This window comes from Pusillimonas caeni, assembly GCF_003545815.1.
Taxonomy (GTDB): Bacteria; Pseudomonadota; Gammaproteobacteria; order Burkholderiales; family Burkholderiaceae_B; genus Pusillimonas; species Pusillimonas caeni.
Window position 1 is genome coordinate 229,359 of sequence record NZ_PDUW01000007.1, and the last position, 57,671, is coordinate 287,029.

Genomic DNA, 57,671 nt, shown 5'->3' on the forward strand with positions numbered 1-57,671 from the left:
AACCGCCGAGGCCTTCGACGACGAGGGCTTCTTCTGCTCGGGCGACGCCGTCAAATGGCTCGACCCCGACGACCCGCGCCGGGGTTTCGTCTTCGATGGGCGCGTGGCCGAAGACTTCAAGCTCGACACCGGCACCTGGGTCAACGTGGGTCCCTTGCGGGCGCAGGTCGCGCGCGAGGGCGCGCCCTATCTGCAAGACTCCGTCATTACCGGACACAATCGGCGCGAACTCGGGGTGCTCATCATACCCAACCTGGTTCAATGCCGGCTGCTCTCGGGCCTGCCTGAAGACGCCGCCCCCGAAGCCGTGCTGTCCAGCCCGCCGGTGCGCGGCTTCTTCCAGCAGCTGATCGAGCGCCTGCACAATCTCGGCACGGGCAGCGCCACCCGCATCGCGCGCGGCCTGGTGCTGGTCGAGCCGCCCTCTCTCGATCGCGGCGAAATCACCGACAAGGGTTCGATCAATCAGCGCGCCGTGCTGAGCCATCGCGCCCGGCTGGTCGAGGCCCTTTACGACGAGACCGATCCCGGCGTGCTGAAGCCGGGCAAGAATTCATAACGACGCCCGCGGCGCATAGGTCCGCGGCACTACTCAGGAGACACGACAATGATCAACAAGAAACTCTGGCGCGCAACGCTCTTGGCCGCCTCTTTGGGGCTGGGCGCGGCGCCCGCGGCCCACGCCGACCTCACCATAGGCGTCGTCCTGTCGCTGACGGGCCCGGCATCCGGCCTGGGCATCCCCGTCAATACGGGCTTTGCCCTGTGGCCCGAGACCGTGGGCGGCGAAAAGGTCAAGTTCATCACCCTCGACGACGGCAGCGACCCGGCAAAAGCCCAGAAGAACGTGCAACGCCTCATCTCCGAAGACAAGGTCGACGTCATCATAGGCTCCAGCACCACCACGCCCGCCATCGCCATGGGCGAGGCGGCCGCCGAAGGCCAGACAGTGCAGCTTGCCGCGGCACCGGCCGAGTTTCCCGAGGGCAAAGGCACCTGGACCTTCCGCCTGCCCCAGTCCACCGCCGTCATGGCCGGCGGCGTCATCGACCACATGAAGAAACACGGCGTCAAGAACTTTGCCTTCATCGGCTACAACGACGCCTACGGCGAAAGCTGGCTGCGCGACCTCACCAACCTGGCCAAAGAAGCCGGCATCGAGATCACCACCGCCGAACGCTATGCCCGCGCCGATACCAGTGTCACGGCGCAGGCGCTCAAGGCCATCGCCACCAAGCCGGACGCCATCCTGATCGTGGCCTCGGGCAGCGGCGCCGCCATGCCCCACACCACTGTGGTCGAGCGCGGCTACAAGGGCAAAATCTACCAGACCCACAGCGCCGCCTCGCGCGACCTGATCCGCCTGGGCGGCAAGGCGGTCGAAGGCTCTTTCGTCGTCTCGGGCCTGGCCGTCCTGCCCGAAGGTCTGCCCGACTCGCACCCGTCCAAGAAGATCGCGGTCGACTTCGTCAACGCCTACGAAAAGAAAAACGGCGACGGCTCGCGCAATCAGTTCGCCGCGCACGCCTATGACGCCTATCTCATCCTGGACAAGGTGGTGCCCGCGGCGCTCGAAAAAGGCAAGCCCGGCACGCAGGAGTTCCGCACCGGCCTGAAGGAGGCGCTCGAAACCCACGGCAGCATCCCCGTCACCCAAGGCGTGATCACCTACACCAAGGATGACCACTTCGGCTTCGACAAGCAGGCCCAGATGATGCTGACCATCAAGGACGGCGCCTTCGCAGCGGCGGATTGAACATTCTTACCGGCAAGTGCGGCCCGCGAAGCCATCGCATCGCGGGCCGCACGCTTTTTCCGGAGGGAATGCCGATTGCTGGCCCACGCTCGTACCTTATCCAGACATCGGAGGACGCCATGGCCGGCAAACCCTATTCCCCATCCATCGCCGACTGGCCCGAGGACGCGCGCGAAGCCGCGCAACTCGTCGTCGATCAGTACGGAGAACCCGACGAAGTCAACGCCAGCCAAGTCACCTGGCACAAGCCGGGCCCGTGGAAGCGAATCGTAGCTTCGCGGCAGGTGCACGAGCATAATTTTCCGGCTCCGCACCTGGATTCCGTGGAATCGGTCATCGACTATCGTTTTCCCATCGCCAAGGCTCGGGACATCTGCGCCTTCGACGGCAGTGTCGTGATCAATCGCACCGAGGGCGAGGTCTCGGCGCGCTGCCATGACGAACAGGCCAACTTCCTGGCGCTGAATCTGATGCACGACATCGCCACCGGCGCCAAGGACATCGAGCAGGCCCGCCAGTACTATGCCAAGGAATTCGCCGACTATCGCCGCAAGAAGCCCACTCCCTACATGGAGAAGCTGCGCTTCTCGCCGCCCGACGGCGGTACGGCCGATCCCGATACACGCATTCTTTCCGACGACGACCTGAAGCAGGCGGTCGAGGAGGGTAAATCATGATTTCCGACACACAGGGCTTGTCCGCCGAAGACGTACGCAAATACCTGCAGCGCATCTGCGAAGAAGCCGAGGGGCTGATGCGCGACTACGATCCGCGCATGATCCTCGAATGGACCGACACCAACGTCGCCGACGGGACCTGCTTCCAGGTCGACGTCCGCATCCAGAAAGACGGCGCCCACACGGGCAGCATCGCCATGACGCTCGAGAAGGAAGACATCCTGCAACTGGGCGGCATGTTCGGCGCCGCCGCCGGCAAGGAAGGCATCGCCGACTATTCGCTGGACATGAATTTGCGCGACGTCGTCACGCACGGCACCGACGCGGCCACTGCCAAGGTCACCTGGCGCGAACACATCATCGTGCAGGCGCCAGCGCGAGAGGGCCAGGAGTCCCGCAGCCGGCTCACTGCCGAAGCCGAGGTGGACTGCGTCCATCTTCTCGTTCGCGAAGAGGGGCGGCTTGCGCTGGGCATGACGCTCTGCTCCGGCACGATACGCCTGAGCGTTTCGGGGTAACCGCCGCCGGTCAGATCCGCTGCGTGATGCGGTGACGCTTTTCGCCCGCGGTGACGCATTCTCCATCGGGCAGCCATTCCAGCAGCTGCACGGGAGAATTCCGGCGCTTGTGGCCGAGCACATAGCCGCAGCACACCACTTCGTCGGCGCTGCGGCTGATCGATTCCACAAAGGCGATTCTTCCCGGGTCCGTGAGGTACATGCCTACGCCGGTAATGATGTGCGACGCGATCTTTTCGCTATATTGGCGGTGGGCCGCGACGGCATTGCCCTCGGCCTGTGCGGCCGAAGCGGCCTTGGGCCTGACGCACGCCGAAACGTCCCTCATGACCAGCACGATCTGATGTCCGTCCTGCCCCGCCGCGGCGGGCACCAGTTGCGCGCTGACTTCCATCCACGCGTAGCCGCCCGTTTTCTTGCGCATGCGCACCACGATGGGCACGCAGTCGACGCCATGCTTCAGCAGTTCGCGATGCGCCTTGCAGATAATCGGCAAATCGTCCGGGTGCACGAAAACGTCCGGGCCCTTTTCGACCATTTCATCGGGCTTCCAGCCAAGCAGCCGCTCGCAGGCCGGCGAGGCATAGGTCATTTTCATCGCGCCGTCCACCAGGCAGATCATGTCGGAAGCATGTTCGGCCAGCAGACGAAAATCCAGTTCGTTCATAAATGGCGATGCCTGGCTGCGATCTCTCTTCTTCATCGCTGAAGATCCCAGGCTCCTCCTCGTTACCTATGACTTGAAATCTATTGTGCACTGCAACATAAAAATTGTCCAGCCACTTCAGATAAAGCAAAAGCCACGATAAAAAAGGAGCCAGCAAGCCAAGTGCCGACAAGCGAAAAAGAAAAAAGGACTTATGAGACGATACTCATAAGTCCTTCATTCTTGAAGCAGTTTGTGGTGGGTGCTACAGGGGTCGAACCTGTGACCTACGCCTTGTAAGGGCGCCGCTCTACCAACTGAGCTAAGCACCCCGAGCGGCATCTGCATGTGGCAAAACACAATATGTGCTGCACTGCGATACTGCCATGCGAACCTTCAAGGTTCGACCTTTGGGGTCACTTCACATTTCGGGCCACTTCGTGCCAAAAAAGCCTAGCGATTATAGCCCGGCCGCTCAAGGCAGGCAAACGGGCCAGCGCCTACTTAGTTGACGGCGTCTTTCAGAGCCTTGCCGGGACGGAACTTGGGCACGCGAGCCTTCTTGATCTTGATGGCTTCGCCGGTGCGCGGGTTGCGGCCGGTGCGGGCGGCACGCTCGGAAACGCCGAAAGTACCGAAGCCCACCAAGGTGACCGAACCCTTCTTTTTCAGGGTGGTCTTGACCGCGCCGATGAAGGCTTCGAGGGCGCGACCGGCGTCGGCCTTGGAGAGGTCGGCCTTGGTGGAGATGTGTTCGATGAGCTCTGTCTTGTTCATTAAGGTATACCCCTGAAAATTATTATGACCGGCCTGGGCAAGCTGCCCCGTGCCGGCATTTTTGACCAAAAAAACACAGCACGTTCACGTGCAGGTACCACAATTGACTGGCGGGAATGTCAGTAAAGACGCTGCCTACCGGCTAACGCGTATTAAGCCTTTGAAATAAGGCCGTGTCAAGGGGAAAAGCGCCCAAAACCCGCACGATTGCTCACTTTTTTCAAATGACCGGTTTAAAAAATGTAAATTTCCGAAGCCCCCTCGACGCACAAAAAAAGTGCGCGCCGCGACGCTTCGGCTTGCCGTCCTGCAAGGCGCTATTTTTTTCTCGGGCATGCCGGCCGACGGGCCGGGCCACGCTTCGGCGAAGCGCCCCGCCCCGCATTCCAAGCGTTCACATTGATTCGAGCGCCTGCCGGAAATCGTCGATGAGATCCTGCACGTCTTCGATGCCCACCGAGATGCGCAGCATGCTGTCGGCGATGCCCATCAGCGCGCGGCGTTCGGGACCCATCTCGTAATAGATGGTGTGCGCGACGGGCAGCACGAGCGTGCGCGTGTCGCCCAGATGCGTGGCCAGCACGAAGACGCGCAGACGGTTGAGGAACTCGAACACATCGATGCCATCGATCAGCTCCACACCCAGCAAAGCGCCGTAGCGGCCGCCGAACAGCTCGCCGGCCCGCCGGTGCTGGGGATGGGATGCCAGGCCCGGGTAGCTGACCCGCGCCACCTTGGCGTGCGCATCGAGCGCTTGGGCCAGCGCCAAGGCATTGCCGCAGCATCGTTCCATGCGCAAGGCCAGCGTTTCGGAACCCACCGATATGCGATGGGCCGAGTCGGCCGACAAGGTGCCGCCCATATCGCGCAGGCCCTTCTTCTTGATCTGCGTAAGGCCCCAGCCTCGGGCAGAACCATTGCGGTACACCTCGGCAATGTTGGGATAGTCGGACCAGTCGTACAGCCCGGTATCGGTGACCGCGCCCCCCAATGCATGGCCATGTCCGCCGATGTACTTGGACAGCGAATTGACGACCAGCCCCGCGCCCATGTCCTTGCCCCGGCACAGCCAGGGCGTGCTCAGCGTGTTGTCGACGACGTAAAGCAGCGCGTGCTCGCGGCACCAGTCTCCGATGGCCTTCATGTCGGCCACCTGGGTGCCGGGATTGGCAATGGACTCTACGAACACCATGCGGGTTTCGGGGCGCAGCGCGGCCGCCACATTGGCAACGTCGGTGGCGTCGACCAGAGTCACCTCCACGCCCAGCGCCGCAAGCGTGCTGAGCAGGCTGTTGGTGTTGCCGAAGATGTACTGGCTGGAAATCAGATGGTCGCCTTCGCGCAGCAGGGTGAAGAAGGTCGCGTTCAGGGCCGCCATGCCGGTTGCGAAGCTGACGGTGTTGACGCCCTCTTCCATCTGCGTGATCTTGGCCTCCAGGGCCGCGGTGGTCGGCGTGCCCTGGCGCGCGTAGGTGAAGCCGGCCTTGCCCTGGAACACGGCGGCCAGCTCACGCGAGTCGGCGAAAGCGTACTCCGAAGACGGATGCAGAGGTTTGTGGATGGCGCCGTGCTCGACGGTCGAGCGCCTGTCCGAATGAACGAGAGTGGTGGTAAAGCCGTTGTTAGCCATGGCAGCTCACGATACTGTGAATGAGATGTGTAAGAAATGAAGCCGAACGGGGCGAGCCTCGCAACCGCAGCCGGCGGGCCCTGTGCGATGGCGCGTCAGCCGCTTGCGGTGCGCTGGCGCACCGTTTCGTAAAGGCATACGGCGCTGGCCACGCTGACGTTGAGGCTTTCCACCGCGCCCAGCATGGGAATGTGCACCAGTTCGTCGCAGGTTTCGCGCGTAAGGCGCCTCATGCCCTCGCCTTCGGCGCCCATGACCCATGCCATGGGGCGGCGTCCGTCGATGCCGTGCATGCCGCCTTCGGCCTGATCGTCGGTGCCCACCAGCCAGATGTCCCGCTCTTTCAGCTGGCGCATGGTGCGCGCCAGGTTGGTCACCATGATGTAGGGCACGGTGTCGGCCGCGCCGCAGGCCACGCGCTGCACGGTGGCGCCCAGCCCCACCGCCCGATCGCGCGGCGCCAGCACGGCGTGCACCCCCGCCGCGTCGGCGGTGCGCAGGCAGGCGCCGAGATTGTGCGGATCGGTGACCCCGTCGAGCAGCAGCAGCAAAGGCGTTTCGCCGCGCTCTTCCAGGCCGTCGAGCACTTCGTCGATATCCGTCGCCAGCGTATTGGCGTCGGCCAGGGCGACGACGCCCTGATGCCGCGTGCCGCGCGCCAGGCCTTCCAATCTGTCGGCCGGCACGGGATGCACGCGCACTTGCGCCGCCTGAGCCTGTTCGATCAGCGACTGCATGCGCTTGTCGCGCCGCGAGGCCTCGACATACAACTGCCGAATGGTGGCCGGCGCATGGCGCAGCCGCGCTGTGACGGCGTGAAAGCCGGCCAGGACCTGTTGGGACATGGGGTTCCTTCTGGAAAACAAAGCGGAGAGTATCAGGCGATTTTACTCTCCGCCCGCAAGCGCCCCCTGTGCCGGGCCTTGCCAGGGCTTCAGCGCCGTTTGCGCGGAGCCGTCTTGCCGGACTTGGCCGCGGACTTGCTGGCGGCTTTCCGCGGCGCCTTGGCGGCGCGTTTTTCGGCCGCCCTGCGCTCGCGCGCCGTCGTGCCCTTCAGCGCCTCGGGCTTGGTGGACGCCGCCTTCTTGCCGCGCCGCGCGGCCGCCTCGCGAGGCTCGGCCACGGCTTTCTGCAAGGCCTTGAAGGTGGTGCCCTTGACCAGCCGGAATTCGATGCGGCGCGCCTCGAGATCGACACGCGCCACCTGCACCTGCACCGGATCGGTGAGGCGATAGCGTATGCCGGTGCGCTCGCCGCGCAGTTCGTGCAGGCTCTCGTTGTACTGGAAGTAGTCCGAACCCAGTTCCGACACGTGCACCAGACCTTCCACGAACAGGGTGTCGAGCGTGATGAACAGCCCGAAGGGCGCCACGCCCGTCACGCGGCCGCTGAAAACCTCGCCCACGTGCTCTTTGACGAACCAGCACTTGAGCCAGGCCTCGACGTCGCGCGACGCGTCGTCGGCCCGGCGCTCGCGCGCCGACAGCAGCAGGCCGAGCTTTTCCCAGATGGCGTGCTGGCGCTCGCCGGGCGTGAGCTCCGCCGCCGCATTGACGTCGTCGATGTCGGGCACATAGCGCTTGTTCTGCAATATGGACTTGATCACCCGATGCGTGAGCAGGTCGGGATAGCGCCGGATGGGCGAAGTGAAATGCGCATAGTGCTGATAGGCCAGGCCGAAGTGGCCCGACTCTTCGGGGCTGTAGATGGCCTGCTGCAGCGAGCGCAGACACATGGTCTGCAGCACTTCGTAGTCGGGCCGTCCCCGTGCGGCCTGCAGGAGGCGGGCGTAATCGTGGGTGGTGGGTTCGTCGCCCCCCTCGAGCGCCAGGCCGATGTTGCGCAGGTAGTCGCGCAGGGCCTTGAGCTTTTCGGGCGTAGGGCCTTCGTGAACCCGGTAAAGGCTGATGCGCTTGTTGCGCTTGGTGAAATCGGCCGCGCAGGTATTGGCGGCCAGCATGCATTCCTCGATGATTCGGTGGGCGTCGTTGCGCTCGTACGGCACGATGCGCTCTATGCGGCCCAGCGGGTTGCAGATGATCTTGGTCTCGACCGTTTCGAACTCCATGGCGCCGCGCCGCGCCCGGGATTCGGACAGTAGCTGGTAGAGCTCGTAAAGGTCGAGCACGTGCGGCATGACGTGCTGCATGTTCTGGGCGGCCGGCCCATTGGGCTGCTGCAGCGCGGCCCACACATCGGTGTAGGTGGTGCGCGCGTGCGAATGGATGACGGCGTTATAGAACTGGTAGGCCGAGACGATGCCCGCCTTGGCGCCGTTGGCGGGAATGACCATGTCGCAGACCAGCACCAGGCGGTCCACGTCCGGATTGAGCGAACACAGCCCGTTGGACAGCGATTCGGGCAGCATGGGGATGACGCGGCGTGGAAAGTACACGCTGGTGCCGCGCTGGAAGGCGTCGTCGTCCAGCGCCGACCCGGCCGTGACATAGTGACTGACGTCGGCGATGGCGACCAGCAGCCGCCATGCCGGCCGCTTGCGCTTCTCGGTGCCGATGTCGATGGGCATGCAGAACACCGCATCGTCGAAATCGCGCGCGTCTTCGCCGTCGATGGTGATGAAGGGCAGGTCGCGCAGGTCGACCCGGCCCTTGAGTTCGCCCGGCTTGACGGCGGTGGGCAGCTTGCCCGCCTGAGCCATGGCCGCCTTGGAAAAATCGACGGGAACGTCGAACTTGCGCACGGCGATCTCGATCTCCATGCCGGGGTCGTCGATTTCGCCCAGCACTTCGATGACCCGCCCCAGCGGCTGGGTGTGGCGCGTGGGCTGCTGCATGATCTGCACCGTGACCACCTGGCCATGTTCGGCGCCGGCCGTATCGCCCGAGGGAATGAGGATGTCGTGCTTGATGCGCTGGTCTTCGGGCACCACGATGCTGATGCCCGGCTCGCGCAGGAAGCGCCCCACCAGCTTGTCGGTGCGACGTTCGACCACTTCGACAATGGTGGCCTCGGGCTTGCCGCGGTATTCGCCATCGGGCTTGGCCAGCACCCGGTCGCCATGCAGCACCTTGAGCATTTCGCGCGGGGCCAGAAAAAGATCGGGCCCGCCATCGTCACGCAAAAGGAAACCGAAGCCATCGCGATGGCCCTGTACCCGTCCGGCTATGAAATCGACCTTCGGTGCCGCCAAAATTTGTCCCTGTGCGTTGTAGAAAATCTGTCCGTCGCGCTCCATCGCCTTCAGGCGCCGATCGAACCCTACCGACAGAGGGTAGCTTGCGCCCATTGCCTGGGCCAGACCCTGCACGTCGTATGCCTGGCCTGTGGCGCGCAGCAGTTCCAATACGGCTTCGCGACTGGGAACACCGGGATCGAAATCGGGCGGCAGCGAGTGTGCACTGTTGGAAGTCTGACTGTCGTTTTCGTTTTTTATTCGCTTTGCCAAAGAAAACTTTCCGTTTGATGAAAAAATAGGTTATACTACGATTCTTCGCTGGCGCAGGCAGCAAATTAGTTTGAGTTACCCTGCATCAGCAAGAATAAGAGAGCGTAGTTTTAGGTGTATGCGGCTTGTTAAGTTATTTAAGGGCCACATGATTAAAACGTTAGCATACTCTTATTAAGCCCAGATGGCGGAATTGGTAGACGCGCATGGTTCAGGTCCATGTGCCGCAAGGTGTGGAGGTTCGAGTCCTCTTCTGGGCACCACCCTATTCTTGGGAGAAGCCCCGTAAATCATCGATTTACGGGGCTTTTTCTTGTCCGCTCGGAACGTGCCCGGATGGCGCCGGGCCGTCCGGGCGAACGGCTGGCCTTTTAGTGTCGACAGGCCCTAGAAGACCTTGCGCATCGATATGTGCTCGATGCCCGCGTCCATGAATTTTTCGCCTTCGGCCTGAAAGCCGTAAGCGCGGTAAAAACCCCGGGCATGCCATTGAGCGGCCAGCGCCACCGATGGATCGCCGCGGCGGCGTGCCGCTTCGACCAGGGCCGTCAACAGCATTGCGCCCACGCCGCGGCCGCGATGGGCGGCGCGCACCGCCATGCGGCCGATGTGGGCGTCCGGCAACAGCCGCCCCGTTCCCACGACCGTGTCGCCCTCGAGGGCCAAGGCATGGACGGCAATGGCATCGTATTCGTCCAGTTCGAGTTCGACGGGCACGCCCTGCTCGACCACGAATACCTCGTGACGCAGGGCGCCCGCCCGCTCTCCGAGCTGCCCCCAGTCGCCGATCAATACCTCGATTTCCCGCCCCATCGCCTCATTCCCGATTCTTGTGGACCCGCCATGCGCCCGATTTCAAGCTTCGCTTGCACTGCGACGATAGCACTCCGCGGCTTGGGCCGCCGAAGCCGGAGGCATGCGCTTTGCCCGCCAACTGCTAGCATGTTCCAATCGGCAGACCAGACGGAGGAGATATCTCATGACGAACCGAGCCAGCGTCCAGGCCTTCTTTGACCAAGCCACCAACACGGTCAGCTACCTTGTGGCGGATCCGGAATCGCGCCAGGCGGTTTTCATCGACCCCGTGCTGGACTACGACCACCCCAGCGGCAAAGTCTCTACAAAGTCGGCCGAGCAGATGCTGACGGCCGCCCGCTCGGCGGGCCTCGACATCGTGCGCATTCTTGAAACCCACGCGCACGCCGACCACTTGAGCGCCGCGCCCTTTCTCAAGGAGCAGACCGGCGCGCCGATCTGCATAGGCGAGCACATCAGCAAGGTCCAGGCCATTTTCAAGCCCGTGTTCAACTTGCCGGAGGTCTCGGGCGACGGCAGCGAGTTCGACGAGCTGCTCCGCGATGGCGACACCTTTGCCATAGGCGGACTGCAGGCGCGCGTCATGCATACGCCCGGCCACACGCCCGCCTGCATTTCATATGTCATCGGCGATGCGGTGTTCGTCGGCGACACGCTCTTCATGCCGGACTACGGCACGGCGCGGGCCGATTTCCCCGGCGGCAGCGCGCAAACGCTGTACCGGTCCATCCGCCGCCTGCTGGAGCTTCCCCCCGCCACCCGCATGTTCGTATGCCACGACTACAAGGCCGAGGGACGCGACCATTACGCCTGGGAGACCACCATCGAGGCCCAGCGGCAGGGCAATGTGCACGTGCACGACGGCGTATCCGAAGAAGAATTCGCGCGGATGCGCACCGAGCGCGACAAAACGCTTTCCGCACCCGCTCTGCTGCTGCCCTCGATCCAGGTCAACATCCGTGCCGGCCGCTGGCCCCGGCCCGAAGCAAACGGCCGTCGCTACCTGAAGATCCCGCTCGACTTCGACGGCGGCCCGCATCGGGACCACGACAAGGAATGAGCCACGGAAAGCCATGCCAGGGCATGGGATTTGCTGCGCGAAGCAATGTCATAAAACCCGCAAGGAGCTGACCATGCCTGCAAAATCCCAAGCCCAACAGAAAGCCGCCGGCGCGGCGCTGTCCGCCAAGCGCGGCGACACGAAGGTGGGCGAGCTGAAAGGCGCTTCAAAGTCGATGTACAAGTCAATGAGCGAGAAAGAACTGGACGACATGGCCTCGACCAAACGCAAGGGCAAGCCGGAACACAAGTCCAAATCCTGACTGCGCGCGCGCACGCACGCCGCGAGACGCTGTTCCAGCCAGCCCCGCCGGCCGCCCGGCGGGGCTCGTTTTTTCCGCGCCGGACGGCGCCTTCGCCGTTTCACGTGCTTGCCGCCCAGCGCCCACTACATTCCGAAACAAGGTTCTGGTATGGTTGTAAGGCTAAGAATAACCAGAGAAGGAATCGCCGGTGTCCTTTGTTTCGCGCCATACCGCTTTCTATCTTGTCATCCTCGCCGCTCTGGCCAGCCTGATACTTACCTTCGCCGTCAGCGCATGGTGGCTGGCGCCGACCGTGGTGTTCGGCGCGCTGGTCGCGCTGGGCGTGCGCGACCTCACCCAGATTCGCCACACCATACGGCGCAACTATCCGGTCATCGGCAATTTGCGCTATCTGTTCGAATTCATCCGACCCGAGATACGCCAGTATTTCCTGGAAGAAGACTCCGCCGAACTGCCCTTCTCGCGCTCGGACCGTTCCCTGGTCTACCAGCGCGCCAAGCGCACCATAGACAAGCGCCCTTTCGGCACTCAAGAAAACGTGTACGGCGACGGCTACGAGTGGATCAACCATTCGATGAACCCGACCCGGCCTAAAGAAAGCGACTTTCGCATCACCGTCGGAGGGCCGGCCTGCACCCAGCCCTATTCCCTGTCGGTGTTCAACATCTCGGCCATGAGCTTCGGCGCCTTGTCGGCCAATGCGGTCATGGCCATGAACAAGGGCGCCGCCCTGGGCGACTTCGCCCATGACACCGGCGAGGGCGGCATCAGCCGCTACCACGAGATGCACGGCGGCGATCTCATCTGGAACATCGGCTCGGGCTATTTCGGCTGCCGCGACGAGAAGGGCCGCTTTTCCGAAGCGCTCTTCGCCCAGCGGGCCACCCACCCCAACGTCAAGATGATAGAGATCAAGCTGTCGCAGGGCGCCAAGCCCGGCCACGGCGGCATCCTGCCGGCCAGCAAGGTCACGCCCGAGATCGCCGAGGCGCGCGGCATTCCGGTATGGCGCGAATGCGACTCCCCCTCGCGCCACAGCGCTTTCGATACGCCCGTCGAGCTGCTGGGTTTCGTGCAGAAGCTGCGCGAGCTCTCCGGCGGCAAGCCGGTGGGATTCAAGCTGTGCATCGGCCATCCCTGGGAATGGTTCGCCATCGCCAAGGCCATGCTCAAGACCGGCATCACTCCCGATTTCATCGTGGTCGACGGCGCCGAGGGCGGCACCGGCGCGGCGCCCATCGAATTCGTCAACCATGTGGGTACCCCGCTGCGCGAAGGCCTGCGCCTGGTGCACAACACCCTGGTCGGCATCGGGCTGCGCGAACAGATCAAGCTGGGCGCCTCGGGCAAGATCATCAGCGCCTTCGACATGGCGCGCACCATGGCCCTGGGGGCCGACTGGTGCAACAGCGCGCGCGGCTTCATGTTCGCCGTCGGCTGCATTCAGGCCCAGGCCTGCCATACCGACAAATGCCCCACCGGCGTCACCACCCAGGACCCCGGCCGGCAGAAGGGCCTGGTGGTGGGCGACAAGGCCCAGCGCGTCGCCAATTACCACGGCAATACCCTCAAGGCCCTGGCTGAACTCCTTGCGGCGGCCGGCGTCGAACATCCGGGCGACCTGCGTCCCCACCATATCGTGCGACGCATTTCCGCCAGCCGCGTCAGCGTGCTTTCCGCCCTGTTCCCCGACCTGGCAAAAGGGGAATTGCTCGAAGGCAAGTACAGCCAGACCATTTTCCGCGTGACCTGGCCCATGGCCCAGGCCGAGTCCTTCGCCCCCCTGTACAGCCTCAGCGCCGCGCTTTCCGGGCTCGGGGGCCCGCCCGATGAAGGATCAAGCCCCGCCGTCGTGCCCGCCACCGCGCCGCAGGCCGATGCTCCCCCGGAGAGCAGCCCCGCCGCCCCGGCTTGAATCGTGGCTTCCGGATCGGCCAATAATGGGTATTTTCCCTAGTTCTATTGGCCCGGTGGATCGACTATTCTGAACTCACTGCTTAACCGGCAGACCGCTGCCACCATGGCAGCCCATCTACACTACGTGAACGTAAGTGTCTCTGCCCAACTAGGCAGTAAGGCCCCGCCAGAAGGCGGGGCCTTTCAGTTTTTGAAGCCCGAAACGTTCGGTCTTGCCGTCCGAAATTCTGTTCGTTCAATGCCTGCCGGCTCTTGCGCCGACGCTCACAGCTCGAGATGCCGGCCCTGCTCTGTTACTCCAGCGACATCGGCCCTGCAACGCCGAATGCGCCAGCAAACACGGCAAAACTTGTTTAACATTATGGGTTTGGCCGGTACGCCGGCCTTTTGATCGGCTTTTTCGGCCCATCGTTTTCAGGAAGTGAGCGCAGTGCAAGGTATCAAGCGTAAAGTCGTCTATGTTTCGCTGTACGAATTGATCGCAATAGGCATCGCCAGCGTCGGCCTGGCCAAGCTTGCCGGGCAGGAACTGGGGCATGCGAGCGTCGCCGCCGTGGCCGCATCGGCTATCGCGATACTCTGGAACCTCGTATACAACACCCTCTTCGAATACTGGGAAGCCCGTCAGGCGGTGCGCGGACGCGGCTTGATGCGCCGTATCGCCCATGCCCTCGGTTTCGAGTTGGGGCTGGTGATCGCGCTGGTGCCCCTCTTCGCCTGGTGGCTGCAAGTGTCCCTATGGCAAGCCTTCGTGCTGGACCTGGGCCTGATCGTGTTCTTCCTGATCTACACCTTTCTGTTCAATCTGGCGTTCGATCGGATATTCGGGCTGCCCGCCTCGGCGCTGCCGGCGTCCTAAGCAAGGCCGCCGCCAAGCGGCCAGGCCTTGCCAGGCCCCGTCTACAGCGTTTCGCGCACCTGCGCGGCTATCTCGTACGAGCGCAGGCGCGCCTTGTGCTCGAACATATTCGACGTAATCATCAGTTCGTCGGCGCCGGTCTTGTCGATGAAGGCCCGCAGCTGCCGCGCCACCGTCTCGGGCGCGCCGACGGCCGCGCATGACAGGACATGATCGAGCAGATGCTGCGCCTGCGGACCGATATTGTCGAGATAGCCCTTGACCGGCGGCGGCAGGCGGATGGGCCGGCCGCTGCGCAGGCTTACGAACGACTGCTGCCACGAGGACGCCAGGTAGTGCGCCTCGTCCTCGTCGTCCGCCGCAAACACATTGAAGCCCAGCATCACATAGGGTTTTTGTAGATACTGCGAAGGCTGGAAAGTGCTGCGATAAACCTGTATGGCCTGCATCAGCTGCTGCGGCGCAAAATGCGAGGCAAATGCGTAGGGCAGGCCCAGCGCCGCCGCCAGTTGGGCCCCGAACAGGCTGGAACCCAGTATCCACACGGGCACGTTCAGGCCCGTGCCGGGCACCGCGCGCACCGGCTGGCGGGGTTCGTCCGAGAAATAATCCAGCAGTTCCAGCACGTCCTGGGGAAATTCGTCCGCGCTCGCGGCCAGATTGCGCCGCAGCGCCCGCGCCGTCGTCTGGTCCGAACCCGGCGCACGGCCCAGGCCCAGGTCGATGCGCCCGGGATAGAGCGATTCGAGCGTCCCGAACTGCTCGGCGATGACCAGCGGGGAATGATTGGGCAGCATGATGCCCCCCGCCCCCACCCTGATGGACGACGTGCCTGCCGCCACGTGGCTGATGAGGATGGACGTGGCAGCGCTGGCGATGCCCGGCATGCCATGATGTTCCGCCATCCAATAGCGCTTGTAGCCCCAGTGCTCGCCATGCCGGGCGATGTCCAGGGTGTGGCGGAAGGACTCCGCGGCGCTGCTGCCCTCGGTAATGGGAGACAGGTCGAGTATGGAAAAAGGTATCGTGCTCATCGGTCTTAATTGGGGGCGCAAGGGTGAAAAACAAGCCGCAAAATTATGGTATAGTTTTGGTCTTTGGCGCATTAGCTCAGCCGGTTAGAGCGACGGAATCATAATCCGCAGGTCCCCTGTTCGAATCAGGGATGCGCCACCAAGAATATCAAGCACTTACGCCAACCTTTACGGGTTGGCGTTTTGCTTTTGGGGCCGAATACTAGACAGTGTCTAATATCGAGTACTGTGCACAGTCCTGGATAAGGTCCACTGGCTGGCTCTTGCCCATTAACGGGGAATGGGCATTCACTAGACAACTGACAGTCGGTAGGGTCGGCGCGAGGGTTCTCGCCTTGCCGGCTAAAATCCGTGAAACAAAAAGTCGATGGCGGCGACGATTTCATCGTTCCGATGCTGAAGGCTGAATGCGACGCTCTTGAGTTCCCTGACCGGGACAGCAGCCATGTACTGAGTCACCATCGCGTGCTGAACACCGTCTATGTCGAACAAAGGGTTGAGCGTCTTCGCCGGCGTGGGCGCTTGGCTCAGCGGCAGCAACGGGACAACAACCCGCGTATTGAACGGCTGCATGATGTCCGCCTGGACATTGACAAGATACCCCGAGCCTGACGGATCGGGATAGACGTTGTAGCGGTCCATCAGAACATCCTGTGTTTCGCCAGCGGGAGGCCATGCTTTTCAACGAAGGCGTTGGAGCTTTCTATGGCTTCCTGATTTTCGGCCAGCCAGAGTTCCGAGCGCTTGCGTGCGATGGCCTGTGCGACGCCCGCTTCAGCCGCTTGCGAGATGTTGATATGCAGGGCTTTGGCCTCGGACAGCAAGTCGTCGGCCAGCGATACATTGGTTGCGCGTTTGGTGCCGCTGCGAGGACTACGTGCGGTCAGCATGTTCGGCTCCTTAGAGTTGACGCAATATATGCGCATGCCTTCCAATACATTATATGTGCATATTAACCGAACACTCTATGCTCCTGAGCAGCGGTAGTTTCATAATCGATTTCGTTTCGTCCCCATTGACAGGAGATGGGCGCTCATCAAACACGGTTGCTTACATCGCCGACGCCCATAAATCGGTTACGGTTACGGCATGCCCAACGACACCGGGGGCTCTATGCTCTGGCGTTTCTCTGCCAATAACACCCACCTCTACCCGGGCGCCTTGCTGCGCAGCCTCGACGCTCCCGGCGAATCCAGCCTGTCCGCGGGCGATGAACTGATGGTGGAGTTCAGCGATGGCATGGCCGTCAGCGCACGGTTGCTGCAAGCCGAGCCGGACGCCGCCGTGCTGCAGTTGCCCATGTATCGCACCCAACGCAACACAACGGTGGCGGCGCGAACATGGCGTATCGTGCCGGGCGGCGAAGCGGGCTTGATGCGTGTGCAAAAGCGCCTGCCTACGGTCTGAATACTTGGATAAACTAGCGTCTTCCCACAAAAAGACAAAAGGACCGTGATGCCCATTCTGACCACCCATGTCGGCAGTCTCCCCCGCGGTGAAGAGCTGGCGCAGTTGCTGCTTGCTCGCGATCACGGCCAGGAGGTCGATGCCGAGCATTTCGAACAAGTGGTTCAAGCGGCCATCGATCATGCCGTGCAAAAGCAGGTCGAAGCCAGTGTAGGCATCATGAGCGACGGCGAGCTCGGCAAGGTCGGCTATGCGACGTACATCACCGAACGGCTCGAGGGCTTCGGCGGCCACGTCGATCGCACGCCCGCAAAGGATCTGGCCGACTTCCCCGACCTGAGGAAGAAGCTCAGCGCCATCATGGGAAGCCAGGAATTCGTGCGGGCCGCCTGCATCGGCCCGGTGAGGCTGCGCACGCTCGAGCCGTGCCTGGCCGACATCCGCCGTTTCAAATCGGCTATCGAGCGGCATGGCCGAGGCGGCCGCGGCTTCATGAACGCGGCGTCGCCCGGACTGGTAACCGCCTTCCAGCCGAACCAGCATTACTCGACGCACGAGGCCTATCTGGCCGACCTGGTCGAGGCGATGCGGCCCGAATATGAAGCCATCGTCGCGGCCGGCTTCGATCTTCAACTCGATTGCCCGGACCTGGCGATGGCGGCTCATACGGGCTTCCAGGGCCTCAGCGAAGAGGAGTTCATCGCGCGCGCCTGGCAGAACGTCGAAGCGCTCAATGCGGCCACCTGCAACATTCCCCCGGAAAAGCTGCGCATGCATATCTGCTGGGGAAATTACGAGGGCCCGCATCACTGCGACATTGCCCTCGAGAAGGTCATCGGCCCGATCCTGGCGGCCAGGCCGTCGACCATCCTGTTCGAGGCCGCGAACCCTCGACACGAACACGAGTGGGAGATCTGGCGCGACGCCAAGCTGGCGGACGACAAGATCCTGGCTCCCGGCTTGATCGACAGCTGCTCGAATTATGTCGAGCATCCCGAGCTGATCCGGCAACGGCTCGAGCGCTATGTCGCGTTCATGGGCGAGGACCGCGTGCTGGCAAGCACCGACTGCGGATTCGGAACGTTTGCCAACTACGGCAAGATCGATCCCGCCGTTACGTGGATGAAGCTCGCGGCGCTGCGGGACGGCGCCGAGCGGGTCGCAGTTCCGTCAACTTAGCGACCCGCCCGCGAATCCGCGCAGGGCGCCGCTAGAAACTTCCTCTCAGTGTCAGCAGGAAGTTGCGCGGTTCGCCAAAGTAGCCGTCGGGAAAATCAGCGATGGACGAGTAGTAGCGCTTGTCGAATACATTATTGATGTTCAACGCCGCCGACCAATTCTTGTCGAACTGGTAGGCAAGCCGGACGTCCCACACGGAATATCCGCCCTGCAGCCTGAATGCGCTGTTGCGTCGCTCGCTCTGGTAGTGGACGCCTGCGCCGACCTGCCAGCGATGCAGGTTGCCGGGCAATTGCCAGTTCGACCACAAGCGCAGCAAATGCTTGGGCATCGCGTATTCGAACGGCCGCCCGACCCGAGATGGGTCGCTGTCGGCCAGGAACTCATTGCGATTCCAGGTATAGCCGCCGCTCAACTGCCAGCCGGGCAAGACTTCGCCGTGAATTTCCAAATCGATGCCCTCGCTTCGGACCTCGCCTGCGGCCCGGGAGCAAAAGTTCCCGTCGCACAACGGGGGGGAATCGTAATCGGTGATGGCGCGGTTTTTCTGGTCGATCCGGAATACCGCCAGCGAAGTGCCGAGCGCGCCATCGAGCAGCTCGCCCTTGATGCCCACTTCATAGTTGGCGCCCACGATGGGATCGAGCGTGTTGAGCTGGGCGTCGCGCGCTATCTGCGGCTCAAAGACGTCCGCATAACTGGCATAGAGCGACCATTGCGGGGTAAGGTCGTAAACCACGCCGGCATACGGCGTCAGCTTTCCGCTTTCCTTGGCTTCGGACTGGCCATAGACTGAATCGTCCAGGCGCCGGTACCAACTGGCCCGCGCGCCCAATATGAGCGTCAGGCGGTCCGTCAGGTGGCTGCGCACCATGCCGTACAGCCCCTTTTCCCGAGTATCGTAGCGTGCGGCGGCGGCCGAGGACGGCGGCAGGCCTTCGAATCCGGGTGCATCGTGCCGGGGATCGAAAATGTCGTAGCTTATGTAGTTCGCCCATTGCAGATAGCCGTCGTTTCGCTTCTGCCTGGAATAGCTTATGCCCAGTACGATGTCGTTGTCGACACTCCATGTCCGGACACGCCCGCTCAAGTTCGCGTCCACTCCCTTGGCAACGGCGTCGTAGTCGTAGATGTAGCCGTAGCCCGGTACGGTGCGCGTTCCGGGTGCGGGCAAGGCGGCCGCCCAGCCGCTCGTCACCGCATCCCACGACTCGTTGACGTAGACGCCCGCAACCTTGATGCTCCAATCCGCGTTGAAGCGATGCTCGAAGTCGAGGAACAACTGTGTCTCCTTGCGGTCGGCGTCGCTCCATCGGGCGCCGATCCTGTGACTTCTCGGGACGTCGAGCGCCGTGCCATCGGAGAAGAACGGCAGGCTGCCCCGCAACGACCGGTTGCCTTTGAGACGCGAATGCGCCACGCCGAATCCCAGCGTGGTATCCGGCGCCACATCCAGGTCCAGCGCCGCATAGGCGTTGAGATTGTGGTCGCCGACCGTGTCGACGAAATATCCCCGGTCTTCATAATCCAGCACCACCCGGCTGCGCAGCCGGCCGTCGTCGTCCAGGGCGCCTCCCGTCTCGATCCGTCCGCCGTAGTTGTCCCAGGACCCGACGCGCGCCTCGACGGCCAGGGCGGGGTAGGCCAAGCCGCGCTTGCGCACCACATTGACCGCGCCGGCGGGATTGCCCGCGCCTTCCAGCAGCCCCTGGGCGCCGCGCAGCACCTCCACCCTGTCAAGGTACACCGAGCTGCCGGCGAAAGAATTGCCCCAATAGCTGCCGCGCGGTAGCGGCACCCCGTCGTACTGAATGCTGGTTGTTGAAAAACCGCGGGAAATGATGTCGCCGCCTCCCCCCGGGCGCTTCCAGAGGACGATTCCCGGCGTATTTTCCAAGACCTCATCAATCGTATCCAGACGCTGATCGTCCATTTGTTTGCGGGTGATCACCGTGACGGATTGCGGAATCTCCTTGAGCGACGCCATCCCTTTCATCAGGGTTGCGCCCTGCGCGCCATAAGAGCCCGACCCTTCCGTGGTCGCTTGGAGCCTTCCCTGCACCCTGACCGGCGCCAGTTGCGTCGACTCTTCCGAGGCTGGCCGCGAAAGCGATATGTTTCTTCCCGTCCGGCGAAATTCAATACCTGTTCCAGCCAGCAGGCGCCTCAAGGCATCTTCCGGGGCGAAACTTCCCGACAAGGATGACGCGGTGTATCCATCAACAATCTCTTGTGAAAAGAAAATCTGCAGCGATGCCTGCTCTCCAAGCTGGAGCAGCGCCTTGCTCAATGGTTGGGACTGAATGTTGAATTGAACGACCTGCGCGTCTTGCGCCAGCGCGGGCTCGGGAAGAGTACTGAGTCCGACGGCGATGGAGATGGCCAGGGCCGACAGGCCAATCCGCACGGCAGAGGCATGCGCGCGCAATGCCGCGCGTGAATTTATCGTTTTCACTGTCCTACGATTTCCATGAATGAAGTTTCCGCGCGTTATGCGCGCACAACCCTTTGGCCAAAGGTCCCTCCGGCCGATGCATCGCGTCATCGCAAAGCGCCCGCCCTCATAAACAAGACGTGCCAACTCGCCAACTGCCGGAATGAGAATGCGAGCCATTTATGAAATAATTTGTAACTATCGCATTGGCTGCTTGAAACTACCATGGGGCTCATGGCGTCAAAGCCTCGGCCCGGGTCACGGTATGCGGGTGATCCAGTGCGGAAACAGGAAGGAAACTACTTCGCGACGATGCGGGCCTGCCCGTCTTGCAGGCGATAGACGCGGACCGGCGCGAATTCGGGCAGCATGTCGATCAGCGCCTGCGGGTCGTCTACACTGAAGATGCCGGCGATGCGGTGCTGACGCAGCGCGGGGGCATCCAGCCGCGCCGGCTGCTCAAGGTAGCGGTTGATTTCCGCCACCGCATGCGCCAACGGCATGTCCTCAAAAACGATCTTGCCCCGCTGCCAGGCAAGAATGGTCTCGATGTCCCGATGCCGGACCTCGCCCAGGCCTTGCTCTTGCAACACATCGACGCCCTGGCCTTTTGCGAGCGAGCGTGTATGGCGATTCCACCAGGGCCCTTTGGACACTTCCACCGATCCCGACTCGACGCTGACCTGGGCCGCCAAAGCGTCGTACCGCACATTGAAGCGGGTGCCCGTGACGACGATCTGGCTCTCGCCCGCGTCGACTACGAACGGACGGCGCTCGTCGCGCTGAACCGTGAAGAAGATTTCGCCCTCCAATAGTTCGACCCTCCGCTTGCCTTCGTACAAACGGGCGACCGCCCGCGTGCCGGTATTGATATCCAGCACTGAGCCATCAGGCAGCACCATCTGGCGCCGCTCACCCCGCGGTGAGGCGATCTGGATGGTTTGCAGCGGCGACGCAAGCCAACCGCCTTGAAGTGCGACCCCGCCCACCAGCGCGGCCGAACAGACTCCCGCCAGCCCCAGGCCAAAACGCCGCCGAGCGAGATGGGCGCGCGGAGCCGCTGCTTCCCGCCGGGCGAGTATCTCGCGCAATTCATTTTCGGGAACCTGCAGCGTCGCGTCCCAGAACTGCTGTACGTTGCGATATTGCCGATCGTTTTCCGGATGAGCGTTGCGCCACTGTTCGAATACGCGCCGATCTTCCTGCGTCGCATCGCCGGAATGCAGGTGAGCGAACCACGAAGCGGCCAGGTCACGCGGGTCGCCGGAATTCGAAGAAGCGTTTGGAGGTTTCATTGCGTGAAGAACACGGGGCGGACACGGGCCTGCCGCGGCAAAAAAGCATACCCCTTCATAAATATAGACGGACGAGCACCGACGCAGCCGGAACAGCTATGGAGCATACTTTTGTAACCTTCTGTTCAGGTGTTGCAAGGCTCGTGTCATGTGCTTCTCGACCATCGCTTGAGAAATGCCCATGGCGTAAGCAATTTCCGCATGCGTCCAGCCTTCCAGCCGGTGCCTTACGTACACCTGTTGGCAGGCCAGGGGCAGCTCGCTGAGCGCGCGCTTGAGATCGGATACGAGCCGGCGGGAGAACACCTCGGCTTCGGGGCCCCGGGCCACCGGGTGGTCACCCTCGGCAAGCTCATGCAGAGGCGTCGTGGAAAGTACGGCCCGGTGCCGATGCCGATCGATCACGCCGTTGGAAACGCTGCGCTTGAGATACGCTCGCGGGTCGTTCACTGTGGCCGCGCCATTTTCAAGCAGACGCACCACCGCATCGTGCATGGCATCTTCACTGTCTTCATGCATGCCGGCTTTTCCGCGCCACGCCGCAACCAGCTCGCTGTAATGGGTGAGCCAGCCTTTCTTGGGCGCGGATGGGCGGGACATGGCGAATTCGGAAATGAACAAAGCGCTTTAAACCCATAATATTAACAATAATTCTCATTTAGATATAGAGCGACACCCGCTTTACACCGTCCAGCCGCATACTCGCCAGCTTGCGTTGAGTGGTTCATGGTGCTCGACGCCGTATTCGATGACATCGGATGCTTATATCCGTACAATTTACTGGCGCACACAGCCCTCGGCGCAAGGTCTTTGCACCTGCATGAGCGAGGCTCTCAAGGATGAAAGGCAATATGGCAGACATTGACGCACCCAATCTACCGTCCGATTTGCGCCGCTCGGTTTCCAATACCATCAAGGGCTCCTCCGGAAACCTGGTCGAATGGTACGACGTCTATGTCTACTCGGTGTTCGCCTCCTCGTTCGAACACCATTTCTTCAGCCCGGATGACAAGAACGCCGACGTTTACATCTGGGCCATTTTCGCCCTTACCTTCCTGATGCGGCCTGTCGGCTCCTGGTTTTTTGGCCGCTATGCCGACCGCAAGGGACGTCGCGCGGCGCTGACCCTGTCGGTGACCATCATGTCGCTGTGTTCGTTCATTATTGCGATCACCCCCACGCGCCTTTCCATCGGCGGCGGGGCTGCGGTGATCCTGATTCTGTGCCGGCTGGTGCAGGGCTTTGCCACCGGCGGCGAGTACGGCACCTCGGCGACGTATCTGAGCGAAGCCGCGGTGCCCAAGCATCGCGGCTTCCTGGCCTCGTTCCATTACGTCACGCTGGTAGGCGGCCACGTGCTGGCGCAGGCCCTGTTTCTGGCGCTGTTGCTGGCCACCTCGAAAGAAGACATCGGCAGCTGGGGCTGGCGCCTTGCATTCGCCATCGGCGGCATCGGCGCGCTCATCGTGCTGTGGATGCGTCGCACCATGGACGAATCCATGAGCCAAGAGGCCATCAGGTCAGCCAAAAAAGACAAAGGCTCTGGCTCGATGGTCGAGCTGATGCGCAATTACTGGAAAGAACTGGCCGCCTGCTTCCTGGTGACCATGGGCGGCACGGTTGCCTTCTACGCCTACTCCATCAACGGCCCCAACATCATCAAGGCATCTTTCGCGCAAAGCAGCCCGGTCATGGGATCGGTCATTTCGCTTGTCGCGCTGAGCATCCTGGTGGTGCTGCAACCCATCGGCGGCTTTATTTCAGACCGCATCGGGCGGCGCACGCTGCTGGTGTTCTTCGGCATCGGCGGCACGCTGTTCACGTGGGTCATTTTCACCGCGCTTCCACAAACCACCAATCCCCTGCTGTCGTTTGCGATTCTCACGGTGGGCTTCGTCATTCTGACGGGCTACACTTCGATCAACGCGGTGGTCAAGGCCGAGCTTTTTCCCACCCACGTACGCGCCCTGGGCGTCGGGTTCGGCTATGCCATCGCCAACTCGGCCTTTGGCGGCACGGCGCCGGTGCTCTATTCGGCGGCCCTCAAGACCGGCCACGTGCCAATGTTCATCGTCTATGTCACCGTTCTAACCTTCACTTCGCTGCTGGTCTATCTGTTCCTGTTGAGCAACCGCGGGCCCAACTGGCTCGACCACCCCGAAGAAATGCGCCGTCGCAAGGACAGCGAAGGCCACCGCGTGTTTCCGATGGGGGTGTGACCGGGTACGGCGCGGTCCGCCATAGACAATGCAGTGCTTCCGTCGACGTGATGAATCCATGGTTCGCCATGGATTCATCACACTCGGCAGCCTGTCTTAATAACGATACTTGACCGTCAGCAGCGCGTTGCGCGGCGCACCGTAGATGTTGAGAAAAGTACTGTAGCCCACGCTGTCAAGATAGCGCCGGTCGAACAGGTTGTTGACGACCAGCATGGCTTCCCAGTTCTTGTTGGGCTTGTAGCCTATCTTGGCCGATACGGTCGTGTATCCACCCTGATACACATCCTGTGTAAGGAGATTGCTTTGCGCCTGTACGCCCGCGCCCACGGACCAGCCCCTCAGGCGGCCATTCCAGTCACCCCCTCCAAAACGATATTGCGTCCATAGACGGAAAAGATGTTTGGGGATGAGGTTGGCGTTGAAGCGCCCTCCTTCGTTTTCGGTGGCGTTGTCTCGAAGAACGCGCGCATCGGTATAGGTGTAGCCGGCCCCGATGTCCCAGCCCGCCATGGGATTGCCCACCACTTCGAATTCCCAGCCCTGGCTCTGGATCAGGCCGGCGGCGCGATAGCATGTGCCCGTCGGCGAATCGCCGCAGCCTATGTGCTCCGGGTCGATGACCGCCCGGTTGGTGTCGCGCAGCCTGTACACCGCCAATGAACCGTTCAGGCGCCCGTCCAGAAACTCGCCCTTGACGCCGGCCTCCACCTGCCATCCCTTGCGCGGATCCAGGATTGCGCCGGTGTAGTCTCTGTCGGCCTGGGGCACGAAGGTCTCGGCATAGCTTCCATATACTGAAATCTGCTTGTTCACGTCGAACACCAGGCCGGCGAAAGGCGTGAACTCTCCCCTGACCTTCGCAGCGCTCACCTCCCACGGAGTGCTTGCGGGATCGACGCTGCGGCTCTTGGTCTCATAGTTGGACCAGCGCCCGCCCAATACGGCGGTAAGGCTGTCGTGCAGCTTGAGCCGGGCAGAGGCGTATAGGCCGGACTGAATGGTGATGTCCTGCCCCCGGTTCAGAATCGGCTCATCCAGTGCAGCGCCATAGTCGAAGTCGTTCAAGGCATCCCAATTCGGAAAGCCCGAGAATCTGGAGCTGGTATGGGTATTGTTGCGGGCCACGTTATAGCCCAGCGTAAAGAAGTGCTCCCTGCCCAGCAGCCTGAACGGCCCGGTCAGGTTGACGTCGGCCTGGTCCCAGACAAATTCGTTGAAGATGCGTCCGCCCCACAGGTCCGCCCGGCCCGTTGAGGCGGACAGGGGCGCCAGTGCAAAAGCGCTGAATCCTTTATAAGTGCTTTCCTTGTGGCTGTAATTGGCCTTGAACACCCATCCATTGTCGAACCGGTGCGTCAGGTCCGCGCCTAGTTCGTAGATGTCGTGGACCGAAGTCCGATTCGGGCCCAGAAAGGCATCGTAATCCGGCAAGGCGCCGTCGTCGAACTGCGGCAAACCGTTGAAGTTGCGAAACCTCAACTTGCTGTACAAGGCCGATACGCCCACCGTGGTGTTCGGCCCCAGATCGTATTCGAGGACGCCGTACAGTATCTGAGGATTGTTCATGCCCTGCTCGTAGAACTGGTCCTTGTCCTGATAAGCTCCCACCAGCCGGCCGCGCAGGCGGCCGTCGGCGGTTATCGGGCCACTGACATCGGCTTCCAGCCGGCGGTTGTTCCAGCTTCCGCCCGAAAGCGCCCCGACGAAACGAAACTCGTCGGTCGGACGCTTGCGCACCAGGTTGATGGCCCCGCCCGGTTCTCCCGTGCCGGTCAACAGCCCGGCGGGGCCGCGCAGCACCTCGATGCGGTCGTAGATGGCCAGATCCAGGTGCGGCGCGCCTGTCTCTTGCGCAGGCACGCCGTCATACTGGAGGCTGGCGGCAAACCCCCGGCTATTGAACGATTCTGTGTCGGGATAGCCGCTGCTTCGAATCCCTGTCGTGAAATCCAAGGCCTCCGCGACGCGCGTGAAACCCTGGTCGTCCATCTGGCTTCGGGTCATCACCGAAACGGACTGTGGAATTTCCCGCAGGGACTGCGCCGACTTGCCTATGGTTGCCGCCTGCGGTGCGTATGAGCCGCTGTCTTCGGTCGTCGCGAGCAAGCCGCCCGTGACCGTGATCGTCTCCAGCTTCGCTGCGTCAGCGGTACGCCGCAAATGGATCGTGTTCCCTTCGCGAGAGTATTCGATGCCCGTTCCGGACAGCAATCGCCGCAAGGCCTCCTCCGGCGCCATCCTGCCGATGACGGTCGGCGCGGGCATGTCACGCACCAGGTCGCTGGTATAGATGAACTGCAGCGACGTTTGCTGCCCAAGCTGCAACAGCGCATCGCTTAGCGACTGCTGCGGGATATTGATTTGCGCGGCCGTTTCTTGCGCATGCGCCGGCAAGGACGCAGCGGTGAGCGCCAAAGAAGCGGCCACCGCCAGTCCGGATAAAGCGGCCAATAAGCGGGGGGAAGCATTACGCTCGCTGCGCGCTTTGCGGGCAGCAATGGAGGTCTCGTCAATCACGAAAAGTTTTCCTGGTGAATAAATATCAAGCGCGCGCGACGCCCACCCCTTTGGCCAAAGGATCCTGAAGAGGTACCGCTCCTGCGGATACCATCCCTTCATTAAGTACGACGGACGAAACCAGCAAAACCCTGAATCGAAATTCGAACAAATTTGTAACCGCAACGATTCTCATTCGAGAGGCAAGCGCATGTGCCCACGCCGCACAATCAAGCACGATGCCGCTGCTTGAATTGCGGCGCAAAGAGTAGACGAGGCGATAGCGCCGTAGCTCGACGGTCAGCGCAGCAGGGAGAGATCCACCCCGCCGTCAGGTCGCCGCGTGACGGCAACGGGCAACTGGCCTTGCAAGGCCTGCAGGAAGCCTTCGGCATCCTCGATGCTGAACACACCAGCCATGCGCAGGCGCTTGAGCCGGCTGTCGGTCACGTGGATGGGATGCGACAGGTAGCGGTTCATCTCTTGCAGCACGTCTTCGAGCAGTTGCTCCCTGAACACCGCTTTGCCCCGGCGCCAGGCGGTCAGCGCCGCGACGTCGACCCGCTCGGCCGCCAGCGGCAGGCCTGGCGCTGCGTGGACTGCCGTGTTGGCCGTCAACATGGCTTTTTCGCGGCTCCACCAATGGCCCGAAGTCACCTCCACGGAACCTTCCTGCACGGCCACCGATACCCGATCCGATTCACGGCGAACGTTGAAGATCGTTCCGGTGACGCGCACCTCCACATCGGCCGCGGCCACGAAGAAAGGCCTGTGCGGATTGGCGGCGACGCTGAAAGTCGCTTCGCCGGCGGCCAGCTCGACGACGCGGCGTTTTGCGTAATAGCTCACCGCCAATTCAGTCGAGACGTTGAGCTCGATGATCGAACCGTCCGGCAAGGACGCCTTGCGCCGCTCGCCCTGAACCGTGGCATAGCGCAGGACATGGGTGGGGGATTCCGCCCCATGGCCGTAGAAGAACACACCGCCCGCGATTACGGCGGCGCCGGCCGATCCGGCCGCCACCAGCCAGCGCCTGCGCGAGAGCCGGCGCAGTTCCGCAGGCGGCTCGGGCGCCTGCAGCAGTTCACGCAGATCGTCTTCGGGCAGCATGCCGGTAGCCTGCCAGATCTCGTCCAGTGCGCGATATTCCCGCTCGTGACGAATGTCCGCCTGTCTCCATTGCGTAAAGCGTTCCCGTTCGGCCACGGTGAAGCTGCCGGAGTGCACACGGGCAAACCAGTAGGCGGCGGCATCGCGAGGATCGTGCGGGAGGTTCGGGCTTTCTGCGGTCATGGCTTGCGGGAAGCCGATGTGAGGACACCGGCGTTTTTTCTACCCCTTCATTAAGTATGACGTGCGAACAGGCGAAAACCCTGACTCAATGAGGCGCATGATTACGTAACCTTTCACGAAGATGCTTGACCGCCCGGGCCATGTATTTTTCAACCATATTGACCGAAATGCCCAGCTTCTGTGCGATTTCCTCTTGAGTATGGCCCTCGAGCCTGTGCCACAAGAATACCTGACGGCATTTGAGCGGCAGCTCGGCCAAAGCTTCTTTGAGCGACGCCAGCAACTGCGCGGTTCGCGCCTGGGCGTCGGGATCGGTCAACAAGGGATGCTCGTATTCCTCCAGTTCATGCAGAGGGACCACGTCGAGCAGTTTGGACTGGCGGTGCCTGTCGATCAAGCGATTGCGCACGCTGCGATGCAGATAGGCGCGCGGGTTGGCCAGGGCGCCCGTGTCGTTCTCCAGCATCCGAAGCACGGCATCGTGCGTGGCATCTTCAGCGTCGTGACGGCTGCCGGTCCGCCGCGCCCATGCGCCCACCAGCTCGCTGTAATGAGCGAGCCAGCCTTTCTTGGGTGTGGGCGAGCGGGACATGACGATTATGTGACGAGCAAACGTGCGAGTCTGCCATATTAACAATAATTCTCATTTAGATGCAGTGTAAAGCGATTTGCAACGCCTGCTTCGCCATTGACGACTGTCCCATGCCGTTCAGTACCTTCATCAATCATGTCGTTTTAGGCGCATGCCGCTTCAACGACTCTACCATTCGGGTTTGCCAGCCCGCCCCCGTGGCCTTCCATTGGGTCAGCACATCCGGTGGTATACGCAAGCTGACTGACACGACGCCACGGCGGAGCGCCAGCGCCCAGCGCATAATGCTCCCGGGTGGAAAACACGGACTTCATCTCAGGAAGCATTCAAACAACATCATGCGGCAACCCGGCCACCCCTCCGTCGAAGCTTTACGCAAAGCCGCCCGCCTGGTCGAAGACGCAGACATGCTGCTGTTCGTCACCGGTGCGGGCATGGGAGTGGATTCGGGGTTGCCGGATTTTCGCGGCAACCAGGGGTTCTGGCGGGCCTATCCGGCGCTGGGAGATGCGGGGATCGACTTCTATTCGATTGCTTCGCCCCATGCCTTTCGCCGGAATCCGGAACTGGCCTGGGGCTTTTACGGGCATCGCCTCGGCTTCTATCGGCGCGTCGTCCCCCACGCCGGCTATGGCATTGTTCGGAGACGGCTTCATGCCCGAGGTCGACGAACCGAAATGCCTGCTGCGCAACGAGCCGCCCCGCTGCCCCCATTGCGGCGGACTGGCGCGGCCGAACATACTGATGTTCGGCGACGGCGACTGGCTCGAGCACCGCTCTGCGTTTCAACTGAAAAGGCTGGATCATTGGCTGCATGAAGCCGGCCGCCTGCTGGTGATCGAGATCGGCGCAGGCACCGCCGTTTCAACCGCCCGCGACTTCACGCACCGGGTTGCATTCGAACATCGCGCTCCGGTCATACGCATCAACCCGCGGGATGCGGCCATTCATGGCCATGCCGGCCACGTCAGCCTGGCCATGGGCGGCCTGCAGGCGCTGGAGGAAATCAATGCACTGCTGTGAGCCGACCGGAACTCAAGCAGGCAACCGCCCGCGCTGAGCCGGTCGAGGCTGTCCGGGATACCGCATGCCGCCTAAAGCGGCGGCGTACCCGGCGGCGGCGCGGCGCTGCTCGTCGGGACGGACGCGGTGTCGTCGACCGGAGGTATGGCGTGCATCTTGATGTCCCGCTTGCGCAGCGCGCTCAGTATCTTGAACATCAGCTCGCTGCGCACCGTGCCGACTTGGCGCGGCGAAGACACATAGCAGCTTGCCGAGAAGGTCAGCACCGCCTCGTTGAAGGTCTCCAGCGTGACGGTCGGCGCGGGCTTGTGGAGCACCTCCGGCTGCGTGTCCATGGCCGTCTTCATGATGTCGCGCACCAGGTCGGCGTTGACGTCGAGCGGCATGTTGAACTTGAGCGTGACCACGCCCAGGGGGTTGGCCATGGTCACGTTGCGCACCTTCTTGGTGATGAATTCTGAATTGGGCACGATCATTGTCGAGCAATCGAACATTTCGATCTCCGTCGCGCGGGCGCTGATCTTGCGCACATTGCCCTCGACGCCGTCCAGGCTGACCCAATCGCCCACCTTGATGGGCCGCTCCGCCACGAGAATCACGCCGGACACGAAGTTCTGCACCACGGCCTGCAGCCCGAACCCTATGCCGACCGACAGCGCGCTGACGATCCACGCCATGCGCTCCAGGCCGATGCCCAGCGACGAAATCGCCATCATGACGACGGCGAAATAGCCCAGGTAGCCGACCAGGTTGGCGGCCGAGGTCCGCATGCTTTCATCCAGCCGCGTCACAGGCAGGAACTGGTCCGATATCCACGACCTCAATACCCGCACGGCATAGACGCCGGCCACCAGCACGAGCATGGTCGATGCAATGGCAGCGGGCCTGATCTGCGCCTCGCCCACCTTGAAGCCCACTGTCAGGAAGCCCACCCGGCGCTGCAGCCAGTCGCCGGGGTTTTCTCCAAAGGGCAGAAGCACCAGGGCAACGGCGCTTAGAATCAGCACCAGCCGCAGCATGCCGGACACCAGCACCAGCAGCTGGCAACGGGTCCGCGCCTGCTGGGTGGTCAGCAGATTGGCCGCCTGCTCTCTGCCCACTTTGGCGACCAGGCTGTCGAACACGTCGGTAATCAGCACCACCAGCAGGTAGGTGCTGCAGCCGATCACGGCCAGCCAGATTATTTCCTGAGCGACCAGGCTGCTCAATGCGATGAAGCCCAGCAAGAAGGCGATCAGGCTGACCGAAATGACAAAAACCAGCACGGACGGCATGGCCCTTGCCCAGGTGACCGCCGGGGACACCGGGACGGACGCATCCGCCGATGCCTGTTGCGCCTGCTCGCGCAAGCTGGATCGCAAGCTCAGGGCCGTGAAGCCGATCAGGATATTGAGCGTCACGGTCATGACCCCGTTCACGAGCAGAATGGTGCTCAGCGAGGCGTTGATCAACTCCAGCAGCCGCTGGGCCGTCCATGCCAGCGCGAACGTCACGGCAAACACCGCGGGCACCCAGGCGAGCGTGTGGGCCAGCCCGTCGGTCAGGGCGGGCAAGCGCCAGGTGGGACGCGCGGGGGAAAGCAGCACCATGCCCAGCCCCGCCATGGCCCCCGCCAGGTAGACGACCACGGCGCTTTGCTGCAGGAAGGCGCTCAGATCGGCGCCCAATCCACCTTGCCACCGCAGGACGAACAGCAGGATGGTGGCGAGCAGGCCCGGCACCGCGGTATAAAGCGCCACCGTCAACACCGCGAAAATGGACCGGCGCAGGCGCGCGGGCTGGGTGTGCCTGACGGTGAAGGAGGCCAGGCCGCGCCGCCCTACTTCGCCGCCAAGCAGCAGCAACATCGCCAGGACCAGCGCTGTGGACCATACGCGGGCGGGCACGGCCCTCAGACTGTCGCCCAGTTCGTCCAGCAAACCATCGAGCCGCCGGATGTCCCGCGGCGCATCCCGCAGGACATTGCGCCAGAAACTGGGCGTCAGCAGCGATTGCGAGCGCTCGCCCAGCTCGGCCTGGAAGCGGGCCCGGCGCAAGACGGAAATTTGATCCTGGCCCTGCCTGGCGTCCACGCCCATCAGCCGGGCCAGCTTGATCTGGGAATCGAGCAGAGACTGCCGCTTGGTCAATTGCGCCCGCTGCTGGGCGATGTCGGGGGGCTCAGTGGCATCGGGAGCGGGCGTCCCGAGCTCTTTCAGGCGCGCCTGCACCCCGGCCAGCTCCGGCTCGAGCTGGACCGCGATCTCGTCAGCGCGGGACTGGGCCTCTTGCAGGGCGTCCCGCATCGCGACCAGTTCCGTATCATCGATGCCTTGCGGCTTTTGCTTGAGCCGCTCCTGGATCCTGGTGACCGATGCCTGGGTTTTGTCCAGCACCGCGCCCACGTCCTGAGTCTCGGACGGCGCGGAAGGCTGTGCAAGCGCCCGGGGCGCAACGCCGCCCAGCCCCAATGACAACGCCAGGCAGCACAAGCAAAACGCGGCCAACCGAAGCCGTAACATGCGCATCATCCCACGCCTGCCCTATGGAAATGATTATTCGAATCCTACGCGTCAGCAAGCAGCTTGCCAGGCCGGAGCGAAGCGCAGGCACCGCCCGGGAAGACGTAGGGACGGGCCGGAATGTCAGGCGAAGGAAAGGCTTGGATACAGGATGTCAGGAATCGATCTCAGTGTGATCGATTTCGACCACATGGCCGGCGCCGGCGTCGAACAGAATGTAGAACTGGCCGGGCGGCCGCTTAAAGGTGACGGTCGAGTTCTTGTCCAGCTTGTTGGACAGCAGGATTTTCTCGTCGTACGAGATTACGTCCAGCGTGAGGCCCGGCGCATTGCTGCCGTCGGAAAAGCCGCCTTTGCATTGGACAGTGATTTCGTCCAGCGCTTTGCAGTGGCCGACGGGGAAATGCGGCCAGGCCGCGGCGGACGCCAGGCAAAGGCCCGCGCCCGCAGCCAACCGCCCCAGGGCAAAAAATTTGGATTGGACCATTACGGCCTCCCTTTGCGTTGTTTCAACCATTGAACCGTCGAGGGCGAGGCTTGGGATAAAGGCACGCGCGCCTGATGCACGGCGCCGTCCCAGCCCTCGAGCGTGAGCCACATTTCATCGTCCGGACCGGTACGCTCGGGAATCAGGACCTCGGCCATCTGCCGGTAGGGGCTGCCCGAGAACAACGAACCGGCCGTGCGCAGACTGCGCGGCTCGCCCACCCGCAGATAGATGGCCTTGATGTGTCCGATGCACTCCTGGCACTGCGCCAGGGTGAAGAGCTTGACGTAGCCGGCCAGGCCCTCGCGCTCCGGAGGCGCTATCTGCCATTCGGCCAGGCGCACGCTCCAGGGCCCCACGGCGAATTCACCCACCTCGCGCTGGCCCAGGCCCGCGTCGCCGCGCGACAGGGCCAGGTCTTCGAAGTACTCGGGCAGATAGGCCAGCGGCGCAATCAGCACCAGGGCGCTGAGGTAGAAGCGCCAGCGCTTCCATTTGAGCGCGAACCCCGATGCCGGCGCTTTGGACGCCGTCCTTTCTGTACGTGCCGCGATGACTTTGCTCATGCCGCTTCCCCTGCTTCGATCCTTGTCGCAACGAATCCGCTCATGCCGACCTCCCGCCTTCGGCCGCCACCACGGCGCGCCCCGCGCGGGCCGACTTGCGCCGCTTGACTTCGGCCACGGTTTCCTTGGCCGTGCGCTTGGTCCAGATCAGCATGCCGCTGAAGACCATCATGCTCAGCAGCAGCCCGAAGAAGGCGTACACGAGCTTGAGCCAGGTTCCCGCGAAATCGCCCGTATGCAAGGGGCGCATCGACCCGGTGACCAGTTCGAGCGTCGAGCGGTCGGAAACGCGCCGCGTGTGCTCCACTGCTCCGGTGTAGGGATTGATGCTCAGGGTTTCGAACAGGAGGGGGTAGGCCCCGCGGCCGCCCACGCTGATGTGGTCGTAGGCGTTCGAGGGCAGGCTGACGAAAGAAGCCTCCAGGTCGGGAAAGGTTTGCTGGGCGATCTGCGCCGCGCGGTCCAGTGTGATGCCGGGCGGCGGCTGCCCCGCCTCCACGGGAGGAATGTCTTCGCGTGCGACGATGGGCGGCACGCCGAAGGTGGAGAAGGAAATATTATTGTCGAACAGCACGGCCTGGATCAGGAACCAGATGCTCGTGACCGCGATGATGGCGATGAAGGGTATCGACCAGATGCCGGCCAGCCGGTGGAAGTCGCCCCAGAAGATGCGCCCGCCCTGCCGCAGGCGCAGCCTGGGCTTCAGAAAGCCGCGCCAGAAGCGTTTATAGACGACCAGGCCGGTAATGAGCGAGCCCAGCATCGGTATGCCCAGGAAAGCCACGATATACCAGCCCAGGCTGAAGCCCTCGGTGAACGGCACGAGCAGCCAGCCGTGCAAGGCCCGCATGAACTGCTGGAAGCTGAAGCCCGAGGTGCTTCCCTGGATCTCGCCGGTGTAGGGATTGACGTAAATCGAAGCCTCGGTGGCGTCCGGATAGGCCACGCGCGCCGTCAGTGCGAACTGCGACTTGACCGGCCGGGATATGAACTCCACCACGGTGCCGGGATGTTCGCGTTCGATCACCTCGAGGACGGCGTCGTAGCCCAGCATCTGCGCGTCGGGAGACGGAGCGTTGGCCCGCACGGCCGGATTGGCCAGCCAGACGATCTCCTGGCTGACCGTGGCGATGGTGCCCGTGACGCACACGAAGAAGACGAACACCCATAAGGGCAGCGCCAGCCAGCTGTGCACCAGAAACCAGAGCTTCGACTTGGAGACTTTTTTTGCTTGAGTCACGCCTTTGTACCTTTCACTTCTGTTGCACGGGCCGGGCGCGCGACGCGCGCGATTCAACCGGCGTTGAGATCCGCCTCTTACTATCTAAGACGTTCGAGGCCGCCAAACCCGTAATTTCCGGCCTGCTTTTTTGTAACCATATACTTCACTGCCGCGCGAACCCAGCGAAAGCATGAAGGTCGCGGCCCATATAAGCCTGCTTCTCACGGGGTCAGCGGCAGAATGCCCGCTTGCACGGGCGTCGTATAGGCAATCGCAGCCATTATAACTATAATGCGACTAATTCTTATTATCGAACTCGCCACGAACTCCGGCCAGCCTCCTGCCCTCTTCCTTATGACCACGGTCCAGTCTCCGCCGCAGGAAATCGAATCCTTCTACAGCAACCATCATGGCTGGCTGCGAGGCCTGTTGCACAGGAAGCTGGGCAATGCCTTCGACGCGGCCGATCTGGCCCATGACACTTATGTGCGCATCCTGAGCGCCGGCAGCCTGCCCGAACCCGAGCATTCGCGCCGCTATCTGGCCAGGGTGGCCAACGGCCTGGTCATAGACCTGTATCGCCGGCGCCGCATCGAGGCGGCCTATATGCAGGCCGTGAGTCTGCTGCCCGAACCCGAAGCGCCGTCCGAAGAGGCCCGCGCACTGGCCGTCGAGGCCCTGGTCGAGATCGACGCCGCATTGCACGGCCTGCCTGAGAAAGCCCGTCGCGCCCTGCTGCTGTGCAAGATCGAAGGGCTGAGCTATCGCGACATCGCCGCGCAATTGAACGTGTCGATATCGTCGGTCGAGAAATACATTGCGCGCGGGCTGCAGGCCTGCTGCCTGGCCTTGTACGACCATGGCTGACCGCCCCGTCCCTGCCGCGCCGGTCCATGCCCGGCGTCAGGCCCTCGATCCGGCCATCGTGCAAAAAGCCGCGCAATGGATGGCGCGGCTTTGGGCCGACGACGCCTGCGAGGCCGACCACGCCGCCTGTCGCCGATGGCGCGCGGCGCATCCCGACAACGAGCTCGCCTGGCGCCGCCTGCTGGCTTTCGACAGCAAGCTGCAAAGCGTGCCGCAGCATGCCGCGCCCGTGTTGATGGAACCCGCCGCCAAGGGAGGGCTCCCGCGGCGGCGCGCACTGCAGGCTTTGGCGGCGGCCGCCTTGACCGCCGGCGCGCTGCCCATGGTGCGCGACAGCCGGGCGTGGCGCGAGATATCGAGTGATCACAGCACCGGCGTCGGCGAAATACGCGAGGTCGTGCTTGCCGACGGCACGCGCCTGCTGCTGAACACGGCCAGCGCCGTCGATGCGCGCTTCGACGAAGCCACGCGAGAAGTCCTCCTTCTCGCGGGAGAGATCCTCATCACGACCAGCCCCGATCCCGCTGCGCCGCCCCGGCCTTTCATGGTGCGCAGCCGACACGGCACCATACGCGCACTGGGCACGCGTTTTACGGTGCGGCTGGACGACGACGTCTCGCGCGTGGCGGTTTACGAAGGCGCGGTCCGCATCCAGCCCGACGAAGCGCCGCACGCAGGGCTGCAGCTCGATGCAGGCCAGCGCAGCGCATTCTCCGGCCATCGCGTCCAGCCTCCATCGGCCGCGGCGAAAAGCGAGGCCGCCTGGTCCCAGGGCCTGCTGGTGGCCGAGAACATGCGCATCGAAGACTTCCTGCACGAACTGGGCAGATATCGTCCCGGCTTGCTGCGCTGTTCGCCGGAGGTGGCCGACCTGTCGGTGACCGGCGTCTTCCCTCTGACCGACACGGATCGCGCCCTGGCCAATCTTGAACTTGCCCTGCCCGTCCGGGTCGCGTACCGCACGCGCTACTGGGTGACGGTCGACGCGCGCTGAACGTCGATCCAAGGCCCTGCCGCCATGCGTTCCGGGCCGTTCCATGCGATCTCCCTCCCGACGTTGTTACAAAAAAAGCCGGTCGCCTCGTTGAGGGTTTGTCGCCGCCATTCGGAATAGACCATGAACACCGCGAACCTGGCCGCGCCGCGGCACGCCGTGCGGTGAAGAACGCCTTTCGCCCTGAGGTGAGGACGGGGCGAGCTTCCGAACAACGAGGATAATTTTCATGGCCCTGCTTTACATTCACGCGCGCGCGCACCGGCATGCTCACGCGGTTCCCCGCCTCCTTCCCGCGCTGGTGCGCGCCGCGCTCTGCGCGGCATTGGCGCTGGGCCCTCTGGCCCTCAGCGGGCCGGCGCATGCCCAGGTGCAAGAGCAGGCGCAGCGCGGCTACGACATTCCGGCCGGGCCGCTGGGCACGGTGCTCAATCAATTCGCACAGGCTTCCGGCGTGGAGCTCTCGGCCGCCTCAGCGCTGACCCAAGGCAAGCAAAGCAGCGGCCTGCAAGGACGCTTCAGCGTGCGCGGCGGCTTCGCGCGCATCCTGCAAGGGCAGGACCTGCAAGCCATCCAGGGCGCCAACGGCGCCTATTCCCTGAGGGCCGCGCCGCCCTCTTCCGATGTCTCCACCCTGGCGCCCGTGGTCGTGACGGCGCACCTCGAGGACCCTTACGGCCCCGTGGCCGGGCTGACCGCCGAACGCACCGCCACGGCCACCAAGACCAACACCTCCATCCTCGAAGCGCCGCAGACCATCAACGTGGTCACGCGCGACCAGATCGAGATGCAGGGCGCCCAGACGGTCAATGATGCGGTGGGCTATACGCCGGGCGTGATCGCGGCCTTCGGCGGCACCGACAGCCGCTACGACGTGGTCAAGGCGCGCGGCGGCCTGTTCGTGCGCCAGTACCTGGACGGCATCGTGCTGCCGTTCAGCGCCTACAGCGTCTCGGTGCCCCAGTTCGACCCCTATATGCTCGAACGCATCGAAGTGCTGCAAGGGCCCTCCTCGGGCCTGTTCGGCCAGACCACGCCCGGCGGCATCCTGAACATGGTCAGCCGCCGGCCCCAGGCCGACCCGCAGCATGAGCTGTGGCTGCAAGGCGGCATCCTGCACACGGGCAAACTGGCCTTCGATTCGACCGGCCCGCTGGACCAAGATGAAAAACTGCTCTATCGCATTACCGGCCTTGTCAAAAAAGCCGACGGCATGACGGACTACTCTGAAGAAAAGCGCACATTGATCGCGCCCAGCTTCATCTGGCGCCCTTCGGCCGATACCTCGCTGACCCTGCTCACCCACTACCAGCGCGACAAGACCATTCCCCAGTACCAGGGCCTGCCTGCGCGGGGCACGCTGCGCGACAACGTCAACGGCGACTTGCCGCGCACGCGCTTTTCGGGCGAGCCTTCGCATGAAAGAATGGACCGCGAACAGTACGCGGTGGGATACGCGTTCGAACACCGCTTCAACGACACCTGGACGGTGCGCCAGAACATGCGCTATACGCACGTGGACATCGATGCGCGCGGCACGCCGGGCTATATGCTGGATGCCGACGAACGCACTCTGTACCGGGTGGCCACGCAGGGCCTGGGCAAAGGCAGCATCCTGGGCATCGACACCCAGGCCCAGGCCGGCTTCGCCACCGGCGCGCTGGACCACACGCTGCTGATGGGCTTCGACTACGTCAAACAGAAGGACGACTACCGCTTTGCCTCCGCGCCCGCGGCGCCCATCGATCTGTACGACCCGGTCTACGGCATCGAGATTCCCGAGCTGATTCCACGCATCAGCACCATGCAGACCATGCGTCAGGCGGGCCTGTACCTGCAGGACCAGATCCGCGCGGGCGGCTGGGTGATCACGGCGGGCGGACGCTACGATCGCGCCGATGCCGACACCGAGGACCGCGCCGCCGGCAGCAGCACACCGCGCCGCGACGAAGCGTTCACCGGCCGGCTGGGCGTCAACTATCTGTTCGAGAGCGGCCTGGCGCCCTATGCGAGTTACTCCACTTCCTTCGAGCCCCTGAGCGGCACGGACTTCGACGGCAAGCCCTACGAACCCATGACGGGCAAACAGGCCGAAGTAGGCATCAAGTACCAGCCCAAGGGCTCGGACACCCTCATCACCCTCTCGGCCTTCCACTTGACGCAAAAGAACATGCTCACCCCCGATACCCAGCCGGGACGCGAATTCTTCAGCATCCAGACCGGCGAGGTGGAGTCGCGCGGCATCAACCTGGAAGCCCGCACGCGGCTGTGGAACAACACCGACGTGATCGGCGCCTACGCCTATACCCGCTCCAAGATCACCAAGGCCAATCCCGATACGTCGGGCGCCTCGCTGGAAGGCCTGCCCTTGCCGCGCGTGCCCCGCCACATGGCCTCGCTGTGGGTCAATCACGAGCTTGATCATGCGGGCTTGAGCGGATTGTCGGCCGGCGTGGGGGTGCGCTACATCGGCGCCAACTACGCAGACTCGAACGCCACCCAGGAACTGCCAGCCAACACCCTGTGGGATGCCGCCATCCACTACGACCTGGGCAAGGTCAACCCCGATCTGAACGGCTTCAAGCTGTCGCTGACCGCCGCCAACCTGGCCGACCGCAAATACGTCAACTACTGCCTGAACGACTTGCAGTGCTTCTACGGCCAGGGCCGGACGGTGCTGCTGAACCTGCGCAAGCAGTGGTGAAGCGGCCGGCCTGGGCCGCCTAGAACCGATAGCGTGCCGACAGGGAGAAATTGCGCGGGTCCCCGTACACCCCGGACCCGTATGTGCCAAAGCCCCTGTAGTAGGTCTTGTCCAGCAGATTGTCCACATTCAACATGAAGGACAGATGCTTGTTGACTTCGTAGTGCGCCATCAGGCTGACCAGGGCATAAGAGGGTTGGGTGGCCGTCTTGCCGACGATGGCAGGCGGCACGCCCCATCCGCCGGCCGTGTAGCGGGTATGGCTCTGCCAGTTCACTCCCGCTCCCAGCGTCAATCCCCGCCACTGGCCGGCCAGCCTATAAGTGGTCCACAGCTTCAGGCTGCGGTCGGGCAGGTTGGTATTGATCTTCTCGCCCGAGGCATCACGCGAACTCTGATGTGTATAGCCGACCTGTATCTGCCAGTTGGAGGTCAGATGGCCGGTGAGTTCCAGCTCGAAACCCTTGCTTTTTACACCCTTGGCCAGGCGGTAGGCGGCGGAGCCGTCCGGCAAAGGAAGAGGATAATCTTCATCGAGCACTGCGAGATTATCCTGCTGGATCTGGAAGATCGCCGCGCTGGCCGTCAGTGCACCGCCAAAGAGTTCGCTCTTGACTCCCAGCTCGATGTTGGTGCCCGTCACGGGGTCCAGGGGGTTGTAGTCGCGGTCGCGCACGCCGCTCTGTGGGCGGAAGATATCCGTATAGCTGGCGTAGACGCTATGCTCCGCGGTGATGTCGTAGACGATCCCGGCGTAGGGAGTAAAGATGTTGCGCTGGCTCAGGCTGCCGCCGGTCGGGCCAGAGCCGAAATCATCCACCCAGTCCTCTTTCCAGGTGCTGAGGCGCGAGCCGACGATCACGGACAAGGCGTCGGTGGGACGCAAGCGTGTGGCGACATAGACCCCTGTCTGGCGGATCGTGGCATCGCTGTATCCGTTCTCGACATAGTCCGGCTTGATCGTGTCGCCGTCCCACTCGTAGAAATTGTCAACGCTGTTGTCGTAGCCAATGACGTTGTATCGAGGCGTCTGGCGCCTGGAGTCCATGAAACTTGCGCCCAACATCAGATCGTGGCTGCGTCCCAAGGCGGTGAACGGCCCCGAAACCTGGAACTCCGCCGTATCGGTCATGCGCCGGCTGTCGCAGCGGCATATCCACTGCGTCAATCCCGCCCCGGTGATGCGATCCGGGTTGCCCGAGGCGGTCGCGGTGGCGAAAGCGTCGTCGTGCAGCGATTGGCGCGCCAGTGCCAGCTTGGCCTCCCAGTCGTTGGCGAAGCGGTGTTCCAGCCTGCCGAAAATGCTGTAGCTGGTCTGGTCCCAATAGGCCCAGCGCGAGGCCGGGTTGAAGGAACGCCGCACGTCCGTGGTCTGGGTGCCATCGCTATAGAACAGCGGCGTGCCGCCGTAGCTGGCGCCATTGTTGTCGTTCTTCTGCCAGTCCGCGCCCAGGGTCAACAAAGTGTCGGGCGAGATGTCCATCTCCACGGTGCCATAGCCCACCTGCTTCTCGGTGCTTCGGTAATCCATGAAGGAATTGCGCTTCTGGTGCGCGACGACGACGCGCCCCCGAAGTCGGCCGTCGTAGGCCAGCGGGCCGGCAAGGTCGGCCTGTACGCGACGCAAATCCCAACTTCCGGTCTGCAGCTGGACCTCGGCCTGAGGCTCGGCGGTGGGCTTCTTGCGGATCAGATTGATGGTGGCGGAGGGATAGCCGCTGCCGTTCAGCAGGCCGGTCGCACCGCGTATGACCTCGACGCGATCGTAGATGGCGCTGTCCATCTTGCTGACGCCGCCGTCCCAGCCGCCCTCGAAGCGCGCCGGCATGCCGTCGAACTGAAAGTTCTCGACCACGAAGCCGCGCGCATAGTAGGTCTGGAGGTCGGTCATTGTGTTGTCCACCGTGATCCCAGTGACCTGCTTGAGGACACTGCTGACGTCGTCCAGCGCCTGGTCCTCGATGCGTTGTTTGGTCATGATGGTGATGGACTGCGGCGTTTCGCGCTGGGTCAGACGCAATCCCGTGGCCGACGTGGAGGGACCGCGCGTCGCATAGTCGCCCGTGCCCTCGGTGATCGAGTCCAGAGCGCCCGTCACCACCACCGGCGCCAATTGCGCGGCGTCGCCCGAGGGGGAGCGCGACAGGGACACGGTCCGGCCGTTCCAGTTGGCCTGCACGCCGGTGTTCCCGAGCAAGGCGCGCAAGGCCTGTTCGGGCGTCAGCAAGCCCGACACAGCGGGCGCGTTCAGGCCGGCCACGGTCTCCGGCAGATAATAGATTTGGATGTCGGTCTGCTGGCCAAGCTGCAACAGCGACTGATGCAGCGACTGGGCGGGAAGGTTTATCTGCGTTACCGGCATCTGCTGCGCATGGGCGGTTCCGGGCGGCAGGCCGGCAGATAGCGCAATGGAAAGGGCCAGGGCGTTCAGGCTGACACCCAGCCGCGTGCCGCGCTTCATGGCGGCAAGTTTTTTAATCGTGGTTCTTGGGTTCACCGTACATACTCATGGATAGAAGCGACGCGTCATGCGTCAAACCCTTTGGCCAAAGGTATCGTGGGAATGCGTCTTCGCCGCGAGCTTGCATCTGGTACGGAAACGCATTCCTTCTACATGAGAGCGCTGAGCCGTCTAAACCCCGTAAGGATTCTCATTGCTTTTTTGAAACTGAACGTATCAAACGCCTATATGCGCCGAATTGAGTCCTTGACCGCCTTGGCGGGCGGCACTGCCTAAAAATGTGCGCGTCATGCGGTCCCGCTACGCGGGACTTCCCGGGTCTGCCTCGTCCAGGCGGGCGGCGAAAGAACTCGCCCTCCCCGCTTCGCGAGTCGGAACTCGGACAGCTTTCGCCGACTGCCCCCGCCTTCCCTTCGTCAGCACCCGGCGCATGCCGAACGCACATTTTTAGGCAGTGCCGCCCGCCAAGGCTCAGGGAATCTTCAGCGCGGAACGATTTCGACGCTGCCGTCGGGGCTGCGGCGCACGGCGACCGGCGCCAGCGTGGGCAGGATATCGAGGAAGGCATTGGGCTCGTCGATGCTGAATACGCCGGCGACGCGCAGTTGGGCGAGCGCGGGATTGCGCAGCACGATGGGCCGGGCGCGGTAGCGGTTCAGTTCGGCCACGATGGCCTCGAGCGGCGCGGCGTCGAATACGGCCTTGCCCTGGCGCCAGGCCGACACGGCGGCGACGTCCACGGAAGACACCTCCATGCGGCCGGCGCCTTGGGCCACCCGTACGCCCTGTCCCGGCCCGAGGCGGCGCACATCGGGCTTCCACCAGCGGCCGCCGGACACCTCCACCGAGCCCGATTCCACCGACACGGCCAGAGCGCCGGAATCGCGCCGCACGTTGAAGCGGGTGCCCGTCACTTTCACCGTCGCCAGAGCGGCATCGACCAGGAAGGGCCGGCTGGGATCCGCCGCGACGGAGAAAAACGCTTCGCCCCGCTCCAGCAGCACGCGCCGCTCCGATTCGCCGAACTGCACCTCGATGGCGGTATCGGTGTTGAGCGCCAGCGTGGAACCATCGGGCAGCTCGACAGTTTGCCGCTCGCCGAGCCGGCTGGCGTAGCGTTGCGTAAACCCCGCTCCCCCGAACCAGCGCGGCGAAGCCACGAAAGCGACCGCCAGCACGGCCGTGCTTGCGGCCCCCAGACCCCATAAGAGACCGCGTCTGCCGTGCGAGACTTCGCTCGCCGCCCCTGGCTCATTTCGCGGAGCCATGGCTTCCTTGCCTCGGATGAACGGCCCTCCCCGCTGCCGAACCGCTGCATTGTTTCGCCGGGCTGTGGTGCCGCCGTGCCGGGCTGCCGCGTCCCCCGCCTTGGGGTTTTTCTGCAGAATCTCTTCGAACACCGCATCGGGCGTAGCCTCGGCCACCTCCCAGACGCGCAGCATCTCGCGATACGCCTGCTCATGGCGCGGCTGAGCCCGCCATGCCTCGAAGGCCAGGCGCTCGTCCGGCGTCATCGCGCCGGCGCGCTCACGGGTGAACCAGTGGGCCGCGGCGTCGTGAGGATCGTCGGGAATGGTCGGATTGCCGGGAATGTTCATGGTAAGTGCGTCAATCGCCGAAGCGGTTTCTTGACCCTACATCGATATGACGTTTGGCGTAGGCAGGCCCCGTAATGTTAGGACGAAAATCTTTGTAAGCGCCGGTGCAGATGCCGCATGGTCCGGGTGAGGTATTTTTCCACCGTGCTGACGGACAAGCCCATCCGCGCGGCGATCTCTGGCATCGTCCGGCCTTCGATGCGGTGCCAGGCGAAGACCTGCTGGCAGGCCAGGGGCAGTTCGTCCAGCGCCTCGGCCAAAGCGCGGGTCAACTGCGCAAGCCGGGCCGCCGCTTCCACGTCGTCGACGACGGGATGCTCGGCCTCGGAAAGCTCATGCAACGGCGCTGCGGGAAAAGCCTGCTCGCGCCGGTAGCGGCCTGCCAGGCCGTTCGAAGTGCTTCGATGCAGATAGGCCCGCGGGTTCGCAATGACCGCTCCATCGCGCTCCAGCATGCCCGCAATGGCATCATGCGCCGCATCCTCGGCATCGGCCGCGGAACTCGAACGCCGCGCCCACGTCCCGATCAGCTCGCGGTAATGCGCGAGCCAGCCTTTTGGGGACGAAGAGCGGCGAGACATAGTATGTGGCGACGAGCTATATGCCGGTACAGCGGCCGGGCCTAGAACTGGTAGCGCAGATTCGCCATGATGTTGCGCGGCTCGCCCCAGGTATAGGTGCTGTACCAGCTGAATATGGTGTAGTACTTCTTGTCGAACAGATTCGAGATCTTGATCGACCCCGACAACTGCTTGGTGAAGTCGTAGCGCGCCATCAGGTCGACCAGCAGCAGATCGTCGACGGTGTGCTTCACCGTCTGCCCGCCTGGAGCTGAAATCATGCCCCAGGTCTTGTCCTGCCAGCGGGCTCCCGCGCCCAGGGTCAGGCCCGACAGCCGTCCGCCCAGCTTGTAGCTGGTGAACAGGCTGAACTGGTTGGAAGGCGTCAGTGTGCTGACGCGCTCGCCGTCCTGGCGCGATATATTGTGGGTATAGCCGGCGCTGATCTGCCATGCGGGCGTCAAGCGTCCCGATACTTCCAGCTCGAAACCCTTGGTCTTGACGCCCTGCGCCGCACGATAGGCCACGCCGCCCGAGGGCGTGGTGCCGCCGGTCTCGATGCCGAAGTTGTCCTGCTCGAGCTGGAACACGGCGGCCGAGGCGTTCAGGCGCCCGCCCAGAAACGCCGCCTTGACGCCCGCCTCGTAGTTGTTGCCTTCGAGCGGATCCAGGGTATTGCCCTGCTCGTCCTGCAGGGACTGCGGACTGAAGATGCTGGTGTAGCTGGCATACACCGACCAGATGTCGTTGACGTCGTACACAACGCCCAGATACGGCACGAATACGCCGGACTCGTCCATGCCCTGGACACGGTTGCGATAGGTGGCCCAGCGTCCGCCGGTAATCAGCTTCAGGTCGTCTCGCAGGTTCCAGCGGGCGGCGGCGTACAGGCCACGCTCGCGCGTGGTTTCGTCGTCGGTGTAGTCGGGCCCGCCCGGCCATGGCGGCGCGGGCACCTTGCCCTGCCACTGATAATAGTCGGGGACATTGACGTCGTAGCCCGGCGCGTTCCAATAGCCGTCGTTCGTCCAGCGGCTTTCCGAGACGCTGGCGCCCAGCACCAGCTCGTGCTCGCGCCCGGCGAGCGAGAAGGGGCCGCTCAGGTAGGCGTCGAAGGCGTCGCTCTTGGTTTCGCCGATGTACTGGCCTATCCACATCGACACGCCCGAGCCGTCGGCCGGATTCGGGAAACCGCTGGCGGCGGCGCCCAGGTTGGCGTCGTAGCCGTTGATCTGATGGTTGAACTGCGCCTTGGCCACCCAGTCGTTGGCAAAGGCGTGCTCCAGCGTCACGAAAGCCGTGCGTGTGTATTGGTCCCAGTGGCTGAAGTCGGCGCCGTTGTTGAACGAGCGCGGCATGTCGTTGAAGTTGCCGTTGGAATCGAGCAAGGGGATGCCCCCCCAGGTGGACGCCTTGGGCTTGTTGTCCTGGTAGTCGAATCCCAGAGTCAGCAAGGTGTCGGGCGTGAGATCGGCTTCGAGGATGCCGTAGAACACCGAAGTCTTGCGTCCGTAGCGGTCCAGGTATGAGTTTCTGTCCTGGTAGGCGACCACGCCGCGCGCCCGCAGTGTGCCGCTTTCGTTCAGCGGCCCGCCCATGTCCAGCTCGCCGCGATAGTCCTCCCAGCGGCCCGCGCCCACCGAGAGGTGGCCGCTGAATTCGCGCGTGGGTTTTTTGCGGATGAGATTGATGGTGGCGCCCGGCGTGCCGCTGCCGGTCAGCAGGCCGGTGGCGCCCTTAAGCACCTCGATGCGGTCGTAGATGGCCGTGTCGCTGAGTGTATTGCCCGCCGAGTAGGCCGAGTTGCGCGTCATGGGTATGCCGTCGTACTGGAAGTTCTGGATGGCGAAGCCGCGCGCATAGTATTCGGTGCGTTCACTGTCGTAGGTGACGATGCTGATGCCGGGCGTGTGTTCCATGACATCGTCGATGGACGTCAGGTTGAAGTCGTCCATTTGCTGGCGGGTGACCACGCTGATGGACTGCGGCGTTTCACGCGGCGTCAGCACCAGCCGGGTCGAGGTGGCGATGGCGCCCGGCGTGTACGAGCCGCTGCCCTCGGTGATTTCACCGAGCTGGTTGGCGGTGACCACCACCGTGTCGAGCTGTGTGGGCGAGCCCTGCGGCTGCGCCGCCGGCTCTGCCTGGGCTTGCTGTGGCGCCTGCCCCTCGGCCTGTGTCCGGCCCTGCGCCGTGGCTTGAGGCTGCGTTTGTGAGCGCGCCGATTCAGGCGTCGCGGCAAAGGCGATGGCCACCGAAAGCGCCAGCGCGGTCAATGCGGAAGGCATGCCTCCCGCCCGATGAGCCGCAGCGACCTTGCGCGTGCGGGCGATATGCTCGTTCACCAGAGTTTCTCCATCGATGTTCTTGTTGTGCGCAGCGCCTGATTTGCCGCCCGTCTCGGGCCAGACGCGCCCCTCCTCTTTCCCGGGTGACGAGCGGCAATGTCGAGGTCCGGGTCAAAAGGCCCGCTTAGTATAAAACATAATGCGATTTATTATCATTATTAATACTCATGCTCCGCCTGGCCCAGCCTCCACCCAACGCGCGATACAGGTCGATGGCGGCTTGCAGATGCAGCGCCTGGAAGTACGCGGCCATGTCCTGCGCCGCATACAAGGTGCGCTGAGCATCGAGCAGAGTCAGCATGGTCTCGGCGCCCTCGCGATGCCGGGATTCGGCCAGACGCAGCGCCAGTTGCGCCTGGGCCAGCTCTTCGGCCTGTGCTTCGCGCTGCGCCTGCACGCCCTGCATGGCCGCAAGCGCCGTCTGCACATCGGCAAATGCCGCGACGATGGTTTGGCGGTAGCCGGCCAGCAATTCTTCACGCTGCGCCAACGCGAGATCGTGTCCCGCCGCCAGCCGGCCGGCATTGAAGATGGGCGCCGTCAGGCCGGCAGCCAGCGAATAGAGAGGATTGTCGAAGATGCGCGCCGGGCTCGTGCCGCCCGCCCCCACGTGGGCCGACAGCACCAGGCTGGGCAGCATGGCGGCGCGAGCCGCGTGCACGTCGGCATCGGCGGCGGCAAGCCGGGCCTCGGCGCCGGCGATGTCCGGACGGCGCAACAATAGATCGGAAGGCAGGCCAATGTGGACGACGGGTTGGCGTATGGCCGTCAGGGTCTCCGTGCGGATCGGCAGATCCGCCGCCTGCCCTGTCAGAAGCGCCAGGGCGATGCGCGCCTGGCCGGCCTGCTGGCGCAGCGCTTCCAGGGCGCGCCGCTGGCTGGAGACCAGCGCCCCCTGCCGCGCCACGTCCAGTTCGGTGGCGGCCCCGGCGGCATATTGGGCGCGCACCACGGCGAGAATGCCTTGGGCGCTGCGCAGATTGCGCTCGGCGATGGCCGCGCGCTCGGACAAGGCCACGGCCTGCACCCAGGTGCTGGCGGTGCCGGCAAGCAGAGTCAGCCGTATGGTGTCGCGATCGAAGCGGGTGGCGGCCAGAGCGCCCAGGGCGCTGTCGCGCGCGGCCCGGTTCCCGCCCCAGAAGTCCACCTCGTAGCGTGTGTTCAAGCCGGCGGCGTAGGTGTTGCCTTCCACGAAGGCATGCCCGCCCAGTCTGCCTTGACGTCCTGTCTCGACGCTCGCGTCAAGGTCGGGCAAAAGAGCGGCTCCGGCGATGCGCGCGCTCGCCTGGGCCTGGCGCACCCTCGCCGCCGCGGCGGCTACGTCGTAGCTGTACTCCAGCGCCTGCGCCAGCAAGTCGTCGAGCTCGGCACTGCCGAAACTCCGCCACCAGTTGAGGTTCTCCTGCGCGTCCGAAGTCGGCGCGCCGGCGGCGACCCCCTCCGCCGTAACGCGCATCCATTGGCCAGGCAGAGCGGGCAGCGGGGAATCCGGCGCAGGCGCAGCCGCGCACCCCGCCAGAAGAAAGAGCCCAGCGCACGCAAGCGTCCGCAATCCTTGGAATCTGTTTGCCGGTCCGGTTTTCGGCACAAGCCCATATGCCTGCGCGGGTTTCTTCAGCACGTTCATTCTCCCGCCAAGGCCACGACCGGATCCAGCCGCGCGGCGGTGCGCGCCGGCATGAAACCGAACACCATCCCCGTGGCCGCCGCGCAGGCGAATGCTCCCAGCATCGCCTTCACCGAGAGCACCAGCGGCACGCCCGCCAGAATGAGGACGGCTGCCACCGCCACACCCCCCGCCAAGCCCAGGACGCCGCCCGTCACGGTCAACAGCAGGGCTTCGGTCAAGAACTGGCGCAGGACGTCGCGATTCCGTGCGCCGGTCGCCATGCGGATGCCGATCTCGCGCGTGCGCTCCTTGATTGTCATCAGCATCACGTTCATCACCCCTATGCCTCCCACCAGCAGCGACACCGCGGCGATCAGGCCCAGCATCGTGGTCATGCTGCGCCGGGTGTCCGCCTCGGCCTGCAGGCGGGCGGCCGCGTTGCCGATACCGAAGTCCTCCCGTCCGCCGTGCCGCGCCAGAAGCAATTGGCGCACGGCCTCTTCTGCCGCCAGCACCCTGTCCGACGACCGGGCCTCCAGGACGACGTAGTCCGGCTGGGTCTGCACCTGGTAGACCCGCGCCCGGCCGGTCCGGTACGGAATGAAGACCATGTCGTCATAGTCCTGCGCCCCCGAGTCCGCGCCCCGCTCGGCCATCACGCCGATGACTTCGAAGGGCGCGCTGCCGATCAGCAGCTGCTTGCCGAGCGGATCTTCCGAGCCGAAGAAATGCGAACGCGCCTTGGAGCCCAGCACGACGAGAGGTGCCAGGTCGCGGTCCTCGGCGTCCGTGTAGAAGCGCCCTTGCGCGACGTCCCATTGATGGACCGAGGGCATCTCTTCACTTGCCGAGAAAACGTAGATGCCGCGGTTGACGTTGCCATGGCGCACGGTAAGCGGGTCGCCGATCACGGGCAGCACCCGGCGGATGTCGGGCAAGCCCCTCAGGGCGGATAAATCGTCTTCCGTGATCTGGCCGGCCGGCCCGCCGGTGGGAGGAGGACGGCTGCCCATATACATGATGGTCGTGCCCATCGTGCCCAACTGGGCGATCACGCGCTGGCGCGCGCCCTCGCCTATGCCCAGCATGATGATGACCGAAGCCACCCCTATGATGATGCCCAGCAGCGTCAACAGGGTGCGGGACCGGTTGATGCGCATGCCGCGCCACGCGCTGCGCAAGGCTTCATGCAGGTCGGCCCAGCCGGGACCCGGATCCCGGCCGACTTCGTCCAGATCGATGGCGGGCAGCTCTGACTCGGTGAACCGGCCCCTTTCCCCCGCATCTGCCTCCGCCCCAACGCAGATACCGACGCCGGCACCTTCACCTTCACATACACCGGCGTCGGCCGCAGCCGGCACGGGCGGTTCGGCGCGCGAGCCGTCCCGGGCATTCCTCCGGTCGGCCACGATGCGTCCGTCGTGGATCTCGATGATGCGGCGCGCCTGGCCGGCCACCTGGCGATCATGGGTGATGAGGATGACGGTGTGTCCCGCCCCGGCCAATTCATGGAACAGCGCCATGACTTCCGCGCCGCTGCGGCTGTCCAGAGCGCCTGTGGGCTCGTCCGCCAGGATGATGTGCCCGCCGTTCATGAGCGCACGCGCGATGGACACCCTTTGCTGCTGCCCGCCCGACAGCTGCTGCGGCCGGTTGTCCATGCGTCCGGACATGCCCAGCCTGGCCAGGAGCCGGCCGGCGCGCTCGGCGCGCGCGTTCGCCGCCATGCCGGCATAGATGGCGGGCATCTCCACATTCTCGCGCGCCGACTCCGTGGCGATCAGGTGATACCCCTGGAACACGAATCCGAACGCCTTGCGCCTGAGCCACGCCAGCGCATCGGAATCGAGCTGCGACACGTCGCGGCCGTTGAATCGGTAGACGCCGGCGCTGGCCCGGTCCAGGCAGCCCAGAATATGCATCAGCGTCGACTTGCCCGAACCCGACTGCCCGACGATGGCGACGAATTCGCCCGCATGAATCCGCAAATCGATTCCGTGCAGCACGTCCACGGCCGGAGCGCCATCCCGGCCGCCGTACTGCTTGCGTATGCCCCGCAGTTCGATGAGCGGCACGGCCGCGTCCACGCCTACCATTGCAGCCAGCTCCAGCCTCGCTCGGGCAGGTGCTCGGCCATGATCAACCGCTCTCCTTCGGCCACACCCTCGAGCACCTCGGCCTCGTGGCGGCTGCGCACGCCCAGCCGCACGGTCCGGTTCTGCACCCGCCCCTCATCATCCAATACGCGCACCGACTGCCGACCGTCGCGGCTTTGCAGCGCGGCCAGGGGCACGGTCGGCACCTGCTCGGCCGTGGCGGTAGTGAACACCACCTGCGCCGTCATCTGCGGCATCAGCTCGCCATCGCCGTTGTCGACATCGAAAAGCACGGTGTAGACCACCGCCGCGCTCGCCGGCTGAGCCGTCGCGCCCTCGGGCGCAGGCGCGGCGGGCGGCGTGGGCAGGACCTGGCGCACCGTGCTTTCCCAACGGCGCGGCGCCTCGTCGAAGCCGGCTCCAAGCGTGGTGAAGTACACCGGCATGCCCTCCCTGACCCGCCGCACGTCGGCCTCGGACACCTCGGTCCATACGGTCATGCTGGAAAGATCCGCAATGCGCAGGATATTGGGTGTTTGATAGGTGGCGTTCAAGGTCTGGCCTTCGCGCGCCTCGACCGACACCACGGTACCGGCCATGGAGGCGTAGATGCGGGTATAGCCCAGCCGCGCTTCTTCGGCCCGCTGGCTGGCCTGCGTCTGTTCGATGCGGGCGCGCAATTGTTCGATGCGGGCCGCTGCGAAGGCCAGTTCGGCCTGCGCCTGCTGCACGTCCTCGTCGCGCGTGGCGCCTTCCTTCGCCATGCGCTGCTGGCGCGCATGGCGCAGCCGCGCCAGCTTGTGGGCCGCCTGCTGCTCGGCCAACTGCGCGCGCAGGTCCGCCACGGCGGCGCGCCCCGCATCCACCACCGCCTGCTGCACGCTGGGATCGATCTCGACCAGCAACTGACCCTGTTCGACCGAGTCGCCGGGCTGGACCGAAAGCCGGGTGATCTGTCCGGACACCTGCGCGCCGACGTCCACATAGCGGCGCGGCTGCAGTGTCCCGATGGCATTGACCGTGGCCCGGACATCGCGCCGCGTAATTTCGGCCACCTCGTAGCGGGGCCCGTCCGAGCCGCGCCCCCACGCCAGAATCGCCACCAATATGAGCGCCGCGCCCACCCAAAACACCCTGCGCCCCTTGCGGCGCTTCAGCACACTACTCAGCATGGCAGCGATACGTCCCTCGAAAATTCGGCTCCTTTCAAGTAAGACGTTTCAGCCGGCCGATATCCGTAATCCGAAGATCAGATACTTGGGCGTTCCACGCTTTCCCGGCGCGGTGGGCGAGATATGTCAGAAGGTTGGAGCGGGCAGGAAAAGCGGTATATTAACAATGATTCTTATTATTGTTTAGTACCGTTCTCAACGCTTGTCCGCCCGCCGCTCCACGCCCAGCTTGCCCAGCGTCGCCGCCATGTCCTCGGCCGAGGTCTCGGGGTTGACGTGCGCGTCTATCTTCAGGATGGTGCCGTCCTTGCCGATGTAGAAGGTGTGCCGCTTGGCGTAGCCCTTCTCGTGCAGCACGCCGTAGGCGCGCGCCACCGACTTGTCCTCATCGCTGAGCAAGGGAAAATCGGCGCCGGTCTCGGCCGCGAAACCTTTGTTGTCCAGCAGGGGATCGACGCTGGCCATGAAATAGGTCACGTCGTACTCGCGGATGAGATGGCCGTTTTCGGCCAGCGACTTGCACTCTATGGTGCAGCCATAGGTGTAGGCCTTGGGAAACCAGGCCAGCACCACGGCCTGCTTGCCGCGGTAATCTGACAGCCGGTGGGTGTCGCCGTCCGATCCCGGCAAGGCAAAGTCGGGAGCCGGGTCGCCCACCTGAAGCGCCGACGCGGACGCCGCGGCCAAGGCCAGGCAAGCGCCCGCCAGCACGGGCAGACTGCATTTGAATTTCTGCAACATCGTTGATCTCCTGGCTGATGAAGCTGTATATAAAGCGGGAGGCGCACCGCCCCGACGCGTTTCCGCACGGCAGACATGCAGTCATGCTGTGCGCCGGCGCTCAACGCCCGGACAAGGGCCGCAGGCGCTCGTCGAGCAGGCCGGTCAGCAGGCCGGCGCCATCCTGGTCCACGCGAAATTCGCCATAGCGCGCCCGCTCGAAACGCGCAGCCTGTCCTTCCGGAAAGAACCAGGCGTCGGTCACCACGCGCACCTGGCTGCCTCGCAGCCTGAATTCCAAGAATACATCGTCGTAGTCCGATCCGGCGGGCTGCACAGGGCTCCCGCCGCTCGCCACGTAGGCGGACTTCGAAGTGCCGTTCGACAAAGCCCGGATCGCGACCAGGCCATGCACGCCCCGCTCGTCCGGCCGCAACACCAGCAAGCCCGCGCCCCGGCGCCCGATATCCCGCCTCAGCGCGTCGGGCGCCTGTCCCAAGGCCGAGAGCGCTTTGTTGGCGACATCGAAGTTCAGGCGCATATAGTCGCCCTGCATGAGGGAGCGCGGATCGACCGGCGCCAGTTCCAGCACCACGCGTTGGCCCCGGGCCAGTATCTGCTCGCGCTGGTAGATGCCCGCGTTGGCCGCGGCCAATACGATCAGCAGGCCGGCGATCAGCCCGCCGCGCCGCCAGAAACGAGACGCCATTCCACCGAAGCGGAGCGCCGCCCCGCTCCGCCCCGCGGACGAGGCGGAACCTTCGGCATGCTCGATACCCCCGACGCGTTCGGCGCCGCCGGCGTCGGCACCAACGGCGGCGGAATGCTCGGCAGGCCCGGCCGCCGTGAAGGCAGCATCGCGCTGCGCTTTCTTCCGGTGGACGCGTCTCAACACCCAGGCCGAAGCCAGCAGCCAGGCGCCCGTCGCCCCCAGCACAAAGGACTTGTTCAGCAAGGTGGAGTCGAGCAAATAATAAAAATGCATCAGGTAAGCCAGCAAGGCCAGCACGCCGAAGCCCATCAGGCTGCGATGCCGCATGGCGAATCCTATGATCAGCCAAAGCAGGGCCAGGGACACGCCGGGCGCGCCCATCCACCCCACGGCGGCGATGGCCAGCGCCAGAGGCGCCCCGAGCCGAATCGACGGAGGCAAGGCGGGCTTGCGCCACACCACCGCGCCCAAAGCCGCGACGGGCAGCGCGGCGCAGGCCAGCCAGATCACCACGACCGACGGGTCGAAGCGCCAGACCTGCGCGATCGAGCCGGGCTGCGGAGCCGGGGTTTGCCAGACAGTGATCTGCGCCAGAAACACCAGGGCCCAGCCCAGCGGCCGCCAGCGCCTGCCGGCCTGCTCGCCCCGGCCCAGCAGCAGCACCAGCACGCCGGCCAGGCTGAACCACCACATGCGCAGGTAGGCGGACAAGGGAGCGTCGCGCAATGCATGCCCGGCGTCGAAAAGAGCGTCCTCCCAGTTCCCGTGCGGCCACGTCATGACGGTTGCCATGCCCAGGACAAAGAAGGCCGCGATGAAACGGAAGGCGGCATTGCCGGCCAGGACATAAAGGACCAGGCCCAGCGCCAGCAAGGCATAGACGGCCACGCCCGAACCGTCTTCGTGCAGGGCGAAGAAACTGCCGCCGCTCAGCAGCAGGCCCGCCGTCATCGATGTGAGGCCGAGCTCGCGCAGCACGTCCGCGCCGCCCCGGCGATAGGCGGCCAGGCCCGCCAGGCACAGCAGCAGGCCCGGCACCCATAGAGTCTCGACCTGGAAATCCAGAGTGATGAGCAGAAAGACGATCAGCAGCACAGCCGTGATGCCCATGGCCACCAGACGAAAGGCGCTGACGTACCAGGGATCGTCGGCAAGCGCCCTGGCGCGCAGCAGCTGGCCCAGCTTGCGCAGCCCCATGGCCATCGCAGCCAGCAGCACCACGACGACCAGCAGCAGTCCGGCCTCGGACCCTACCCAGTAAAGCAGCGGCAGGACCAGCAGAACGAAAGCGGCGAGCGCGGCCAGGCTGACGATGGCCAGGTCGGATCGCAGCCGTGTGTATGCCAGGTACATCGTCGCCAGAACGGCCCAGCCGAGGATGGAAATGCCGATGGGGCCGGCGCGTGAGTCGATGCCCGCGAAGGCCGCCGCCACCAGCCAGCCGGCGACGGCCATCGCCAGAATGCGCGGCCCGATGCGCCAGCCATCGTCGAAATAGGCGATGCAGCGTTCCCAGGCCGCCAGCAGCACCGCGTTCAGCAAGGCGGCCAGCAGCGCAGCGCTCGTCCAGCCGCCGAAGTCGCGCCAGATGCCGCCGTCGTGTACACCGAGATAGAGGCCCAGGGCCGTGTTGAGCACCACGGCAAAGAGCAGGCCGAGAAACACCGTGTGCTGGGTCAGCAGCCAGGGAATCAGCAGGGCCGCCCAAGCCAGAAACAGCTGCCAGGCGTCGGCGCCGGTCTGGTAGATCTGGCCTATGAGCGCCAGCAAGGCGCCCGTCGCCACGCCGGCCAGGCCGGCCAGATGCGCCGCGGCGGTGAAATTGCGATTGCCTGCCTCGAGCCTGCCTTCGCTTCCGGGCCGCGCGCGCCATACGGCCGCCAGCACCAGCACGGCGAGCAGCATCTGCGCGCCCGCGAGCTTCTGCAGGTTGGAAGCATGCTCCCAGTTGGCAGCGACCCAGCACACGCCCGCGCTGGCCAGCAGCAGGCAGGCCAGTCCTGTACCCGCCCGATATATGAAGCCCCGCCGGCCTTCGCCCCGGCTGCCGTCCCGCAATCCTTCGGTCACCTTGCACCGCCTCCGTCATATAGCTGGAGGCTCATTATCGGCATCCTAAAGTATGGCCGCAAGCAGCCGTATAAACGTTGACCGACGGTGGATGCACGTTTCGACCTCGGCGATTGCAGAATCCTATTTCCAAACGGCTCATCATGCGCAAGAACCTGCCCGTCACCGACGTCGAAACCAAAGTACGCGACAACCAGTATCTGATCTCCAAGACCGACATGAAAGGTCGGATCATCTACGCCAACCCGGCCTTCATCGAAGTCAGCGGCTTCCATCGCGACGAGCTCATCGGCAAGGCGCACAACATCATCCGCCATCCCGACATGCCTCCCGAGGCCTTTGCCGACCTGTGGACGACGCTCAAGGCCGGCAAGCCTTGGCTGGGCCTGGTCAAGAACCGCCGCAAGGACGGCGGCTTCTACTGGGTGCTGGCCAACGCCTATCCGGTCATCGAGAACGGCGAAGTCAGCTGCTACGCCTCGGTGCGGGTCAAGGCCAGCGATGAGCAGATCCGTGCGGCCGAGACTTTTTACGCCGCCGTCAATGCGGGCCGCGCGGGCGGCTACGGCATCGTCCAGGGGCAGCGTGCACGCCGGGGCTGGCGCCGCCTGGCGGACCTGGCGGCGCTGCCCTTCCGCAACAGCCTGAGGGTCAGCATGGCCCGCATGGCGCTGGCCGGCCTGCTGGCCATCGGCGCGGGCGGCTACTTCGCCGCCGCCGGCGGTGTGCCGCAGCAGTGGCAATGGGCCCTATGGCCGACTCTAGGCCTGCTGACCGCGGGCATGCTGGCCCAGGGCTGGACCATTTCCCGCAGGGTGCTGCGTTCGGTCGAAAAGGTCGCCGAAACCGCAAGGCAGATCTCGGCGGGCAACCTGGCCACCGAGATCAGCTATGCGAATCAGCATGACGAACTCGGCCGCCTCGGCTTCTATCTGGACATCATGCGCAAGAGCCTGATCAGCATCAGCGACGACGTCCAGGTCGGCGTCCACGCAACAGGCCATACGGCACAGATCCTGTTCGCCAACAATACGCACCTGTCCGCGCGCACCGAGGACCAGGCCTCCTCGCTGCAGGAAACGGCGGCCGCCATGGAAGAACTGACGGCCACCGTCAAGCAGAATGCCGACAATGCCCATGTGGCGGCCCGGCTGGCCGACGACAGCATGCGCATCGCGCGCCAGGGCGGCGACGTGGTGGCCGAGGTGGTGGGCACCATGGACGGCATACGCGACAGCTCGCGCAAGATTTCGGACATCGTCACGCTGATCGAGGGCATCGCCTTCCAGACCAACATCCTGGCGCTGAACGCGGCGGTCGAATCGGCCCGTGCCGGCGAGGCCGGCAAGAGCTTCGCGGTGGTGGCCGGCGAGGTGCGCAATCTGGCGCTCAAGAGCTCGCAAGCCGCCAAAGAGGTCAAGGTCCTGATCGACGAGTCCGCGTCGCGGGTCACCGTCGGGTCCGAGCAGGCGGCCCGGGCGGGCGCCACCATGCAGGAAATCGTCGACTCCGTGCGCCGCGTCACCGACATCATGGGCGAGATCTCCACCGCTTCGGTCGAGCAGTCCAGCGGGCTGGAGCAGATCAACCAGGCCATCGGCCAGATGGACGGAGTCACCCAGCAGAACGCCGAACTGGTCCACGACCTGGGGCAGACCGTGCGCGCCCTGTCGGCCGAGGCCGAGAACCTGGGCGAAGCCATCGGCGTGCTCAACACCGGCCTGGGCAAGGAAGTCCGTCCCGCGTCGCTGGACGCGCGCGGCGTGCCGCCGCGCGCCGCCCGGCCGGAAGTCCGCCGGAGCGCCCCCGCGGCCAACGAACCCACGGCGGCCGGACCGCTGGAGCACGCCCGGCGCCGGGCGATCGGCTCTTCATAAGGGCCTTCGGCGGCGCCGCCTTACATGGGCGATGGCCAGCCGCTACAATACCCGGGCCGGCTTGCGAGCCGGCCTTCTTCTTTGTTTTCTTCCCTGCCGGAGCCCGCGGTGAGCGTTTCCATTTTCGACAGTTTTCTTACCACCTCCGAAATCATCCAGGTATTCGACGACGCCCCGGTCCTGCAGGCCATGCTGCGTTTCGAAGTGGCGCTGGCCAAGGCGCAGGCCGAAGAAGGCGTCATTCCCGCCGAAGCCGCGCGTGTCATCGCCCGGCACGGCGATATCGCCGACTACGATGTGCAGGCCATCATCGTGGCCAGCCGGCGCGCCGGCAGCATGGCCATCCCGCTGGTCAAGGCGCTGACCAAGGCCGTGGGCGAGGACGACGAAAGCGCCGCCACCCACGTGCATTGGGGCAGCACCAGCCAGGACGTCATCGACACCGGCATGGTGCTGGCCACGCGCGACGCCCTGCGCCTGATCGACGGCGCCCTGCTCTCGCTGGCCGAACGCCTGCTCGACCTGGCCGATCGGCACCTGCACACACCCGTGCTGGCCCGCACGCTGATGCAGCCGGCGCAAGTCACCAGCCTGGGCTTCAAGTTCACGACCTGGGCGGCGCCGCTGGTGCGCGCCCGGCGTCAATTGAAGTCGGCTGCCGATCGCGCCTTGCAGCTGCAGCTGGGCGGGGCCGTGGGCACCCTGGCCGTCATGGGCGACAAAGGCCCCGCCGTGGCGCGCCGCGTCGCCGCCGAGCTGGGTCTGCGCGCGCCCGACGCCGCCTGGCATACCCAGCGCGACGAGTGGGTGCGCCTGGGCCTCGAGGTCGCCGTGCTGGCGGGCAGCCTGGGCAAGCTGGCCACCGACTTCAGCCTGATGGCGCAGGGCGAGATCGCCGAACTGGCCGAACCCGCCGGCGCCGGCCGGGGCGGCTCCACCGCCATGCCGCACAAGCGCAATCCCGTGTCCTGCATGACGGCCCTGGCGGCCGCGGGCCGCGCGCCGCAGCGCGCCGCCGCCCTGCTCGCCAACATGGGCCAGGAGCACGAGCGCGGCCTGGGCAACTGGCAGGCCGAACTGGCCGAATGGCCCGGCCTGTTCATCAGCACCCACGGGGCGCTGGAAGCCATGCGCGAAGCCATCGAGGGCCTGCACATCGACACCGCGCGCATGCAGCGCAACATCGACGCCCTGCAAGGCCTGGTCTACGCCGAGGCCGTGTCCATCTACCTGGCCGGCGCCATCGGCAAGCCCCAGGCGCACAAGCTGATGGAAGAACTCACCGGCCGGGCCGTGTCCGAATCGCGTCCGCTGGGCGAAGTGGTGACCGAGGCCGTGAGCGGCGACGCGCAACTGAACGGCAAGCTCGACCCGGCCCAGCTGCGGGCACTGTTCGACCCGCTGGTGGCCAACGCCAATGCGGCCGAACTGGCCCGCGAGCAAATTCCGCAGCTGCGCGCCGACCTGGTCCAGGACTGAACCTGCGGGCCAAGGCCGAGGCATGTGGCCGGCGCTAAAGGCCGTCCTCGCCAAAGCCGCCTGGGCCCGACCGGCACTGAATCTTTTTCATTTCTTTTTGCGAGCAAGCACATGAGCTTCGATCCCATCGATCACGATCTAGAGCGCGGCCTGAAGAACCGCCGCGAAATCCTTGGCGACGCCTGGGTGGACCGTTCCCTTTCGCGCGCCAACAACTTCAATGCCGAGTTCCAGCAACTGATCACGCGTTTCGCCTGGAACGAAATCTGGGGCCGGCCCGGCCTGGACAAGAAAACCCGCCGCGCCATGGTGCTGGCCATTACCAT

General features: G+C 64.3%; 46 protein-coding genes, 3 tRNA genes and 1 pseudogene (2 of these 50 cut by a window edge). 20 read left to right on the forward strand and 30 right to left on the reverse strand.

The window, feature by feature from the left end; genetic code table 11:
- The 4 genes from CSC67_RS16115 to CSC67_RS16130 form a co-directional block, all read left to right on the forward strand.
- On the forward strand, positions 1-559 hold the 3' portion of the coding sequence (locus tag CSC67_RS16115; protein ID WP_118995461.1) for a feruloyl-CoA synthase. 1,298 nt of this gene lie to the left of the window's left edge; the window shows 559 of its 1,857 coding nt (coding positions 1,299-1,857); its start codon lies off the left edge, out of view; its stop codon occupies positions 557-559.
- A gap of 48 nt (positions 560-607) precedes the next feature.
- The gene (locus CSC67_RS16120) at positions 608-1,756 is read left to right on the forward strand and encodes an ABC transporter substrate-binding protein (protein WP_118995462.1); all 1,149 of its coding nucleotides are present in this window, start codon (positions 608-610) and stop codon (positions 1,754-1,756) included.
- 119 nt (positions 1,757-1,875) lie between these two features.
- Positions 1,876-2,433, forward strand: coding sequence for a hypothetical protein (locus CSC67_RS16125; protein WP_118995463.1), 558 nt, complete (start codon positions 1,876-1,878; stop codon positions 2,431-2,433).
- A complete protein-coding gene (locus tag CSC67_RS16130; RefSeq protein WP_118995464.1) occupies positions 2,430-2,951 on the forward strand; it encodes a hypothetical protein in 522 nt (173 codons plus the stop codon). Before CSC67_RS16125 ends, CSC67_RS16130 begins: the two co-directional genes overlap by 4 nt.
- A gap of 10 nt (positions 2,952-2,961) precedes the next feature.
- Here CSC67_RS16130 and CSC67_RS16135 read toward each other — a convergent pair whose 3' ends face one another.
- From CSC67_RS16135 to rnr, 6 genes are all read right to left on the reverse strand, one after another.
- The gene (locus tag CSC67_RS16135; RefSeq protein WP_167752929.1) at positions 2,962-3,618 is read right to left on the reverse strand and encodes a PAS domain-containing protein; all 657 of its coding nucleotides are present in this window, start codon (positions 3,616-3,618) and stop codon (positions 2,962-2,964) included.
- Positions 3,619-3,853: 235 nt separating this feature from the next.
- A tRNA-Val gene (locus CSC67_RS16140) sits at positions 3,854-3,929 on the reverse strand.
- 172 nt (positions 3,930-4,101) lie between these two features.
- Entirely contained in the window at positions 4,102-4,443 is a 342-nt protein-coding gene (locus CSC67_RS16145; RefSeq protein ID WP_167752930.1) for an HU family DNA-binding protein, read from the reverse strand.
- Between the two features lie 325 nt (positions 4,444-4,768).
- Positions 4,769-6,004, reverse strand: coding sequence for a cystathionine gamma-synthase family protein (locus tag CSC67_RS16150; RefSeq protein ID WP_118995467.1), 1,236 nt, complete (start codon positions 6,002-6,004; stop codon positions 4,769-4,771).
- A gap of 95 nt (positions 6,005-6,099) precedes the next feature.
- On the reverse strand, positions 6,100-6,849 hold the full coding sequence (gene rlmB / locus CSC67_RS16155) for a 23S rRNA (guanosine(2251)-2'-O)-methyltransferase RlmB (RefSeq protein WP_118995468.1): 750 nt from the start codon (positions 6,847-6,849) through the stop codon (positions 6,100-6,102).
- 89 nt (positions 6,850-6,938) lie between these two features.
- Complete coding sequence (gene rnr, locus CSC67_RS16160; protein WP_118995469.1) at positions 6,939-9,410, reverse strand: ribonuclease R; 2,472 nt, start codon at positions 9,408-9,410, stop codon at positions 6,939-6,941.
- Positions 9,411-9,588: 178 nt separating this feature from the next.
- On the opposite strand from rnr, the gene CSC67_RS16165 reads away from it, so the two are divergent.
- A tRNA-Leu gene (locus tag CSC67_RS16165) sits at positions 9,589-9,673 on the forward strand.
- Between the two features lie 124 nt (positions 9,674-9,797).
- On the opposite strand, the gene CSC67_RS16170 is transcribed toward CSC67_RS16165, so the two are convergent.
- Entirely contained in the window at positions 9,798-10,223 is a 426-nt protein-coding gene (locus CSC67_RS16170; RefSeq protein WP_118995470.1) for a GNAT family N-acetyltransferase, read from the reverse strand.
- 166 nt (positions 10,224-10,389) lie between these two features.
- Here CSC67_RS16170 and CSC67_RS16175 point away from each other — a divergent pair, with 166 nt between their 5' ends.
- The 4 genes from CSC67_RS16175 (at position 10,390) to CSC67_RS16190 (ending at position 14,327) form a co-directional block, all read left to right on the forward strand.
- Positions 10,390-11,286, forward strand: a complete 897-nt coding sequence (locus CSC67_RS16175; RefSeq protein ID WP_118995471.1) for an MBL fold metallo-hydrolase — start codon at positions 10,390-10,392, stop codon at positions 11,284-11,286.
- Positions 11,287-11,359: 73 nt separating this feature from the next.
- Complete coding sequence (locus CSC67_RS16180) at positions 11,360-11,548, forward strand: DUF3008 family protein (protein WP_118995472.1); 189 nt, start codon at positions 11,360-11,362, stop codon at positions 11,546-11,548.
- A 190-nt stretch (positions 11,549-11,738) separates the two neighbouring features.
- A complete protein-coding gene (locus CSC67_RS16185) occupies positions 11,739-13,466 on the forward strand; it encodes an FMN-binding glutamate synthase family protein (protein WP_118995473.1) in 1,728 nt (575 codons plus the stop codon).
- Between the two features lie 432 nt (positions 13,467-13,898).
- Entirely contained in the window at positions 13,899-14,327 is a 429-nt protein-coding gene (locus tag CSC67_RS16190; protein WP_118995474.1) for a PACE efflux transporter, read from the forward strand.
- 41 nt (positions 14,328-14,368) lie between these two features.
- Here the strand turns inward: CSC67_RS16190 and CSC67_RS16195 are convergent, their stop codons facing one another.
- Positions 14,369-15,361 carry an LLM class flavin-dependent oxidoreductase gene (locus CSC67_RS16195; protein ID WP_118995475.1) on the reverse strand — a complete coding sequence of 331 codons (993 nt, stop codon included), beginning with the start codon at positions 15,359-15,361 and terminating at the stop codon, positions 14,369-14,371.
- A 65-nt stretch (positions 15,362-15,426) separates the two neighbouring features.
- Here CSC67_RS16195 and CSC67_RS16200 point away from each other — a divergent pair.
- A tRNA-Met gene (locus tag CSC67_RS16200) sits at positions 15,427-15,503 on the forward strand.
- A gap of 200 nt (positions 15,504-15,703) precedes the next feature.
- On the opposite strand, the gene CSC67_RS16205 is transcribed toward CSC67_RS16200, so the two are convergent.
- Both CSC67_RS16205 and CSC67_RS16210 read right to left on the reverse strand, forming a co-directional pair.
- Positions 15,704-16,003 (reverse strand): CcdB family protein, encoded by a 300-nt coding sequence (locus tag CSC67_RS16205; RefSeq protein WP_118995476.1) that lies wholly within the window; start codon positions 16,001-16,003, stop codon positions 15,704-15,706.
- Entirely contained in the window at positions 16,003-16,251 is a 249-nt protein-coding gene (locus CSC67_RS16210) for a type II toxin-antitoxin system CcdA family antitoxin (protein WP_118995477.1), read from the reverse strand. The genes CSC67_RS16205 and CSC67_RS16210 overlap by 1 nt, the downstream gene beginning before the upstream one ends.
- Positions 16,252-16,450: 199 nt before the next feature.
- On the opposite strand from CSC67_RS16210, the gene CSC67_RS16215 reads away from it, so the two are divergent.
- Both CSC67_RS16215 and CSC67_RS16220 read left to right on the forward strand, forming a co-directional pair.
- The gene (locus tag CSC67_RS16215; protein WP_135227473.1) at positions 16,451-16,768 is read left to right on the forward strand and encodes a hypothetical protein; all 318 of its coding nucleotides are present in this window, start codon (positions 16,451-16,453) and stop codon (positions 16,766-16,768) included.
- 48 nt (positions 16,769-16,816) lie between these two features.
- Entirely contained in the window at positions 16,817-17,947 is a 1,131-nt protein-coding gene (locus CSC67_RS16220; RefSeq protein WP_118995479.1) for a cobalamin-independent methionine synthase II family protein, read from the forward strand.
- A 31-nt stretch (positions 17,948-17,978) separates the two neighbouring features.
- Here the strand turns inward: CSC67_RS16220 and CSC67_RS16225 are convergent, their stop codons facing one another.
- From CSC67_RS16225 to CSC67_RS16235, 3 genes are all read right to left on the reverse strand, one after another.
- On the reverse strand, positions 17,979-20,402 hold the full coding sequence (locus tag CSC67_RS16225) for a TonB-dependent siderophore receptor (protein WP_209304341.1): 2,424 nt from the start codon (positions 20,400-20,402) through the stop codon (positions 17,979-17,981).
- A 278-nt stretch (positions 20,403-20,680) separates the two neighbouring features.
- Complete coding sequence (locus CSC67_RS16230) at positions 20,681-21,676, reverse strand: FecR family protein (RefSeq protein WP_118995481.1); 996 nt, start codon at positions 21,674-21,676, stop codon at positions 20,681-20,683.
- Positions 21,677-21,772: 96 nt separating this feature from the next.
- Positions 21,773-22,276 carry a sigma-70 family RNA polymerase sigma factor gene (locus CSC67_RS16235; protein ID WP_118995524.1) on the reverse strand — a complete coding sequence of 168 codons (504 nt, stop codon included), beginning with the start codon at positions 22,274-22,276 and terminating at the stop codon, positions 21,773-21,775.
- A gap of 251 nt (positions 22,277-22,527) precedes the next feature.
- Here CSC67_RS16235 and CSC67_RS16240 point away from each other — a divergent pair, with 251 nt between their 5' ends.
- Positions 22,528-23,895, forward strand: coding sequence for an MFS transporter (locus tag CSC67_RS16240; RefSeq protein ID WP_118995525.1), 1,368 nt, complete (start codon positions 22,528-22,530; stop codon positions 23,893-23,895).
- A gap of 96 nt (positions 23,896-23,991) precedes the next feature.
- Here the strand turns inward: CSC67_RS16240 and CSC67_RS16245 are convergent, their stop codons facing one another.
- From CSC67_RS16245 to CSC67_RS16260, 4 genes are all read right to left on the reverse strand, one after another.
- Positions 23,992-26,415, reverse strand: a complete 2,424-nt coding sequence (locus tag CSC67_RS16245) for a TonB-dependent siderophore receptor (RefSeq protein ID WP_167752931.1) — start codon at positions 26,413-26,415, stop codon at positions 23,992-23,994.
- Positions 26,416-26,694: 279 nt separating this feature from the next.
- On the reverse strand, positions 26,695-27,687 hold the full coding sequence (locus CSC67_RS16250; RefSeq protein ID WP_118995483.1) for a FecR family protein: 993 nt from the start codon (positions 27,685-27,687) through the stop codon (positions 26,695-26,697).
- Between the two features lie 85 nt (positions 27,688-27,772).
- Complete coding sequence (locus CSC67_RS16255; RefSeq protein ID WP_118995484.1) at positions 27,773-28,279, reverse strand: sigma-70 family RNA polymerase sigma factor; 507 nt, start codon at positions 28,277-28,279, stop codon at positions 27,773-27,775.
- A gap of 133 nt (positions 28,280-28,412) precedes the next feature.
- The gene (locus CSC67_RS16260; protein WP_118995485.1) at positions 28,413-28,562 is read right to left on the reverse strand and encodes a BrnA antitoxin family protein; all 150 of its coding nucleotides are present in this window, start codon (positions 28,560-28,562) and stop codon (positions 28,413-28,415) included.
- Between the two features lie 55 nt (positions 28,563-28,617).
- Between CSC67_RS16260 and CSC67_RS16265 the strand changes: the two are divergent.
- Positions 28,618-29,302 (forward strand): annotated as a pseudogene (locus tag CSC67_RS16265) (SIR2 family NAD-dependent protein deacylase).
- 71 nt (positions 29,303-29,373) lie between these two features.
- Here the strand turns inward: CSC67_RS16265 and CSC67_RS16270 are convergent.
- From CSC67_RS16270 to CSC67_RS16285, 4 genes are all read right to left on the reverse strand, one after another.
- Positions 29,374-31,812, reverse strand: a complete 2,439-nt coding sequence (locus CSC67_RS16270) for a DUF3772 domain-containing protein (protein WP_118995486.1) — start codon at positions 31,810-31,812, stop codon at positions 29,374-29,376.
- A gap of 145 nt (positions 31,813-31,957) precedes the next feature.
- Positions 31,958-32,290 carry a hypothetical protein gene (locus CSC67_RS16275; RefSeq protein WP_118995487.1) on the reverse strand — a complete coding sequence of 111 codons (333 nt, stop codon included), beginning with the start codon at positions 32,288-32,290 and terminating at the stop codon, positions 31,958-31,960.
- Entirely contained in the window at positions 32,290-32,856 is a 567-nt protein-coding gene (locus CSC67_RS16280) for a thiamine pyrophosphate-binding protein (RefSeq protein WP_118995488.1), read from the reverse strand. The genes CSC67_RS16275 and CSC67_RS16280 overlap by 1 nt, the downstream gene beginning before the upstream one ends.
- A 40-nt stretch (positions 32,857-32,896) precedes the next feature.
- A complete protein-coding gene (locus tag CSC67_RS16285) occupies positions 32,897-34,096 on the reverse strand; it encodes a PepSY-associated TM helix domain-containing protein (protein ID WP_245220262.1) in 1,200 nt (399 codons plus the stop codon).
- Positions 34,097-34,432: 336 nt separating this feature from the next.
- On the opposite strand from CSC67_RS16285, the gene CSC67_RS16290 reads away from it, so the two are divergent.
- The 3 genes from CSC67_RS16290 to CSC67_RS16300 all read left to right on the forward strand — a co-directional run bounded on the left by CSC67_RS16290 (position 34,433) and on the right by CSC67_RS16300 (position 38,643).
- Positions 34,433-34,945: a sigma-70 family RNA polymerase sigma factor gene (locus tag CSC67_RS16290; RefSeq protein ID WP_118995489.1), complete on the forward strand. Its 513-nt coding sequence runs from the start codon at positions 34,433-34,435 to the stop codon at positions 34,943-34,945.
- The gene (locus tag CSC67_RS16295; RefSeq protein WP_118995490.1) at positions 34,938-35,939 is read left to right on the forward strand and encodes a FecR domain-containing protein; all 1,002 of its coding nucleotides are present in this window, start codon (positions 34,938-34,940) and stop codon (positions 35,937-35,939) included. Before CSC67_RS16290 ends, CSC67_RS16295 begins: the two co-directional genes overlap by 8 nt.
- Positions 35,940-36,168: 229 nt before the next feature.
- Positions 36,169-38,643: a TonB-dependent siderophore receptor gene (locus CSC67_RS16300; protein ID WP_118995491.1), complete on the forward strand. Its 2,475-nt coding sequence runs from the start codon at positions 36,169-36,171 to the stop codon at positions 38,641-38,643.
- A 19-nt stretch (positions 38,644-38,662) separates the two neighbouring features.
- Here the strand turns inward: CSC67_RS16300 and CSC67_RS16305 are convergent, their stop codons facing one another.
- The 9 genes from CSC67_RS16305 to CSC67_RS16345 all read right to left on the reverse strand — a co-directional run bounded on the left by CSC67_RS16305 (position 38,663) and on the right by CSC67_RS16345 (position 53,989).
- Positions 38,663-41,140, reverse strand: a complete 2,478-nt coding sequence (locus tag CSC67_RS16305; protein WP_135227474.1) for a TonB-dependent siderophore receptor — start codon at positions 41,138-41,140, stop codon at positions 38,663-38,665.
- Positions 41,141-41,586: 446 nt separating this feature from the next.
- Positions 41,587-42,702 (reverse strand): FecR family protein, encoded by a 1,116-nt coding sequence (locus CSC67_RS16310; RefSeq protein WP_118995493.1) that lies wholly within the window; start codon positions 42,700-42,702, stop codon positions 41,587-41,589.
- Positions 42,703-42,779: 77 nt separating this feature from the next.
- A complete protein-coding gene (locus CSC67_RS16315; protein WP_118995494.1) occupies positions 42,780-43,283 on the reverse strand; it encodes a sigma-70 family RNA polymerase sigma factor in 504 nt (167 codons plus the stop codon).
- A gap of 41 nt (positions 43,284-43,324) precedes the next feature.
- Entirely contained in the window at positions 43,325-45,610 is a 2,286-nt protein-coding gene (locus CSC67_RS16320) for a TonB-dependent siderophore receptor (RefSeq protein ID WP_245220267.1), read from the reverse strand.
- 124 nt (positions 45,611-45,734) lie between these two features.
- On the reverse strand, positions 45,735-47,198 hold the full coding sequence (locus tag CSC67_RS16325) for an efflux transporter outer membrane subunit (protein ID WP_425337668.1): 1,464 nt from the start codon (positions 47,196-47,198) through the stop codon (positions 45,735-45,737).
- Positions 47,199-47,233: 35 nt separating this feature from the next.
- Positions 47,234-49,315, reverse strand: a complete 2,082-nt coding sequence (locus CSC67_RS16330) for an ABC transporter permease (protein ID WP_118995496.1) — start codon at positions 49,313-49,315, stop codon at positions 47,234-47,236.
- A complete protein-coding gene (locus CSC67_RS16335; RefSeq protein ID WP_118995497.1) occupies positions 49,309-50,487 on the reverse strand; it encodes an efflux RND transporter periplasmic adaptor subunit in 1,179 nt (392 codons plus the stop codon). Before CSC67_RS16335 ends, CSC67_RS16330 begins: the two co-directional genes overlap by 7 nt.
- A gap of 195 nt (positions 50,488-50,682) precedes the next feature.
- Positions 50,683-51,228, reverse strand: coding sequence for a peroxiredoxin (locus CSC67_RS16340; protein WP_118995498.1), 546 nt, complete (start codon positions 51,226-51,228; stop codon positions 50,683-50,685).
- A gap of 100 nt (positions 51,229-51,328) precedes the next feature.
- Positions 51,329-53,989 (reverse strand): GDYXXLXY domain-containing protein, encoded by a 2,661-nt coding sequence (locus CSC67_RS16345; protein WP_118995499.1) that lies wholly within the window; start codon positions 53,987-53,989, stop codon positions 51,329-51,331.
- Between the two features lie 143 nt (positions 53,990-54,132).
- Here CSC67_RS16345 and CSC67_RS16350 point away from each other — a divergent pair, with 143 nt between their 5' ends.
- From CSC67_RS16350 to pcaCD, 3 genes are all read left to right on the forward strand, one after another.
- Positions 54,133-55,866 (forward strand): methyl-accepting chemotaxis protein, encoded by a 1,734-nt coding sequence (locus CSC67_RS16350; RefSeq protein WP_118995500.1) that lies wholly within the window; start codon positions 54,133-54,135, stop codon positions 55,864-55,866.
- 108 nt (positions 55,867-55,974) lie between these two features.
- A complete protein-coding gene (gene pcaB, locus CSC67_RS16355; protein ID WP_118995501.1) occupies positions 55,975-57,345 on the forward strand; it encodes a 3-carboxy-cis,cis-muconate cycloisomerase in 1,371 nt (456 codons plus the stop codon).
- A 111-nt stretch (positions 57,346-57,456) separates the two neighbouring features.
- A protein-coding gene (pcaCD, locus tag CSC67_RS16360) for a bifunctional 4-carboxymuconolactone decarboxylase/3-oxoadipate enol-lactonase PcaCD (protein WP_118995502.1) crosses the window boundary here: on the forward strand, positions 57,457-57,671 show its 5' portion. 1,054 nt of this gene lie beyond the right edge of the window; the window shows 215 of its 1,269 coding nt (coding positions 1-215); it begins with the start codon at positions 57,457-57,459; its stop codon lies off the right edge, out of view.

What these genes read in the sequence shown, in the direction of transcription:
- CSC67_RS16120 (WP_118995462.1), top strand. Translation starts at nt 608, where the DNA reads ATGATCAACAAGAAACTCTGGCGCGCAACGCTCTTGGCCGCCTCTTTG.
- CSC67_RS16125 (WP_118995463.1), top strand. Translation starts at nt 1,876, where the DNA reads ATGGCCGGCAAACCCTATTCCCCATCCATCGCCGACTGGCCCGAGGAC.
- CSC67_RS16130 (WP_118995464.1), top strand. Translation starts at nt 2,430, where the DNA reads ATGATTTCCGACACACAGGGCTTGTCCGCCGAAGACGTACGCAAATAC.
- CSC67_RS16135 (WP_167752929.1), bottom strand. Translation starts at nt 3,618, where the DNA reads ATGAACGAACTGGATTTTCGTCTGCTGGCCGAACATGCTTCCGACATG.
- CSC67_RS16150 (WP_118995467.1), bottom strand. Translation starts at nt 6,004, where the DNA reads ATGGCTAACAACGGCTTTACCACCACTCTCGTTCATTCGGACAGGCGC.
- rlmB (WP_118995468.1), bottom strand. Translation starts at nt 6,849, where the DNA reads ATGTCCCAACAGGTCCTGGCCGGCTTTCACGCCGTCACAGCGCGGCTG.
- CSC67_RS16170 (WP_118995470.1), bottom strand. Translation starts at nt 10,223, where the DNA reads ATGGGGCGGGAAATCGAGGTATTGATCGGCGACTGGGGGCAGCTCGGA.
- CSC67_RS16175 (WP_118995471.1), top strand. Translation starts at nt 10,390, where the DNA reads ATGACGAACCGAGCCAGCGTCCAGGCCTTCTTTGACCAAGCCACCAAC.
- CSC67_RS16180 (WP_118995472.1), top strand. Translation starts at nt 11,360, where the DNA reads ATGCCTGCAAAATCCCAAGCCCAACAGAAAGCCGCCGGCGCGGCGCTG.
- CSC67_RS16195 (WP_118995475.1), bottom strand. Translation starts at nt 15,361, where the DNA reads ATGAGCACGATACCTTTTTCCATACTCGACCTGTCTCCCATTACCGAG.
- CSC67_RS16205 (WP_118995476.1), bottom strand. Translation starts at nt 16,003, where the DNA reads ATGGACCGCTACAACGTCTATCCCGATCCGTCAGGCTCGGGGTATCTT.
- CSC67_RS16210 (WP_118995477.1), bottom strand. Translation starts at nt 16,251, where the DNA reads ATGCTGACCGCACGTAGTCCTCGCAGCGGCACCAAACGCGCAACCAAT.
- CSC67_RS16215 (WP_135227473.1), top strand. Translation starts at nt 16,451, where the DNA reads ATGCCCAACGACACCGGGGGCTCTATGCTCTGGCGTTTCTCTGCCAAT.
- CSC67_RS16220 (WP_118995479.1), top strand. Translation starts at nt 16,817, where the DNA reads ATGCCCATTCTGACCACCCATGTCGGCAGTCTCCCCCGCGGTGAAGAG.
- CSC67_RS16230 (WP_118995481.1), bottom strand. Translation starts at nt 21,676, where the DNA reads ATGAAACCTCCAAACGCTTCTTCGAATTCCGGCGACCCGCGTGACCTG.
- CSC67_RS16235 (WP_118995524.1), bottom strand. Translation starts at nt 22,276, where the DNA reads ATGTCCCGCCCATCCGCGCCCAAGAAAGGCTGGCTCACCCATTACAGC.
- CSC67_RS16240 (WP_118995525.1), top strand. Translation starts at nt 22,528, where the DNA reads ATGGCAGACATTGACGCACCCAATCTACCGTCCGATTTGCGCCGCTCG.
- CSC67_RS16250 (WP_118995483.1), bottom strand. Translation starts at nt 27,687, where the DNA reads ATGACCGCAGAAAGCCCGAACCTCCCGCACGATCCTCGCGATGCCGCC.
- CSC67_RS16255 (WP_118995484.1), bottom strand. Translation starts at nt 28,279, where the DNA reads ATGTCCCGCTCGCCCACACCCAAGAAAGGCTGGCTCGCTCATTACAGC.
- CSC67_RS16260 (WP_118995485.1), bottom strand. Translation starts at nt 28,562, where the DNA reads ATGCGCTGGGCGCTGGCGCTCCGCCGTGGCGTCGTGTCAGTCAGCTTG.
- CSC67_RS16270 (WP_118995486.1), bottom strand. Translation starts at nt 31,812, where the DNA reads ATGATGCGCATGTTACGGCTTCGGTTGGCCGCGTTTTGCTTGTGCTGC.
- CSC67_RS16275 (WP_118995487.1), bottom strand. Translation starts at nt 32,290, where the DNA reads ATGGTCCAATCCAAATTTTTTGCCCTGGGGCGGTTGGCTGCGGGCGCG.
- CSC67_RS16280 (WP_118995488.1), bottom strand. Translation starts at nt 32,856, where the DNA reads ATGAGCAAAGTCATCGCGGCACGTACAGAAAGGACGGCGTCCAAAGCG.
- CSC67_RS16290 (WP_118995489.1), top strand. Translation starts at nt 34,433, where the DNA reads ATGACCACGGTCCAGTCTCCGCCGCAGGAAATCGAATCCTTCTACAGC.
- CSC67_RS16295 (WP_118995490.1), top strand. Translation starts at nt 34,938, where the DNA reads ATGGCTGACCGCCCCGTCCCTGCCGCGCCGGTCCATGCCCGGCGTCAG.
- CSC67_RS16300 (WP_118995491.1), top strand. Translation starts at nt 36,169, where the DNA reads ATGGCCCTGCTTTACATTCACGCGCGCGCGCACCGGCATGCTCACGCG.
- CSC67_RS16310 (WP_118995493.1), bottom strand. Translation starts at nt 42,702, where the DNA reads ATGAACATTCCCGGCAATCCGACCATTCCCGACGATCCTCACGACGCC.
- CSC67_RS16315 (WP_118995494.1), bottom strand. Translation starts at nt 43,283, where the DNA reads ATGTCTCGCCGCTCTTCGTCCCCAAAAGGCTGGCTCGCGCATTACCGC.
- CSC67_RS16330 (WP_118995496.1), bottom strand. Translation starts at nt 49,315, where the DNA reads ATGGTAGGCGTGGACGCGGCCGTGCCGCTCATCGAACTGCGGGGCATA.
- CSC67_RS16335 (WP_118995497.1), bottom strand. Translation starts at nt 50,487, where the DNA reads ATGCTGAGTAGTGTGCTGAAGCGCCGCAAGGGGCGCAGGGTGTTTTGG.
- CSC67_RS16340 (WP_118995498.1), bottom strand. Translation starts at nt 51,228, where the DNA reads ATGTTGCAGAAATTCAAATGCAGTCTGCCCGTGCTGGCGGGCGCTTGC.
- CSC67_RS16350 (WP_118995500.1), top strand. Translation starts at nt 54,133, where the DNA reads ATGCGCAAGAACCTGCCCGTCACCGACGTCGAAACCAAAGTACGCGAC.